This window comes from Acidovorax sp. GW101-3H11, assembly GCF_001633105.1.
Classification (GTDB): domain Bacteria; phylum Pseudomonadota; class Gammaproteobacteria; order Burkholderiales; family Burkholderiaceae_C; genus Acidovorax.
Genome location: NZ_LUKZ01000001.1, coordinates 395,755 through 452,136 on the forward strand (window position 1 = coordinate 395,755; position 56,382 = coordinate 452,136).

Sequence of the window (56,382 nt, forward strand, 5' to 3'; positions counted from 1 at the left end):
CAGGGTGAGCCTGCCCGGATGCTGCTGCGCAAAGCGGGCGAGTGCATGGTGCCCGGCGTTGGGCACCACGTCGGCCAGCAGGCCGCGCCGGTACTGGTACCAGTCCCACACGCGCTGGGGGTGGGCGCGGAAGCCCTCTTCGGTGGCCATGTCTTCAGGGCGGAACTGCGCCCAGTAGCCGGTCTGCGCGTCGCGAAAGGTGGGTACGCCCGATTCGGCGCTCACGCCTGCGCCGGTGAGCACGGCGATGTGCCCTGCTTCGTGTACCCAGCCTTGAACCGTCTCCAGCATGGCTGTGCGGGTCAGGTCCTCTGGCGCAGGGCCTCGTACAGGCACACGCCGCTGGCTACGGACACATTCAGGCTTTCCACCGCGCCCTTCATGGGGATGCTGACCAGCTCGTCGCAGGTCTTGCGCGTGAGCTGGCGCATGCCGTCGCCCTCGGCGCCCAGCACCAGGGCCACGGGGCCTTTCAGGTCCACCTGGTAGATGGTCTTGGGCGCATCGTCGCTGGTGCCGATGCACCAGATGTTGCGCTCCTTGAGTTCGTTCAGGGTGCGCGCAAGGTTGGTGACCATGAAGTACGGCATGGTCTCGGCCGCGCCGCTGGCCACCTTGGCCACGGTGGCGTTGATGCCCACGGCATGGTCCTTGGGGGCGATGACAGCATGCGCGCCCGCGCCATCGGCCACACGCAGGCAGGCGCCCAGGTTGTGCGGGTCGGTCACGCCGTCCAGCACCAGCAGCAGGGGTTGCTCGATGCCAGCGGCTTCCAGGTCTTCCAGCAGCTCATCCAGCGAGGTGGCCACCTTCACGGGCTCGACCCGCGCAGCCACGCCCTGGTGGCCGTGGCTGCCTGCCAGCTTGGCGATGCGCACGCTGTCGGCTTCGATGAGGCGGGCACCGGCCTCGCGGGCGCGGTCGAGAAACTGGCGCATGCGCGCATCGCGGCGCGTGGCTTCGTAGTAAATCTCGATGATGGACTTTGGCGCGGTCTTCAGACGCACGCCCACGGCGTGGAAGCCGAAGAGAACTTTGGGGCTGGACATGCGGGGATTATCCGCTGGCCAGGGGGCCGCCCCGCTTCACACTATGGATTTAATAGCTATCAAGGCAATACCATCGCGCGGTAGAGGCCAAAAAATCTCAAAAAAATTTGCCTTCTCAAACAACACGCCCCGCGTCGATGGTGATGCGGTGTTCGCACTGCGCAGCGATGGCGCGGTCATGGGTGACCAGGACCAGCGTGGTGCCCAGCTCGCGGTTCAGCTCGAACATGAGCCGCATGATGGTCTCGCCCGTTGCAAAGTCCAGGCTGCCCGTGGGCTCGTCGGCCAGCAGCACGGCGGGCTGCACCACAAAGGCTCGCGCCAGGGCCACGCGCTGCTGCTCGCCGCCCGACAGCACCTTGGGGTAGTGCGACAGGCGCTGGCCCAGGCCCACGCGGGCCAGCATCTCGGTGGCGGCCTTGCGTGCGTTTTTGCGCACCTCTGGGCGATTGGACAGCTCCAGCGGCAGCATCACGTTCTCCAGCGCCGTGAGGTTGCCCATGAGCTGGAAGCTCTGGAACACAAAGCCCACCTTCTGCGCACGCAGCGCGGCGCGCTCGTCCTCGTCGATGGCGAACAGGTCATGCCCGTCCAGCCGCACCGTGCCGCGCGTGGGGGTATCGAGCCCCGCGATGATGGACAGCAGCGTGCTTTTGCCCGAGCCCGAGGCACCCACGATGGCGGCGGTTTCCCTCGCGGCCAGGCGGAAATCGATATCCCGCAGAATGTCGAGAGTGCCGGTGGAATCGGTCACCGACTTGAAGACATGCTCCACGGCGATGATGGGGGTTGCGGACGATGCCTGCGGCAGTGGGGAGGATTCGGACATGAAAGGACTTTTGCTTTGATTCGATACCTACGTCGGCGCCACTTTATCGTGAGCGCAGCCACCGGCGCGCTGGTGGGGCTTTGTGCCCCCGCCGCCCTCGCCCAGGCCAAGGCCCCGGCACAGCCTGCGCGCGCACCTTTGCTGCTGGTGCTGGGCGACTCGCTCAGCGCCGAATATGGCCTGGCGCGCGGCACCGGCTGGGTGGCACTGCTGGAAAAACAACTGGCGCAGGACAAGCTGAATGTCACCGTGGTCAACGCCAGCGTGAGCGGCGAAACCACCTCGGGCGGCCGCTCCCGCCTGGCGGCGCTGCTGGCCCAGCACAAGCCCACGCATGTGGTCATTGAGCTGGGCGGCAACGATGCCCTGCGCGGCCTGCCGCTCAAAAACACCGAAGAGAATCTGACCTGGATGACCCAGGCCGCGCAAAAAGCAGGCGCCAAGGTCTTGCTGGTGGGCATGCAGGTGCCGCCGAACTATGGCACCGACTACGCGAACAAGTTTGCAGGTTTGTTTGCCACCGTGGCGCAGACCCAGAAGGCGGCCGTGGTGCCCTTTCTGCTGAAAGGGGTGGCGGATGAGCCAGACCCAACCCGCCTGTTCCAGCCTGACCGCATCCATCCGCGCGCCGAGGCGCATCCGCAGATGCTGGCCAACGTGTGGCCGGAACTGAAAAAGCTGCTGCGCTGAAGATAAACAGCCCCAGGCAGCTCCAGGCTGTCAGGCGCTGGCGGGGCCCCCAGGCTGGCCGGGGGCAGCCGCATCACCCGCAGGCTGGTCGTCAGCGGGCTGGTCTCCGTGCGGCTCATCCGGCCTGCGGTGCGCTTTGGCCCTCAGCTTCTCTTCTTTTTTCTGTTTTTTGGCGAGTTCGCGCTGGCGCTTTTCGTATCCGTAGTTAGGTGTTGCCAAGGTAATTGCTTCCTGAAGTAGAGGCCCACTGTAACAGCATGCTCCTGCCCGTCACGCCGCAGCGGGCCGCAGCGGCACGACGGATGCGCGGTAGGCATGCCAGCTCGCAAAGCCCAGCACCGGGCCCGCCAGCAGCAGCCCCACGCCCCAGAACCAGAGCGATGCCGCCACGATGGTGGTGATGAGCGCGCCCCACAGCAGCATGACGAGAGGGTTCTCCAGCACCACGCGCATGCTGGTGATGCCTGCGGTGAGGGCATCGGTGTCGCGGTCCAGGATCATGGGGATGGACACCACCGAGGTGGAGAAGACCAGCGCGGCGAACACGCCCCCCACCACGGCGTACACCGCCACAAAACTCCAGTTCTGCGCGTTGAACACCGCCTGCAGCACACCGGTGGTGGACGGCATACCGGTGTTGAAAAACACCGCAAACACCACCAGCGACGCGCGGCCCCAGAGCAGCTCCAGCACCACGAGCACCAGCACCAGCATGCCCATGCTGCCCATGTGGCTGTCCCAGCAGGTGAGCGATTCGCTGAGCTGCGGCTTCAGCTCCGCCTCGCGCCGGCGGCTGGTGTCATACAGCCCCATGGCCAGAAACGGCCCCAGCAGCAGGCAGCCGCTGGCCATGGACATGGTGTATTCGGGCCGCGTGCGGAACACCCAGCCCAGCACCACCGCCATGCCCCAGAAGCACAGGCCATAGAACAGCGCAATGCCCGGCGCGGCGCGCACGTCGCCCAGGCCCCGCAGCAGCCACCGGAAGGGATCGGCCAGGCCCAGCGGCTGCAGCTCGACGGGCTGGGCCGTCTGGGCCTTTACGCGGTTGGCAATGGCCTCGGCGTGCTGGGATTCCGACGGGTCTGGCGTGCTGAGTGCGTCTGGCGCGGGCTTGGAGGATGTCACGGTCATGCCGCCACACTAAGCCCGCCCGTTCGGCCGCGCCACTGAGGAAAGCCCGTATCCCGGGCGGCATCCACCGCCGGGCTGCGGAGCCAATGCTGTTCAGGCGGCGGGGAAGGCCCGCTCCATGGCCTGCTGCAGATCGCGTTGCAGGTCTTCCACCGCTTCGAGCCCGATGGAAAAACGCACCAGCGTGCCCGGCTGCAACTGCGGCGAAGGGCGGCTGCGCATGCTGCCAATGGTGTAGGGCACGACCAGGCTCATGGGGCCGCCCCAGCTGTAGCCCAGCTTGAACAGGCGCAGGCCGTCGCAGAACGCATCCACCTGCTGCTGGGTGTAGCGCGCATCGATCATCACACTGAACAAACCCGCCGCCGCGCCCTGCCCGCCCTGGGCCGCGCCACACAGGGCCTTCCAGTGCGCGTGGCCGGGGGCGCCTTCCAGCGCGGGGTGCAGCACCTGCGCAATGGCCGGTTGCTGCTGCAGCCAGCGCGCCAGCACGCGGGCGGCTTCGTCATGGGCGCGGTAGCGCAGGCCGATGCTCGGCAGCGCACGCAGCACGGCCTCAACGTCGTTCACCCCCACGCCCAGGCCCAGCCGCATGTGGGTGAGCTTGATCTTCATGTGCAAGCCCAGGTCGCGCGTGATGACGCTGCCCATGAGCACGTCGCCGCCGCCGCTGGGGTACTTGGTGAGCGCATGGGCCGAGATGTCCACACCCAGGCTGCCGTCGCCGGTCAGGTCAAACGGCGCAAACGCCAGGCCTGCGCCCCAGGTGTTGTCCAGCGCCGTGGTCACGCCCCGCGCGCGGCAGATGCGCACCTGCTCGCACAGGTCGGGGAACTCCATGCTCACCGAGCCCGGCGCCTCCAGCCACACCAGCCGGGTGGCGGGGGTGATGCGCGCGGCCAGGTCGGCCGGGTCCAGGGGGTCATAAAACACATGGGTGATGCCAAAACGGGCGAGTTCGCCGTTGGCGAAATCCTTGCCGGGGCCGTAGGCGTTGTCCGGGATCAGCACCTCATCGCCGGGCTTGAGCAGGGCCAGCCCCACGTTGGCGATGGCGGCCAGGCCGCTGGGCACCAGCACGCACTGCAGGCCGCCCTCCAGCGTACACAGGCGCTCTTCCAGAATGAAGGTGGTGGGTGTGCCATGCAGGCCGTAGGTGTAGCCGCTCTTGTCCTTCCACTCGCGCGAGCGCATGGCTGCGACGTTGGGGAAGATGACGGTGGACGCCTTGTAGACCCCGGGCTGGGGGGCTTCAAAACCGGCGGGTGGCAGGTAGCCGTGGTGGACGATGCGGGTGGCGAGATCGGTGTCGTGGTCTTTCATGGCGGCCATGGTAGCGCGCCGCCCGGGGCCAGCCTGGGCGACGCGGTGCATGTGGGCTGCCGCGGATTGCCGCAGGTTTAGCTGGCGTTTACCACCAGCTGGTTGTTCACCGAGGTGACGCCGCTGACCGCCTTGGCAATGGTCTCGGCACGGTCACGGGCCACGGTGGAAGGTGCAGGGCCGTTCAGCGTGACCTTGCCGTTCACGGTGTCCACATTGATCTTGACGGCGCTGAGGTCGGGGTCCTTGGCCAGGCCCGCATTCACCTGGGCGGTGATGGTGGCGTCGTCGATCGCCCCCTTGGCGGTGTCGGCGGCCTGCTTGGCTGTGGCTTCTGCGCTGGCAGCGCCCTTCTCCATCTTGGTTTCAGCGCTCTGCATGGCGGCCTCGGCCTTGGCGCGGGCGTCCGCCGCAGCCTGCTCGGTCTTCTCGACAGCGGAGTCGAGCCGCTGGCCCACCGTGGGTTCTTCGGTCTTGTTGCAGGCGGCCAGGCCCAGGGCCAGGGCGCTCACGGCCAGCAGGCTGGCGACGCGGTGGGCGGGGTGGAAGCTGGTTGTTTTCGCGTTGTTCATGTCGTGACTCCTTCAGGTTGGAACATGGGCCCCACTGTAGGCAGCCCCCCAAGGCCTGCGGGTCGGACAGGGCCGAAGTGCCTGTAGGACGGTGCCGGGCGGCTCTGCCGGGGCGTTGCCCGTGCCAAAGGCATCACCCCCGCCTTGACACGCGACAATCGGGCCATGATTTCGCCGTCGCTGACCCGCTGGTTTCCGTTTCTCGCCTGGCCCCGCCCCGACCGCCACCTGCTCAAAGGCGAGTTCTGGGCCGGCATGACCGTGGGGCTGATGCTGGTGCCCCAAGGCGTGGCCTATGCCGCGCTGGCAGGCATGCCGCTGGTCACGGGCATCTACGCCTCGCTGATCCCGGCGCTGATTGCCGTGTTGTTCAGCGCCTCCACCCGGCTGGGCGTGGGGCCCACGGCCCTCACCAGTTTGCTGATTGGCGCGTCGCTCACGGGTCTGGCCGAGCCTGGCAGTGCCCAGTGGGTGGCCATGGCGGCGTGGATGGCCATGCTGTCGGGCCTGTTGCAGCTGGTGATGGGGCTGGCGCGGTTTGGCTGGCTGCTCAACCTGGTGACCTCGCCCGTGCTCAACGGTTTTACGCAGGCGGCGGCGCTGCTGATTCTGGGCTCGCAGCTGGGTGCACTCACCGGTCTCAGGGCCGCAGAGTGGAGCACCCTGCTGACCACGCCCTCGCCCGGCCTGTTTGACCTGACGGCGGCCGCCTTCGGGCTGGGCAGCCTGGCGCTGCTGATGCTGGCACGCCGCTGGCGGCCCAACTTTCCGGCCGCCATCGTGGTCGTGGGGGCGGCGGGCGCACTGAGCTGGGCCCTGGGGTATGCCGACGCAGGTGGCGCGGTGGTCGGCACCCTGCCCTCGGGCCTGCCCGCCCCGTACTGGCCGGGCGCCCTGCCCTGGTCCAGCTTTTCGGCCCTGGTGATGCCGGTGCTGGTGGTCACGCTGGTGAGTTTTCTGGAGACGGCATCCAGCGCCAAGGTTGAAAGCCAACGCTCGGGCGAGCAATGGAACGAAAACCAGGACCTGATCGGCCAGGGTCTGGCCAAAATCAGCAGCGGCCTGTGCGGCAGCTTCGCCACCAGCGCGTCCTTCTCGCGTTCGGCCATCAACCTGTATGCCGGCGCCAAAAGCGGCTGGGCCACGCTGTTTGCGCTCAGTCTGGTGCTGGTAGTGCTGCTGTGGCTCACACCCGCGCTGTACCACGTGCCGCAGTCGGTGCTGGCAGCGGTGGTGGTCACGGCCGTGACCAGCCTCATCAAGCCCGGCACGCTGCTGCGGCTGTGGCGGGTGTCGCGGGTCGAGGCCGTGATCGGCGGCATCACCTTTGCCCTGACGCTGGCCACAGCGCCGCGCATGTACTGGGGCGTGCTGGTGGGGCTGCTGGTCAACCTGAGCCACTTCCTCTACCAGCGGCTGCACCCGCGCATCATCGAAGTGGGCCTGCACCCCGATGGCAGCCTGCGCGACCGCCACCTGTGGCACCTGCCCCCGCTGGCGCCCCGCCTGCTGGCGCTGCGCATGGATGCCGAGCTGGACTTCGCCTCGGCCAGCGCACTGGAGCGGCGGGTGGCCGAGCACCTGGCCCACGACCCCGACGTGGTGCACCTGTGCCTGCTGGCCCAGCCCATCAACCGCATCGACGTGACCGGGGTGGAGACCTTTGCGCAGCTGCTGGCGCTGATGCAATCCCGGGGGGGAACCCTGCACTTGAGCGGGCTCAAACTGCCCGCCGAGCAGGTGCTGCGGCAGGCGGGCCTGCTGGAGCCCCGCGCCGGGCTGGCCATGTACCGCACCGACGCCGACCTGCTGGTGGCCATGCAGCAGTTGCCCGAACCCACGCCCAGGGCGTAGAACAGCGCCAGACAAGCCCCTGCGCGGGTTTTACCTACACCCCGGGCAAGCGCTGGCCAGCCCGTGCCACTGGTACACTGCGCAAACTCTCTTTGCTCGATTTGTGTCTGACTCTGCGGCCTCTCATCTGGTAGATCTGCGCGAACTTCGCCTGGATACTGCTCACGCGCTGGTGGCTCAGGCCGGCGGCAGCGAAGCAGCGTTGCACCGCGAAGTCCCTTCGCGCTACTTGCAAGGCCTGATCGACGGCTTGTGCGAACTGTCCCTCAAAGACCCCCTCACCGGCCTGGCCAACCGTCGGCATTTCCGTGCGGTGCTGGAGCGCGAGATCGACCGCGTGACACGCTCAGGCGAAGCCGCCCTGCTGCTCATGCTGGACATCGACCACTTCAAGAAAGTGAACGACACGCATGGCCACCTGGCCGGTGACGTGGTGCTGCAGTCGGTGGCGCGCACGCTCAGCGCTTGTGTGCGCCCCATGGACACCCTGGCCCGCTATGGCGGCGAGGAATTTGCCGTGGTGCTGCCCGCCTGCCAGGCGGCGTTTGGCCGCGTGGTGGCTGAACGCATCCGCCGGGCCGTGGCCAACAACCCCATCCAGATCTCGCCAGGAGTGGATCTGAACGTGACGGTGAGTGTCGGGGGCGCTTTTGCCATGCAGTGGATCCGCTCCACGACCCTGCTCTGGACCGACCGGGCCGACCACCAACTCTACCAGGCCAAGTCGGCCGGACGCAACCGCGTCAGCATTGAGGAGCAACCCGACAGCACCGTCAGTGCCGAAGAGAAAAGCCTGTTGTTTGGCCCGCTCTACACCCCCTCGGGTTGGGGCGACCTGCCTCCGCTGGACCCCAACCCCACAGGCAGCGCCTACTGAAAGTTAGATGATGAGCGACGCGCTGACCCCTCAACCCACCACGCCTGCAACCCCTGCAGGCGCCGCCACCCCCACGGCCCCCGCCCCGGATGGTGCCCGCATCATTGCGGTCACCAGCGGCAAGGGCGGCGTGGGCAAGACCTTTGTCTCCGCCAATCTGGCGGCCGCCCTCACCCGCCGGGGCCAGCGTGTGCTGGTGCTGGACGCCGACCTGGGCCTGGCCAACCTCGACGTGGTGCTGAACCTGCACCCCAAGATCACCTTGCACGATGTGTTCACCGGCAAGGCCGCGCTGGACGACGCCGTGATTGCCGCCCCCGGCGGTTTTGACGTGCTGCTGGCGGGCTCCGGCATGGTGGAGTATTCGCGCCTCACGCCCGAGGTGCGCAACCAGTTTTTGAGCGTGATCCAGGCGCTCACACCACGTTACGACGTGGTGCTGCTGGACACCGGCGCGGGCATCTCCGATGTGGTGCTGTTCTCGGTGTCGCTGGCCTCCGAGGTGCTGATCGTGGCCACGCCCGAACCCACCTCGCTGACCGACGCCTACGCAGCCATCAAGGTGCTGGCTATGCAGCAAAAGCGCCAGCATGTGCGCATGGTCATCAACCAGGCCGCGCGCCCGGGTGATGGCCGCGCCATCACCAGCCAGCTGCAGCAGGTGCTGGACCGCTTTGTCACCACCGAATCCGGTCGCCCCATGCGCCTGATCCACATGGGCGATATCCCGGCCGACCCCTCGGTGCGCGACGCCGTGATGCGCCGCCAGCTGCTGCTGCTGCAAACCCCCGGCTGCCCGGCGGCACTGGCCATTGCCCAGCTGGCCAACAAGATAGAGACCACGCTGCTGTCACCTGCAGCCTGACCGGCATATGCCAGGGCGCGCCTTGGCCACTGTGCCAACCTGAACCACAGGCCCGCCAGCGGGCCTTTGTGCATTTTTACTGCCGTGAACACCACCCACACCGTCCTCAACATCTCCTGCTACAAGTTTGTGCCGCTGCCCGACGCCGCCGCGCTGCGCGAGGTGCTGCACGAGCGTGCGGGCGCCGCGCAGCTCAAGGGCACCATCCTGCTCGCCGAGGAAGGCATCAACTTCTTTCTGGCGGGCCCGGCCGATGCCGTGCGGGGGTTTGTCGCGCAGCTGCGCACCGATGCCCGCTTTGCCGACCTGGAGCCCAAGGAGAGCTGGTCGGCCACGGTGCCCTTTCGCAAGATGCTGGTCAAGGTCAAGCGCGAGATCATCCGCATGGACCACCCCACCATTCGGCCCTCAGAAGGCCGCGCCCCGTCAGTGGACCCGGCCACACTGCACCGCTGGTTGGCGCAGGGGCATGACGACGAAGGGCGTGAGGTGGTCACGCTCGACACCCGCAACGCCTTCGAGGTGGACGCGGGCACCTTCGACAACGCCATCGACTGGCGCATCGACAAGTTCACCGAATTTCCGCCCGCCCTGCGCGCCCACAAGGCCGAGCTGCAGGACAAGACCGTGGTGAGCTTCTGCACCGGCGGCATCCGCTGCGAAAAAGCCGCCATCCTCATGCGCGAGGAAGGCCTGCACCATGTCTACCAGCTGGAGGGCGGCATCCTGAAATACTTTGAACTGACCGACGGCGCGCACTACCACGGCGGCTGCTTTGTGTTTGACGAGCGTGCCGTGCTGGCCACAGACCTGCGCGCGGCAGACGACGAATAGCTACCAAATGAAAAGCTATCAAATCAATAGCTATAAAGCCATGCCCATCGCGCGGTAACGGCCATTTTTGCTTGAATTTTTGACCTGTTTCCTCAGCCACCCTGCAGCGCCTGCGCCAGATCGGCAGCACAGGGCTGCTGCTGCAGGATCTTGCCGTACTCCCCCGACTGGCGCAGTGCCTTCAGACCCCGGTTGAAGGCCTCCAAGCGCTTGGCGCTGGCGGGCAGCTTCTCGCTCATCATCAGGTGGGTCGTGAAGTCGGGCACAAACAGCTTGGGGTGCGCCCGCACGCGGTGCGCCTGCTCGCCCGTGAACTTGGCGCCCAGCAGGTCGCAGGCCACGTTGCGGTCCAGTGGCACCACGTCCACGCGGCCCGCCAGCAGCTTGTTGAGGTTGCTCACATCGTCGGGCGCCACGTCTGCGCGCAAGGTGCCGTCCTTGACCATGCGCCAGAACACGGGGGTGTAGCTGTAGTCGGCCACCACGCCGATGCGCAGGCCCGCCAGGTCCTGCAGGCTGCTCCAGGTGAAGTTCCGGTCGCTGCGATAGAGGATCTGCCACTGCTCGGTCAGCACGTTGTCGCTGACCAGAAACCCCTTGTCGCGCTCGGCATTGCGTCCCCAGGCGGCGGTGGCGTCCCACTTGCCATCGCGCGTCTCGACCAGGGCCCGGGTCCAGGGCAAAAACACATACTCCACCTGCACCCCGGCCTTGGCAAACGCCTGGCGCACGATGTGCAGGGACATCCCCTGGTCGGCCCGGTCCGAGCTGGCATAGGGCGGCAGCTCGCCGGTGGCGATGCGCAGCGTTTCGGCCCGCACGCTGGCCCCCCCCACGCACGCCAGCAGCAAGCCCCACAGAAGGCAAAGATGGCGTCGCATGGTGTGCTCCTTTTTTTGACCACAGAGGAAAACAACGTAACCAGCTGTGTGCGTTGTGTCAATGTTCAGGCGCCGACATAATGACCCAACCCCGCTGGCAAGATCATTGCTTGCCCTTCTGACAACCCGGCCGTGCAGTCATGGCGCAGGTCCCCCCTCAGCCTACGGCCCCATGCGTTTTTTCAAGCCCTCTTCGCTGACCGCCAAGACCCTGGCCTGGGTGGTTGTGGCCAGCCTGGTGGCGTTTGCCGCCATCACCGGGGTCACCGTCTGGCAAGAGCGGGCCCTGCTGCTGCAACGGGCCCATGAGCAGGCCCAGCGCAGCGTGCAGCAGAACCTGCCCGCACTCAGCGAGAGCCTCTGGAACTTCAACAACGCCGGACTGCGTGCCCTGCTCAGCGGCATGGTGGGCGAAGGCGCCATCGTGCGCGCCGACATCCTGGACGGCGAACGCACGCTGATGACGGTCTCGCGCCCCGGCGAGGTGCCGCCCATCGACACCACCTGGACCACCCCCATCGCGGACCCGACCCACCCCGGCGCTGGCCAGCCGCCCCTGGGCGAGATCCGCGTGTACGAGTCCTACGCCGCGCTGCGCGCCCAGCAGGCCGAAACCGCGTGGCGCATCGCCATCGCCCAGCTGCTGCAGATCGCGAGCATTGCCGCCATGCTGGTGGTCATCGTGCGCTGGCTCATCATGCGCCACCTGTCGGCCCTGGCGCGAGCCGTCACCGGGCTGAACCCGCTGGACCACCAGGACCGCATCCGCCTGCAACGCCGGGCCAGCGGCGCACAGCCCGACGAGTTGGACGCGCTGGTGGATGCCCTCAACCGCTTCCACACCGAACGCGCCACCGAAGCCGGGCTGCGCCTGCGGGCCGAACACGCACTGCGAGCGCGCGTGCAGGAGATCGAGGCCACGCTGGGCGCGCTCAGCGACGGTGTGCTGGCCCTCAACGGCTCGGGGGAGGTGGCCTATGCCAACGGTGCCGCAGCGCGCCTGCTGGGCATGGACGAGCCCGCACTGCAAGGGCAGCCCTGGCACAACCTGCTGCGACTGCTGGACGAAGCCAGTGGCGAGCCGCGCGGCGAATGGCTGGAGCAGGCCCGCCTGTCCGGCAAACCGCAGCGCGTGCGTGGCGAGCTGCGCATCGCCCCGGCACACGCACGGGCCTTTGTGGCCGAACTCAACGCCGTGCCCCTGCACAGCCCGGGGGACGTGGTGCTGCTGCTGGTGCTGCGCGACATCTCTGAAGAAATCGACAAAGAGCGGCAGATCGTCTTCCAGGCCTTCCATGACCCGCTCACCGGCCTGGGCAACCGCTCCAAGCTGGCACGCGACCTTCCGCAGGATCTGGCCCGCGCGCGGGCAGCCCAGGGCCGCCTGGCCCTGCTGTTCATCGACCTGGACAATTTCAAGGACATCAACGACACCCTGGGCCACCAGGTGGGCGACCTGCTGCTGCGCCAGCTGGCGCTGCGCCTGCAGGCCAGTGTGATGCCCCCGGCCTGGGTCACGCGCCATGGTGGCGACGAGTTTCTGGTGGTGCTGCCGCAACTGGGCGGTGACGAGCAGGCCATTGCGCTGGCGCAGGAACTGATGAACCAGATCCGCCGCCCGTTCACCCTGGAGGGCTACCAGCTGCATGTCACGCCCTCGGTGGGCATCAGCTTCTTCCCGGACCACGGCAGCACCCCGGCCGAACTGGTGAGCCGTGCGGACATGGGCATGTATGCCGCCAAGAAGCTCGGGCGCAACACCTACTGTGTCTTTGACGACCGGCAGCTGCAGGAGTCGTCGCGGCGGCTGAACGTGGAGAACGGCCTGCGCACCGCGCTGGCCCAGGGCGAGTTCTGGCTGGCCTACCAGCCCAAGGTGGACCTGGCGACCGGCCGGGTGGCCGGTGTGGAGGCCTTGCTGCGCTGGGAAAGCCAGCAGCTCGGCCGCATCCCGCCCGCGAGCTTCATCCCCATTGCCGAAGAAAGCGGCCTGATCATAGACATCGGCGACTGGGTGCTGCGCGAGGCCATTGCCGCCGCCCGGCGCTGGCGCGACATGCTGGGCACCGAAGTGCCCGTGGCGGTGAACGTGGCGGCGGCGCAGTTCCGCAGCCCGCGCCTGCTGCAGGCGCTGCGCGCCATCGCCGCCGAAGACCGCGACATCCCGCGCCTGATCCAGCTGGAAGTGACCGAAAGCGCGCTGATCAGCGGGCTGGAGGACGTGACCGGCAAGTTCATCGCCCTCAAGGAGCTGGGCTACAGCATCGCCATCGACGATTTCGGCACCGGGTACTCCTCCTTGTCATACCTGAAGAACCTGCCGGTGGACACGCTCAAGATCGACCAGGCCTTCATCCGCGACCTGCACCGCAGCACGCAGGACGTGACCATCGTCTCGGCCGTGGTGCGCATGGGCCAGAGCCTGGGGTTTGCCATCGTGGCCGAAGGGGTGGAGGAAGCGCGCCATGTGCAGATCCTCCAGGGCCTGGGTTGCGACCAGGGGCAGGGCTACCACTTCAGCCGCCCCGTGCCCGAGGCGGAGCTGATCCCCCTGCTCAAGGAGGGGTGTGGCACGGTCAAGGCCTGAAGCCTGAAAGGCGCTGCTGGCCGCAGGCGGTTTCAGTCCGCCTTGAAGCGCTGGGGCGGCAGCGGGATGAACTCCGTCTCGCCCGGCACCGGGTCAAACCGCTGGGCCTCCCAGTCCTGCGCCGCCTGCACGATGCGCTCCTTGCGGCTGGACACAAAGTTCCACCACATGTGGCGCGGTGCATCCAGCGCATCACCGCCAATCACCATGAGCCGGGCCGCCGTGTCGGCCGGGGCCGCCAGGTGCATACCCTGCCCGGCCTCCACCACGCCCAGCAACTGCGCATCGAGGGGCTGGCCGTTAAGCTGCACTGGCTGGTCCACCGTGTAGACCGCCATTTCCTGCGCCAGCGCCGGGATCTCCAGCTTGGCGCCTGCGGACAGTTGCACATCCAGGTACAGCGTGGGCGACAAGGTGGCCACCGGCGAGGTCTGGCCAAAGGCCGTGCCGATGAGCACGCGTACCGTGGCGCCTGCGGCACCACCGGCTCCGGCCACATGCACCTCGGGAATGTCGGCAGCGGGCGTGTGCACAAAGGACGGATCCGCCTCTTCATGCACCACCGGCAGCGCCGTCCACAGCTGGATGCCGTGGTTCACATAGGGCTGGTTTGCCAGGCTTTCGGGGCGCCGCTCGGAATGCACGATGCCCCGGCCCGCCGTCATCCAGTTGATGGCGCCGGGCTCGATCTGCTGCACGCAGCCCAGGCTGTCGCGGTGCATGATGGCGCCAGAGAACAGATAGGTCACCGTGGCCAGGCCAATGTGCGGATGGGGCCGCACATCGTGGCTGTCGCCCGGCAACACAGTCACCGGACCGAAGTGGTCGAAAAACAGGAAGGGCCCCACGGCCTTGCGCTGCACGGCGGGCAGCAGGCGGCGCACGGTGAAGCCACCGCCCAGGTCCTTGGCGTGGCCCTTGAGGGGCAGGAAGGTGGGCGCTTCGCTCATGCTGCACGCTCCACCGAGGTGCTGATCTCGGTGGTCRCCGTGGTCATCAGCTTGTGCACGGGGCATTTCTGCGCCACGGTTTCCAGCTCGGCGATCTGGGCATCGGTGAGGTCACCGCTGACCTGCAGCCGGGTCACGAGGCGGTAGACGCCCGTGCGCTCGGCCGATGCATCGCGCTCGACCACGGTCTGCACATCATCCACCGGCAGGCCCTTGCGGCGTGCGTACCACAGCACCGTGAGCGCCTTGCAGGCCCCCAGTGCGGCGTCATACAGGTCATGCGGGCTGGGGCCGCTGTCGGTGCCGCCCTCCTCCACACTGCCATCGGCCACGAGCTCGTGCGCGCGGATGTGCACGGTCTGGGCCATGGGCGCGCCGGGGACGCGCCGCAATTCAACTGCCATGGGGTGTTCTCCTGGTTGTGCTGGGGCGCGCCACTGTAGCGCCAAAAGGGGGCTTAACGGTCGAGTCGGCGGGCCACGTCGGCCACGCGCTGGCCGAACTGCTTGCCCGTCTCCAGGTCGCCAGGGAACATCTCGGCGGCCGAGGCGTCGGACGGCGACTGCGCCATGGCGCCGCTGAACGAGCCGATCCAGTTCACATCGTTGCGCGTGGCGGCCTTGGAGTTGGCGGGCATCATGCCGTTGCCCACCCAGATGCCGCCGTGCTGCATGGCCAGGTGGAACAGGTAGTCCAGTGTGATCTGCTTGTCGCCGTTGGTGCTGGCGCTGTTGGTGAAGCCTGCGAACAGTTTGTCCTTCCAGGCCTGGCTGAACCAGGGCTTGGACGAGGCATCGGCAAACTTCTTGAACTGCCAGCTGGGGCCGGCCATGTAAGTGGGCGAGCCAAAGATGATGGCGCTGGCGGCGGCCAGCGTCTCCCAGCCGCCTTCGGGCAGGTTGCCCTCGGCATCAATGGCGACCAGCTGGGCGCCCGCGCCCTCGGCTACGGCTTGCGCCAGGCGTTGTGTATGACCGTAACCCGAGTGGTAGACAACTGCGATCTGTGCCATGAGAAAACTCCTGTTGAAACGAGGGGGGAACGACGAAAGACAAAAAAACTAACCAAGGCGGATTGAATGCCAGAACCTGCAGCCCTGCGGGCTGCAGGCCCATTCATTCACACAGGCCGGATCAGCGGCCTGCGCGGCGTGCGTCCAGGCTCCAGGCACCCGCGCCAAACGCAGCCAGGGCCAGCAGACCGCCGGTCACGCCCACGTTCTTGAAGAACATGAGCTGCTGCATCATCTGCTTGTCGGCGGGCAGACTCCAGTAGGCATGAAAGAAGAAGCTGGCCACCAGCGTGAAGAAGGCCAGAGCCAGTGCCGCAAACCGGGTGCCCACGCCAAAGATCAGCGCCAGGCTGCCCAGCACTTCCACCGCCGCCGCAATGGCGGCCGCCACCGTGGGCATGGGCAGGCCCACCGAGGTGATGTAGCCCACGGTGCCGGCAAAGCCGGTGAGCTTGCTGATGCCCGCAGGCAGGAACAGGGCGGCCAGCAGCAGGCGCGATGCCAGGGCCAGGGGGTTTTGCAGGGATGTGAACATGGTGAAGAACTCCTGAGTGAAAAGGGTTGAGAAGTAAACGATCCAGAGATCAGGCGGCCAGGTCAAACACCAGCACCTCGGCGTCGTGGCCATCGGTCAACGACAAGGTGGTTTCCTTTTCCATCAGCAGCGCATCGCCGCCCGACAGGGCCTGGCCGTTGGCGGTCAGCGTGCCACGCACCAGGTGCACATAGGTCTTGCGGGTGGGGTTCAGCGCCAGCGTGGCGGATTCCGCGCCGTCCAGCAAGCCTGCGTACAGGGCCGCATCGGCATGGATCTTCACCGAGCCCTGGGCGCCGTCGGGCGATGCCACCAGGCGCAGGGCGCCGCGCTTTTCCGCCTCGGCAAAGGTCTTTTGCTCGTAGCTCGGCGGAATGCCGCGCACATTGGGTTCGATCCAGATCTGCAGGAAATGCGTGGTCTGGCCCGCAGCGTGGTTGAACTCGCTGTGCTGCACACCGGTGCCTGCACTCATGCGCTGCACGTCGCCGGGCGGGATACCCTTGATGTTGCCCATGCTGTCCTTGTGGGCCAGTTCGCCCGACAGCACATAGCTGATGATTTCCATGTCGCGGTGGCCATGGGTGCCAAACCCGGTGCCCGGCGCAATGCGGTCTTCGTTGATGACGCGCAGGTTGCCAAAGCCCATGTGGGCGGGGTCGTAGTACCCGGCAAACGAGAAGCTGTGGAAGGAATTGAGCCAGCCATGGTCGGCGTGGCCCCGGTCTTGCGATTTACGAACAGTCAGCATGGTGATGGCTCCTTTGATGACTCGACTGTAGGACTGCAAGCCTGCCTGCGGGGGCAGATGAATTGATGGCAATGTTCAAATAATCTGAATTAACATGGCACCACCATGCAAAACGCCCGCGATGTCCTCACCCCCGATGCGCTGACCATGCTGCAGGTGATTGCCGAGGCAGGCAGCTTTGCCGCCGCCGCACGGCAACTGGGCCTGGTGCCCAGCGCCCTCACCTACCGCGTGCGGCAGATTGAAGATGCGCTCGACGTGCTGCTGTTCGACCGCAGCGCACGCCAGGCCCGCCCCACCGAGGCGGGGGTGGAGCTGCTGCGCGAAGGCGCCCGCCTGCTGCAGGACATCGACGCCGTGGCCCACCGCGTGCGCCGCGTGGCAACAGGCTGGGAGCCGCAGCTCACGCTGTCCATCGACGGCATCATCTCGCCCTACACCATGCTGGAGCTGGTGGACGCGTTCTATGCCATGCAGCCCCCCACACGCCTGAAGCTGCGCGACGGCATCATGACCGGCACGCTGGAGGCGCTCAACTCGGGCCGTGCCGACCTGGCGATTGGTGTCTCGGTGGCGAGCAACAACGTGGCAGGCCTGCAGCAGGCCTTGCTGGGCGATGTGCTGTTCATCTACGTGGTGGCGCCGCACCACCCGCTGGCCACTGCGCCCGAACCCATCTCCGACGCCACCCTGCTGGAGCACCGCGCCGTGGCCGTGGCCGATTCGGCCACGCGCGGCGGCGCCACCATGGGCCTGCTGGGCGGGCAGGATGTGCTGACGGTGGACACCATGCAGGCCAAGGTGCAGGTGCAGCTGCGTGGCCTGGGCGGCGGCTTTTTGCCCGAGCCCATGGTGCGCCCCTATGTGGAAGCCGGCCGCCTGGTGGCGCGCCGCGTGGCCCGGCCCGAACGCAACGTGCGCGTGCACTACGCCTGGGGCGGCCCGGGCTTCACCGCGCCCGGCCGGGCGCTGCAGTGGTGGCTGAACCAGCTGCAAAGCCCCGCCACACGCCGCGCTCTGCTGGAAAACCACCATCATTTCTGATCCCGATCAAGCGCCCGTACCTGCTGGGCGCGTGTAGAGTGGTCACCGTTGGTTCTGTACTGCATTTCATCCGCCGACCGTCACCGAAAGGCCTCCCATGAGCACACCCGATCCTCGCCCCGCCAAACGGCTCCGACGCACCAGCGCCCCGACCTCCGCCCCCGTTGCGGCCCCCGCAGCCCCCACCACCCCATCTGGCAAACCCCAGCGCCACTTCGCGATCATCGGCGCGGGCATGGCGGGCATTGCCTGTGCCCGCACCCTGGTGCAGGCCGGGCACCGCGTGACGGTGTTCGAGAAATCCGCCCAGGCCGGTGGCCGCACCGCCACCATCGACACCCCATTTGGCAACTTTGACGCCGGGGCCCAGTACTTCACCGTGCGCGACCCGCGTTTTGCCCGCGCCATCGACACCGTGCCCGGCATCTGCAAGCGCTGGAGCGCCAATTCCGTCCAGGTGCTGGACGCCGCAGGCCGCGTGGCCGCTGCGGGCCTGCCCCACCGCGAGGCGCACTGGGTGGCCAGCCCCGGCATGCAGGCCCTGGTGGGCGCCTGGGCCGAGCCGCTGCGTCAGGCGGGCCAGCTCCTCACCGACACGCGCGTAACCCGCATCGAGCCCGACCCCCTGAACACCCCCGGCTGGCAACTTCGCACCGAAGGGCCCGGCGGCAGCCAGCATGTGTATGCCGGTTTTGACGCCGTGCTGCTGGCCCAGCCCGCCGTGCCCGCGCAGGCACTGCTGGCCAGCTCGGCCGTGGACACGCCACTGACCGACGCCCTCTCCAAGGTGGCCATCGCCCCCTGCTGGACGCTGATGCTGGCCTACCCGCAGGCCGTGCGCCCGGGCCTGACCACGCTGGGCCCGCAGTGGAACGCGGCGCGCAGCACCCACCACCGCATCGCCTGGCTGGCACGCGAATCGTCCAAGCCCGGCCGCAACGTGGTCGAACGCTGGACGGTGCAGGCCAGTCCCGCCTGGTCGGCAGAACATCTCGAAGACGACGCTGCCCGCGTGCAGGCCAAGCTGCTCAAGGCCTTTGCCGAAGTCACCGGCATCCGCGCCACCCCCGCCCATGCCGACACGCGCCGCTGGCGCTATGCACAAACCACCCACCCCCTGGGCAAGAGCCACCTGTGGGACACCGCCATGGGTCTGGGCGCCTGCGGCGACTGGTGCCTGGGGCACCGCGTGGAAGACGCCTTCGTGTCGGGCCTGGAGCTGGCACTCGCGGTGGCATGACGGAGCGCGCGGCCCCGGAACCCAGCGGCGCCGCCCGGTACATCGGGCGCTTTGCCCCCTCCCCCACCGGCCCGCTGCATGCGGGCTCGCTGGTCGCGGCCCTGGCCAGTTGGCTGGACGCGCGCGCCCATGGCGGCCAGTGGCTGGTGCGCATCGAAGACGTGGACACCCCGCGCTGCGTGCCAGGCGCCGACCAGTTCATCCTGCAGCAGCTGGCCACCTGCGGCCTGGTGCCCGACGCGCCACCCGAGTGGCAGTCGGCCCGTTCGGCCCACTACCAGCGGGCGCTGGACCAGCTGGTGGCCCAGGGCCACGCCTACCCCTGCGCCTGCTCGCGCAAGGACGTCGAAGACGCTCAGGCGGCACTCGGCCATGCGCGCGAGCGCCATGCCGCGCTGCCCTACCCCGGCACCTGCCGCCACGGGCTGCGGGGCCGCACAGGGCGCTCGTGGCGCTTCAACGCCACAGATTTCAAGCAAAAACAGGCCCTACCGCCTGATGGATACGCCTCATCAGCTATTAATTCAATAGCAAACAACACCCTACACTGGCATGACCGCCGCCTGGGCCTGCAGCAGCAGGACGTGGCCCGCAGCGTGGGTGACTTTGTGCTGCACCGGGCCGACGGGCTCTGGGCCTACCAGCTGGCCGTGGTGGTGGACGACGCGGCCCAGGGCATCACCGACGTGGTGCGCGGCGAGGACCTGGCAGACAACACCCCGCGCCAGATCCTGCTGCAGCAGGCCCTGGGTGTGCCCACGCCCCGCTACCTGCACACCCCGCTGGTGTGCGGCGCCAATGGCGAGAAGCTCTCCAAGCAGAACGGCGCCCGTGCGCTGGACCTGGCCGACCCGCTGCAGGCCCTCTCGCAAGCGGCCCTGGTACTGGGCCTGCCCGCACTGGAACATCCGCACAACAATCACCTGGGCGACGCGCAAACACAGTGGGTTGCGGCGTGGCGACGTCACTACAATGGCTCACCGTGATTGAACCGACCCTTGCTTCCGCCCCCGCGAGCGCAGCACCCGCTGCCGCTCCCTCCGCCCCCGGCGCTGCGCCTGCGGGCGTGACCCACCCCAAGACCATCAAGAGCTTTGTGCGCCGCGCAGGCCGCACCACCACCGGCCAGGCCAAGGCCTTTGAAGACTTCGGCCCCCGTTTTGTCCTGCCCTACGCCCCGGCGCCGCTGGACGCCACCACCGCCTTTGGCCGCAGCGCCCCGCTGGTGCTCGAAATCGGCTTTGGCATGGGCGAAGCCACGGCCCACATCGCCCGCGTGCGCCCGGACGACAACTTTTTGTGCTGCGAAGTGCATGAGCCCGGCGTGGGTGCGCTGCTCAAGCGCATTGGCGAGCAGGAGCTGACCAACATCCGCATCCTGCAGCACGACGCCGTGGAGGTCATCGACCACATGCTGCCACCCGGCGTTCTCGACGGCGTGCACATCTTCTTCCCCGACCCCTGGCACAAGACCAAGCACAACAAGCGCCGTCTCATCCAATCCCCGCTGGTGGCCAAGCTGGCCGCCCGCCTCAAACCCGGTGGCTACCTGCATTGCGCCACCGACTGGCAACCTTACGCAGAGCAGATGCTGCAGGTGCTGAGCGCCGAGCCCCTGCTCCAGAACTCCGCCGCTGGCTTTGCACCGCAGCCCGACTACCGCCCCCTTACCAAGTTTGAGAACCGCGGCCTGCGGCTCGGACATGGGGTGTGGGACGTGGTGTTCGTGCGACGCAACCAATAGCAGCACCAGCCACCATGCCCCGACAGGCCCGCCAAACACCGCCTATGAAACCCATCCTGCAAAACCTGGTGGAGATGACTGGACACCGCGACCACCTGCGGTTGGAGGTGTCGGTGTTGTCCACGCTGCAAAAGCTCAGCAGCATCACCGAAGTGCGGGCCCTGGAGCTTTTCACCGACTCAGGCGTGCCCTATGTGCGCCCGCGCACCTGGGTAGACAACGGCCAGCTGGTTTCCACCGACTCGGAAGCCGCTGCAGACCCCCGTCGCGAGCCGCTGGAGAACTACCCCGCGCTGCGTGGCTGCGTGGACACCCACGGCGAAAGCGCCCTGGCCTCGCCGCGCAAGGGCCGGTATGTGCTGTGGCTGCCGGTGTGGATGCATGACAAGGTCAGCACCTGCCTGGAAATCACGCAGTCGCGCCCCTTCTCGGCCCACAAGCTGGATGTGCTCATGGGCGTGTTCCAGGTCTACCAGAACTACCAGAGCCTGCTCGACTACAGCGAGCGCGACGCGCTGACCGGGCTGTTCAACCGCAAGACGTTTGACGAGCAGTTCTCGCGCCACACCATGAGCGGGCTGGCCAGCCGCACGAGCGCCGCCAACGAATCGCTGGTGGCCGACGAAAGCCCGGTGGCCAACGAACACGAACCCGTGCAGCAATGGCTGGCCGTTGTCGATATCGACCACTTCAAGCAGGTGAATGACCGCTTCGGCCACCTGTATGGCGACGAGGTGCTGATCCTGATCGCCAACATCCTGCGCAGCTCGTTCCGCAGCCACGACCGCATCTTCCGCTTTGGCGGCGAGGAGTTTGTGGTGCTGCTGCGCTCCACCACGCTGAGCACGGCCCACAAGGTGTTCAACCGCTTCCGGCTGGCGGTGCAGGAGTACAACTTTCCGCAGGTGGGCCGGGTCACGGTGAGCCTGGGTTTTGTCTGCACCAACAAAGGCTCGCCCGTCGAAATCCTGGGCCAGGCCGACCAGGCGCTCTACTACGCCAAGGAGCACGGCCGCAACCAGGTCTGCTTCTATGACGACCTGGTGGCCAACGGCCACCTCACGGCCAAGGTCGCCAACGACGACGTCGAACTGTTCTGACGCAGCCGGGCTGGGCACTTGCCTGGCCGCAGCTGGTGCAGCACCCGCCGGGCTTGCTCAGGCCAGCGACGCCAGGATGGCGTCCACATCCACCGCATCGCGCTGCGCAGGCGCCAAAAACTGCTCTGCATACTCACGCCACACACCGCTGGCAAGGAAAAACCGGAACACCTCGGCATCGATGTGCCGGTCGCGCACCATGTGGGCCATGATCTTGAGCGACTCGGACAAGGTCTTGGGCGGCTTGTAAGGCCGGTCGGCCGCCGTCAGTGCCTCGAAGATGTCGGCCAGGGTCATCACCCGGTCGGCCAGGGTCAGCTCGGTGGCCTTCAGGCGGCGGGGGTAGCCCGTGCCATCCAGCTTTTCGTGGTGCGAGCCCGCAATCATCGGCACCCTCGCCAGGTGGGGCGGAAACGGCAGGCTGCTGAGCATGATGATGGTCTGCACGATGTGGTCGTTGATCTTGAAGCGGTCTTCCGCCGTGAGCGTGCCGCGCTGGATCGACAGGTTGTGCAGCTCGCCCAGGTGCGCCTCCTGCGGCGGCAGCACCATGTCGAAGCCCCAGCGGTTGGCCGGGTGCCCCGCCTCCACCGGTGGCCTGCGCGTGCCCCAGGGCACGATGTGCTCGGGGCGGTCGGCCAGCAGCGGCTCGTTGGCTGGCAGGGGCCGCACCGGCACATTCGCCAGCCGCCCCCTTTCGGTGGCCGACAGGCCCAGGCGGTCGTCAAAATGCCGCTGCCACACTTGGCGGCCAATGGCCTTGAGGCGGGCAATGTCAGCCTCGGCCATGAACTCGCCGCCCACATTGCTGCGGGCCACAAAGGCAAAGTCTTCCAGCAGCTGCTCGCGCCGCTGCAGCAGCTCGCGCTGCAGGCGCACCGGGTCCACACCCGCCACCTGCTGCTTCCAGTAGTCCAGCTCGGCATCGCGCCACAGCACCTCGAAGCGCATGCGCACCTCGTGGATGCGGTTGTAGAGCGTCTCCAGCTTGGTGGCCTTGTCGATGATGTGCTCGGGGCTGGTGACCTTGCCGCAGTCGTGCAGCCAGGCGCCCAGGCGAAACTCGTAGCGCTCGGCATCGGTCATGCTCACCTGCGCAAAAGGCCCTTCGTCGGCCTCACACATGCGCAGCATCAGCGACTCGGCCAGCTGCGGCACCCGCTCGCAGTGCCCGCCGGTGTAGGGGCTCTTGGCGTCGATGGCGTCGGCCAGCAGGCGGATCACGGCGTCCAGCAGCTTCTTCTGCCCTTCAATCAGGTTACGCGTTTCAATCGCCACCGATAGCGTGCCCGAGAGCTTCTCGACAAAGGCGCGGAAATGCGCATCGTCCTGCAATGCATCGGCCACATACCGCAGCACCAGCAGCCCCAGGGGCTGCCCGTCGCGCGTGCGCAGCTGCACGCGCAGCACACGCACAGGTTCGGCGCCGTCATCGTCTTCGTGCTGGTCGCCTTCCTGCACCTGGGTGTGGTTGATGAAATGCACCATCGCCAGGTGGTCGGGAAAGCGTGACTGCTGTTCGGGGTCTTCGCAGTAGCGGGCGGTGCGCAGCAGGCCTGCACGCTGGGGCTCCACCATGTAGACCGCGCCGCCCGTGCAACTGGTGGCACGCACCAGCTCATACAACACGCTGGACAACATCAGGTCGGTGCGCGATTCGGCGCTGATGTGGTGGGTGATGTGCAGAAACTCCTGGATGGTGTCCGACATGCGGTCCATCACCTGCCCGAGGTCGCGCACCTCGCGCACGGGCGACAGGGAGCGGGCCGCACGCCGGAAGTCGAACCGCGCCAGCGCCCGCGCCTGCGACGCCAGGCCAAACAGGCTGCGCCCCACCCGCCGTCCGGCCAGCCAGCCCACGGGCAGCATGAGCCCGATGAGCGACACCGACAGCCACACCTGGCGCCGCAGGTTCTCGTTCACATCGGCCAGCAGCGCCTGGGTGGGGATGGCCATCAGGATCTGCAGCCCCCGCCAGCGCATGGATTCGAGCGGCAGGGCGCGCGTCAGCCACTCCTCGCCATCGGCCACCAGGCGCTGCGACTTTCCGCTTTGCAGCCCGGGCCCCTGCATGGCCTGCAGGCTGCTCACCCCCAGGTCGCCCAGCGTGCGCAGGCGCAGGCTGGACGTTGCACCGTCGCGCATGATCACGCGGGACATATCGGGGTAGGCCAACACGCGCAGGTCCTTGTCCACCACCGCGATTTCGGTGCGGGGCATCAGGCGCAGCCCAGCAATCTCGCGCCCCAGGTCGGTCAGCGCCACATCCAGGCCAATCACCGCCCGCCCGTCTTCGCTGGGCTGGCTCAGCGTGACGCCCACCTCCTGCGTGGTGAAGAACACATACGGGGCGGTGAGGATCTGGGTGTTCTTTTCAGCCGCCTCGGCATACCAGGGCCGGGTGCGCGGGTCATAGCGGTACTCGGGCCGCACGGAGGAGTCGATCTGGCGCAGCGCGGCGTCGTAGTAGCTCCAGCGCCCCACCATGCCGCTCATGCCCCGCTCGCGCGCCATGGACTGCACCAGGAAGGCCGTCTCACGGGGCGCATCCAGCCGCAGGCGCATGGCCTCGTCGCGCACGGGGCGCACCAGCAAGAACTGGCCGTCGGGGTAGCCGATGAACACGGCCGAGAGCAGCAGGTTCTGCTCCAGCAAGCGCGCCAGCACCGGCAGGCGGCGCATGCGTGTGGGCAGCGAGGTGGCCGAGGCAATGGGGTCGAACGCCAGCAGGCGGATGGCCGCGTCGGCCGGGTCCACGATGCGCTGCACCCGCTCGCCCACCAGCTGGCTGATGTGCTGCGCGCTGTCGTCGGACGCCGCAATGATGGCCTGGCGTGCGCTGGTGCTCACCTGGTAGACCAGCAGCGCCGTGAGCAGCAGCATGGCTGACACCACCACGGAGGCGATCAATACCTCGAACGGCACGGTGATGCGCCGCCACCACGGCAAGTCGGCCGCCACGCCCTGGCTGAGCAGGGTCGGCGAGTCGTCAGGCACGGTGGGCTTGGGCGCTGGCGGGCTTTCGCGCATGGTGTCGTCCATGCGGCTGAATGTAGGGGGAAAGCCCTCCGCGCGTCATCCCCTTTTTGGCCACACCACCCAGTCGGCCAGCGCCGCCGGGGTGGTGCCGGGTATCAACCCAGCTGCTGCGTGACCCAGCCGGTCACCGAGGCCAGCGCTGCGGGCAGCTTGGAGGCATCGGTGCCACCGGCCATGGCCATGTCGGGCTTGCCGCCGCCTTTGCCACCCACTTGCTGGGCCACAAAGTTGACCAGCTCACCTGCCTTGAGCTTGCCCACGCTGTCGGCGGTGACGCCTGCAGCGATCTGCACCTTGTCGCCGTCCACCGCAGCCAGCACGATGGCGGCGGTCTTGAGCTTGTCCTTGAGCTTGTCCATGGTGTCGCGCAGGGTCTTGGCGTCTGCGCCGGGCAGCGCGGCGGCCAGTACCTTCAGGCCCTTCACATCCACGGCCTGGTTCACCAGCTCGTCGCCCTGGCTGGAGGCCAGCTTGCCCTTGAGCGCAGCGACTTCCTTCTCCAGAGCGCGGGCGTTGTCCAGCGCCTGGCTGATGCGGCCATTCAGCTCAGCCACCGGCGCCTTGAGGGTGCTGGCGGCCTGGTTCACGGTGTCTTCCAGGTTCTGCAGATAGGCCAGCGCGTTGGCGCCCGTCACGGCCTCGATGCGGCGGATGCCCGCAGCCACGCCGCCCTCGCCCACCACCTTGAACAGGCCGATGTCACCCGTGCGCTGCACGTGGGTGCCGCCGCACAGTTCACGGCTGGTGCCGATGTCGAGCACGCGCACGGTTTCGCCGTACTTCTCGCCAAACAGCATCATGGCGCCGGTCTTCTGGGCCGATTCGATGTCCATCACACGCGCCTGCGTGGGCTGGTTGGCCAGGATTTCTTCGTTGACGCGGCGCTCGATCTCGCGGATCTCTGCGGCCGTGACGGCGCCGTTGTGCGTGAAGTCGAAACGCGTGCGGTCAGCATTCACCAGGCTGCCCTTTTGCTGCACATGGCTGCCCAGCACTTCGCGCAGCGCCTTGTGCATGATGTGCGTGACCGAGTGGTTGCGCACCGTGGCGGCGCGCACGGCCGTGTTCACCTGGGCCTGCACCGTGTCGCCCACGTTCAGCGTGCCCTCTTCGAGCGTGCCGTGGTGGCCAAATACATCGGCCTTGATCTTGAGCGTGTCGCCCACTTCAAAACGGGCGGAGCCGCTGGTGATGACGCCTTCGTCACCCACCTGGCCACCGCTTTCGGCGTAGAACGGGGTCGTGTCGAGCACCACCACGCCGTTTTGACCGGCTTTCAGGGCTGCTGCGCCCGTCCCATCTACATAGATTGCTACGATTTTTGCAGTCTCTGCCAGATGCTCGTAGCCAGTGAACTGGTTGGCCACGCCGGTGTATTCCAGCGCCTTGTCCATCTTGAACTTGCCAGCAGCACGGGCCTGGGCCTTCTGCTTCTCCATGGCGGTCTTGAACCCGGCTTCATCCACCTCGACGTCGCGCTCACGGCACACGTCGTTGGTCAGATCGAGCGGGAAGCCGTAGGTGTCGTGCAGCTTGAAGGCCACGTCGCCCGGCAGCACCTTGGCGCCGCCGTCCAGCGTTGCGTCCAGGATTTCCATGCCGTTGGCCAGCGTTTCAAAGAAGCGCTCTTCCTCGGTCTTGAGCACGTCGGTGATGCGCTGCTCCTGCGCGCGCAGGGACGGGTAGGCATCGCCCATCAGGCGCACCAGGTCGGCCACCAGCTTGTGGAAGAACGGGGTCTTCTTGCCCAGCTTATAGCCGTGGCGAATGGCGCGGCGCACGATGCGGCGCTGCACATAGCCCCGGCCTTCGTTGCTCGGGATCACGCCGTCGCTCACCAGGAAGGCGGTGGCGCGGATGTGGTCGGCAATCACGCGCAGGCTCTTGTTATTGAGGTCGGTCACGCCGGTCTCGCGGCCAGCGGCCTTGATCAGCGCGTCGAACAGGTCGATCTCGTAGTTGCTGTGCACGTGCTGCAGGATGGCGGCCAGGCGCTCCAGGCCCATGCCGGTGTCCACGCAGGGTGCGGGCAGCGGCGTGACCGAGCCGTCTTCGGCCATGTCGAACTGCATGAACACGTTGTTCCAGATCTCGATGAAGCGGTCGCCGTCTTCATCGGGGCTGCCAGGAGGGCCGCCAGCGATGTGCGGGCCGTGGTCGTAGAAGATTTCGCTGCAGGGGCCGCAGGGGCCGGTGTCGGCCATCATCCAGAAGTTGTCGGACTTGTAGCGGCCACCCTTGTTGTCGCCGATGCGGATCACGCGCTCGGGCGGCAGGCCGATTTCCTTGGTCCAGATGTCATAGGCCTCATCGTCTTCCTGGTACACCGTGGCCAGCAGGCGCTCGGGCGGCAGCTTGTAGACCTCGGTCAGCAGCTCCCACGCCCACTTGAGCGACTCGCGCTTGAAGTAGTCGCCAAACGACCAGTTGCCCAGCATTTCAAAGAAGGTGTGGTGGCGCGCGGTGTAGCCCACGTTTTCCAGGTCGTTGTGCTTGCCACCGGCACGCAGGCAGGCCTGCACGGACACGGCCCGGTTGTAGGGGCGCTTGTCGGTGCCCAGGAACACGTCCTTGAACTGCACCATGCCCGAGTTGGTGAACATCAGCGTGGGGTCGTTGCCCGGCACCAGGGGGCTCGATGCCACAACGGTGTGGCCCTTGGAGACGAAGAAGTCCAGGAAGGACTTGCGGATGTCGGCGACAGAAAAAGTGGGTGTGCTGCTCATGGTGTGGTGGAGTGGTTTCACACAGTGGGGCGCCGTGCAGGCCGATGCCTGCGGGCGGCCCAGCGGGACCAACCTTTCATTATAGGTTTGGCGCCTAACAGCCCGTGGCAGCGGAGCGACACCGCCCGGCTGCCAGCCTGTGCCCGCTCCAGCCCAACCGTCCCGATCGCAGATGCCTGCCGCCACCCCACGCCACACGCACTTTGCAAAAAGATGAAAACGCCCATTGCATTTCAAATATTTCTTTAATATATTTACAACATACTGAAGTTTCTCACCCACCCCGGAGCACGTTCCCATGAATCCCCAACCCCGCTGGCAAGGCATCTTCCCCGCCATCACCACCAAGTTCCACACCGACGAGTCGATTGATGCCGAAGGCACGGCCCGCCACATCGACTTCCAGATCCGCAACGGCATCCACGGCCTGGTCACCTGCGGCTCGCTGGGCGAAGCCAGCACGCTGAGCCTGGAAGAAAAGCTCCAGGTAGCAAAGATCGCCCTGGAAGCCGCCGACGGCCGCGTGCCCGTGCTGGCCAATGTGTCCGAAACCAGCACCCGCGAGGCCCTGCGCTACATCGACGGCGCCAACAAGCTCGGCGTGGCGGGCTACATGGTCATGCCCTCGGTGATCTACGTGGCCGATGCGCGCGAAGCCATGGCCAATGTGCGCGCCATGGCCGCAGCCGCCCAGCGCCCGTTGATGGTCTACAACAACCCCGTCGCCTACCGCGTGGACCTGAAGCCCGAGCACATGCTGGAGCTGGCCGACTGCGAATGGATTGCCGCCATCAAGGAAAGCACGGGCGACATCCGCCGCATCACCGACCTGCGCAACACCGTGGGCAACCGCTACCAGCTCTTCCTGGGTGTGGACGACCTGGCCTATGAAGGCCTGGCGCTGGGCTGCGACGGCCTGCTGGCGGGCGTGGGCTGCGCCTTCCCGCGCGAAACCGTGGCGCTGTACGACCTGATGAAGGCGGGAAATTTTGCCGAAGCGCTGCCGCTGTACCAGTGGATGACGCCCATGCTGCACCTGGATGTGTCGAACAAGCTGGTGCAGAACCTCAAGCTCATCGACGTGCTGGTGGGCGTGGGCACCGAGCACATGCGCCGCCCCCGCCTGCCGCTGGTGGGCGAAGAGCGCGCGTTTGTCGAACGCGTGGTGCGCCAGGCGCTCGAAACCCGCCCGACCAAGTACCAGTCCGTGGCCTGACGAGCCACCACGTCCCTGTCACCGGGCCGGACGAGACACCGGCCCTTTCCATCACGCACACACAAGAGGTTTTCCATGACACGTGCATCTTTCGGATTTCGGACGCTCACGCCCGCTGCCATTGCGGCCCTGCTGCTGGCGGGCCACGCCCCCCACGCCAGCGCGCAGGAGCAGGTCATCAAGATCGGCCACAGCGGCCCGCTCTCGGGCCCCAATGCCTTTGCAGGCAAGGACAACGAGAACGGCGTGCGCCTGGCCGTCGAGGAACTCAACGCGAAAAAGATCGTGGTCGAGGGCAAGGCGCTGAAATTCGAACTCGTGTCGGAAGACGACCAGTGCGATGCGCGCACCGGCGTGAGCGTAGCGCAGAAGCTGGTGGACAGCGGCGTGAAGTTCGTCATGGGCCCGTACTGCTCGGGCGTGGCCATCCCCGCGTCGCGGGTCTACAACGACGGCGGCGCCATGGTGTCCACGGTGGGCACCAACCCCAAGGTGACGGAAGGCGGCTACAAGAACCTGTTCCGCATCATCGCCAGCGACACGCAGATCGGCTCCAACATGGCCGTGTATGCCGCCCAGGTGCTCAAGGTCAAACAGGTGGCCGTCATCGACGACCGCACCGCCTTTGGCCAAGGCGTGGCCGAGCAGTTCACCAAGGAGGCGAAAAAGCAGGGCCTCACGGTGGTGGGCCAGGAGTTCACCACCGACAAGGCCACCGATTTCCTCTCCATCCTCACCAGCCTCAAGGCCAAGCAGCCGCAGGCCATCTTCTTTGGCGGCTACGCGCCCCAGGCCGCGCCCATGGCACGGCAGATGAAGCAACTGGGCCTTACCGCCAAGCTGCTGGGCGGCGACACCCTGTGCAGCCCCGAGGTGGGCAAGCTCGGCGGCGACGCGGTGAACGACACCGTGTTCTGCGCGCAGGGCGGCACCATGCTCGACAAGGTGGCCAACGGCCCGGCCTTCAAGGCCAAGTACAAGGCGCGCTTCAAGCTGGATGCCGACGCGTATGCCGCCTCCTACTACGATCAGGTGATGTTCATGGCCAACGCGATGCAAAAGGCCAACTCCACCCAGCCCGCCAAGGTGGGCGCACAGATGCTCCAATCCAGCCACCAGGGCGTGGCGGGCACCTACGCCTACGACGACAAGGGCAACCTCAAGCAGGCGCCCATCACGGTGCTGACCTTCCGCAACGCGGCGCCCGTGCCTTTGGCAAGTTACTGACCCCGTTCTCAGCCCTCACCCCTGAAACAACTCCATGAAACGCATCCAGATCCTAGATTCCCACACCGGTGGCGAGCCCACGCGGCTCGTTATCGGCGGCTTCCCTGACCTGGGTGCGGGCAGCATGGCCGAGCGGCGCGAGCGGCTGGCGCGCGAGCACGATGCCTGGCGCGCCGCCACGGTGCTGGAGCCGCGCGGCAGCGATGTGGTGGTGGGTGCGCTGCTCTGCACACCGCAGGACCCAGCCAACGCGGCGGGCGTGATCTTCTTCAACAACAGCGGCTACCTGGGCATGTGTGGCCACGGCACCATTGGCCTGGTGGCATCACTGGCCTACATGGGCCGCATCCAGCCTGGCGAGCACCGCATCGAAACACCGGTGGGCACCGTCACCACCACCTTGCACACCGATGGTTCTGTCAGCGTGCGCAACGTGCCCGCCTACCGCCTTCACCACCAGCTGGCGGTGGATGTGCCCGGCTACGGCCGCGTGGTGGGCGATGTGGCCTGGGGCGGCAACTGGTTCTTTTTGATCTCCGACCACGGCCAGCGCGTGACCAGCGACAACCTGGAGGCGCTGATGCACTACAGCTGCGCGGTGCAGCAAGCGCTGAAGGACCAGGGCATCCGTGGCGACAATGGAGGCGAGATCGACCACATCGAACTCTTCGCTGATGATGAAGCGGAGGAACCCGCCGATAGCCGCAACTACGTGCTGTGCCCTGGCAAGGCCTATGACCGCTCGCCCTGCGGCACCGGCACCAGCGCCAAGATTGCCTGCCTGGCCGCCGATGGCAAGCTGGCGCCCGGTGCCGTCTGGCGCCAGGCCAGCATCATCGGCAGCCAGTTCGAGGCCAGCTACACGCTGCAGGACGATGGCAAGCTCATCCCCACATTGCGTGGCCGCGCGCACATGAGTGCGGAAGCCACGCTGCTCATTGAAGACAGCGACCCCTTCGGCTGGGGCATCCGGCTGTAAAGCGCCTCTTTCCATCCGCACAGGCCCTATGCAAACCACCGATGTCCTTGTGATTGGCGCTGGCATCGTCGGCGCCACCTGTGCCCATGCGCTGGCCCTGGCTGGGTTGTCGGTGCGCGTCATCGACGCGCGGCTGGGCGGGGCCACGGCAGCGGGCATGGGGCATCTGGTGGTGATGGATGACAACCCCGCCGAACTGGCGCTCAGCAAATCATCGCTGGACCTCTGGCACGCCTGGGCACCGCAGATGGATGCGGGCTGCGCCTTCACCGCCTGCGGCACGCTGTGGATCGCAACCAATGACGAAGAACTGCAGGCCGCGCACACCAAACGTGCCACCCTGCAGGCGCAAGGCATTGCCTGCGACATGCTGGACGCCGCCGCGTTGGCCCGCGCTGAGCCCGCGCTGCGCCCCGGCCTGGCGGGCGCGCTCAAGGTGCAGGGCGACAGCGTGGTCTACGCCCCGCGCGCCGCGCAATGGCTGCTGGACCAGGCCGCAGCGCATGGGAACGTTGTTTTTGAACAGGCCGAAGCCACGCAGATCGAGGGCCACACCGTCACCTTGCGCGATGGCAGCCAGCGCAGCGCAGGCGCCATCGTGCTGGCCAGCGGCATCCAGGCCCCGCAGCTGTGCCCCGGCCTGCCGCTGCGCCCCAAAAAGGGCCACCTCGTCATCACCGACCGCTACCCCGGCACCGTGCACCACCAACTGGTGGAGCTGGGCTACATCACCAGCGCGCACCACAGCGATGGCACCTCGGTGGCCTTCAACGTGCAGCCCCGGCCCACGGGGCAGTTGCTGATCGGCTCGTCGCGCGAGTTCGACACCACCGACCCGGCTGTCAACCACGCCGTGCTGGCGCGCATGCTCCAACGCGCGCTGACGTACCTGCCCGGCCTGGCAGACCTGAACGCCGTCCGCACCTGGACAGGGTTCCGTGCCGCCACGCCCGACAGCCTGCCCATCATCGGTCCGCACCCCACGCACCCCCACCTCTGGCTGGCCGTGGGCCACGAAGGCCTGGGCGTGACCACCGCGCCTGCCACGGCACAGTTGCTGGCGGCGCAGATCACCGGGGGCATGCCCCTGATCGACCCCAGCCCCTACGCAGCGCAGCGTTTTGATTTGCAGGTCGCGGCATGACATCCACCCCCAACACCCCGCGCACCGTGCAGATCGCCGTGAACGGCGTCCCTAGGCAGGTGCCAGCGGGCACTAGTGTGGCCGCCGCGCTGGCGCAGCAACCGCCGGGCACCACCCGCACCTCCGTCACCGGCCAATTGCGCGCGCCGCTGTGTGGCATGGGCGTGTGCCACGAATGCCGCGTGCGCATCCAGGGCCGCATCCACCTGGCCTGCCAGACGGTGTGCGCCGAGGGCATGGCCATCGACACCGATGCAGGCACCGCCCCCGGGAGCGCCATGCCATGCCCCTGAACCGCACCACCCCCATGCACGAACGCTGCGACATCCTCATCGTCGGCGCGGGCCCGGCGGGCATGGCCGCAGCCCTGGCCGCCGCACCCAGCGGTGCGGCCATCACCGTGGTGGACGACAACCCCCACCCCGGCGGGCAGATCTGGCGCGATGGCCCACAGGTGGCCCTGCCGCCACTGGCGCAGCAGCACCGCGCGGCCCTGGCCCAGCACGCCAACATCCGCGTGTTGACCGGCACCCGGGTGGTGGGCCTGGGCGCATGCCAACCCACCGACAAGGCCCCCGCCCTGCTGCTGGAAGACGCCGACCGGGGCTGGACCCAGCACAGCCACCGCATCGCGCTGTGCACCGGCGCGCGCGAGCTGCTGCTGCCCTTCCCCGGCTGGACCTTGCCCGGCGTAACGGGCGCGGGTGCGCTGCAGGCCCTCATCAAGGCGGGGCTGGACGTGCGTGGCCAGCGCATCGTGATCGCGGGCACCGGCCCGCTGCTGCTGGCGGCCGCCGCCACCGCCACGCAAGCGGGCGCCACCGTGGTGCGCATTGCCGAGCAGGCCTCCTGGGCCGCACTGGCGGGCTTTGCGGCGCAGCTGCCGCGCTGGCCTGCCAAGGCGCTGCAGGCCCTCACGCTGCTAAATACTGGTTTGCGTGCCAACACCCATGTGCTGGAGGCACAAGGCACCACCCAGGTGCAGTCCGTGCGGCTGCGCAAGGGCACGCACGCAGAAGAAACCATCGCCTGCGACCGCGTGGCCTGCGGCTTTGGCCTGGTGCCCAACACCCAGCTGGGCCAGTTGCTCGGTTGCGCGCTGGGCGGGCCGCTGAGCGATGGCCTGGGCCTGGCGGTGGATGCGCAGATGCGCACCACGGTGGCAGGCGTGTTGGCTGCCGGTGAAAACACGGGTTTTGGCGGCAGCGAACGTGCCCTGGTGCAGGGCGCGATTGCAGGCCATGTCGCAGCAGGCCACGTGCAGCAGGCCCAGGCATTGCGCGCACAGCTTGCGCGCTGGGAAGGTTTTGCCCAGGCGCTGCAGACCTCGTTTGTGCTGAACGACCAGCTCAAGGCCCTGCCCCGCCCCGACACCCTGGTGTGCCGTTGCGAAGACGTGGCCTATGCCGACCTGGCCCCGCGCCAGGGCTGGATCGACGCCAAGCTGCACACCCGCTGCGGCATGGGCGCCTGCCAGGGGCGCATTTGCGGTGCAGCCACGCAGCACCTGTTCGGCTGGGCACCTGCCGCGCCCCGGCACCTGCTGGCCCCCGCACGCATCGCCAGCCTGGCCGCCTGTGGCGGGCCCACGCCGGAAGCCCCCGGCGCAGCGCCGCCTGCCTGACCCGCAGCCTTTTCTCCAGCCCCGCAGCGCGACGCCCCTGCCCAGCACCAACAGGCATTCATCTTGCTTTCAAATATATCTATCAGATATTAAAAATCCAGCATTACCAAGCCGCCTGCCCAACCCCCTCCACCCCGCGCACCGCACCATGCCTTCACCCCACAGCCCCGCCCCACCACCCGCTGCCACGCCGCGTGCCCCTGTTCGCTGGGTGCTGGCGCTGTCCTCACACATCCTGCGCACCGAGCGGCAGGTGCTCACCGGCCTGATGACCTTGCTGGTGCTGCTCATCCTGCTCAACGTGGTCACGCGCTACACCGGCATGCCCATCTACTGGGTGGACGAGGCGGCGGTCTACACCGTGGTGTGGCTGACCTTTGTGGGCGCCTCGGTCATGACGCGGCTGCGCATGGACTTTGCTGTGACCATGCTGACCGACCACCTCGGCGCGCGGGGTGCCCAGGCGTTCAAGGTGGTGGCCACCTTGGGCGTGCTGCTGTTTGGCCTGGCCATGCTGGTGATGTGCTGGGTGTGGATGGACCCCATCGGCATTGCGCGCTACGGCTTTGATGCCAAGGAGTTTGCGGCCGAGAGCTTCAACTTCCTCTACACCGAGCGCACCCAGACGCTGAACTGGCCCACCTGGGTGCTGCAGCTGATCCTGCCGATTTTCTCGGCCACCTTCAGCGTGCATGCGCTGGCCAACCTGCTCGAAGACATGGGTGCCGCAGAGCGCGTGCAGCACGCGGGCTTTGACGTGGTCAACGCCGACGCCGTGAACTGAACGCCCCCGCGCCCCTCCGCACATCCACCCCACCCGAGCCCGACCATGATCACCACCCTGTTCTTCCTCGCCGCCTTGATGGTGGGTGTGCCCATCGGCGTGTGCCTGTGCCTGTCGGGCGCGGTGTACATCCTCAGCATCGGCAGCCCGGTGCTGTTCCAGTCCTTCCCCATGCAGATGTTCGGCGGGGTAGACAGCTATGGCCTCATCGCCATTCCGCTGTTCATCCTGATCGGCGAGATCATGAACAGCGGCGGCATCACGCGGCGGCTGGTGGACCTGTCGATGGCCTTCATCGGCTCGGTCAAAGGCGGGCTGGCCTACGTCAACATCCTGGCCAACATGCTGGTGTCGTCCATCATTGGCTCGGCCACCGCACAGGTGGCCATCATGTCGCAGGTCATGGTGCCCGAGATGGAGAAACAGGGCTACGACAAGACCTTTGCGGCGGGCCTCACGGTGTATGGCGGCATGCTGGGGCCCATCATCCCGCCCTCGGTGATGTTTGTGGTCTACAGCGTGCTGGCCCAGGTGGCCGTGGGCGACATGCTGATTGCAGGCATCCTGCCCGGCGTGCTGCTCACGCTGCTGTTCTTTGTGGTGATCGCACTCATGGGTTTTGTCTACAACTACCCGCGCAGCGAAAAGCGCACGCTGGCCCAGCGCGCGCGCACCGTGGTGCAGGCCAGCCCCACGCTGCTGATCCCCATCATCATCGTCGGCTCCATCCTGAGCGGCCTGGCCAACCCCACCGAATCGGCTGCGGTGGGCGCACTGGCCTCGGCGCTGGTGGGCCGGTATGTGACCAAGGAGTTCCGCTTCAGTGCCATGCCCGCCATCCTGCTGCGCTCGGCCATCTACTCGGCCATCGTGCTGTTTCTGGTGGCGGCGGCTGCGGTGTTCTCTTGGCTGCTGATCTACGGCAAGGTGCCGCAAATGGTGGCCGCGTGGGTGCAGACGGTGGCGCATGACCCGGTCACCTTCCTGCTGCTCACCAACGTCATCCTGCTGGTCATCGGCACTGTGATCGACGGCATCCCGGGTCTCATCATGACCGCGCCCATCCTGCTGCCGATTGCCACCGAGGTCTATCACATCGACCCGCGCCACTTTGGCGTGGTGATCGTCGTCAACCTGGTGCTGGGGCTGATGACCCCACCCGTGGGCCTGAGCTTCTTTGTCGCATCGGCCGTCACCGGGGCCAAGCCCGGAAAGATGTTCATCGTCACCTTGCCGTTTTTCATCATCAGCTGCGTGGCGCTGGTGATGTTGTCGCTGTTCCCCAGCCTGTCGCTCGGTTTGCTCAAGTAGCAGGGCATGCCGTTCAACAGATCCGTCCCCCTCCCAACGTTCTTTCACACGGAGTTCACCATGACGACCCAGCCTGCCCGCCCAGTCTCCCGCCGCCACTTCATCCAGCGCCACGCCGTGGCCGCAGCCGCCGTCACAGGGCTGGGTTTTCCAGCCCTGGTGCGTGCGGCAGATGCCAAGGAGTTTCGCCTGGGCCTGATCACGCCCGCAGGCCATTCGTGGAACCGCGCCGCGCTGCAGTTTGGCGAGACGCTGAAGAAGGAAACCGATGGCCGTCTGAGCGTCACCGTCTTCCACTCGGGCCAGCTGGGCAACGAGGCGGCGATGATGCAGCAGCTGCAGTCCGGCGCGCTCGACATGGGCTGGATCCAGGCGGCCGAGCTGGGCTCGCGCGTGTCGAGCATCGCGGCCATCAATGCGCCCTACCTGGTGCGCTCCACGCCCGCCGTGGCCAAGCTGGTCAAACACCCCGCCGCCACCAAGCTGCTGGAAGTACTGCCGCGCGAGACCGGCACCATCGGCCTGGGCTGGGGCATCACTGGCATGCGCGCCGTGTTCTCCACCAAGGACATCAACCTGCCCACCGACATCAAGGGCATGAAGCTGCGCATCAACCCCACGCCCGTGTACCGCGACTTTTATCAAATGCTGGGCGCCGCGCCCACACCCATCCCCACGCCGCAGGTGTTCGATGCGATGAGCAACGGCCAGGTGGATGGACTGGAGGCCGACATCGAGTTCTCGTGGAACCAGCGCTTCGACAAGGTCGCCAAGACGCTGCTGCAGATGAATGCGCTGTTCATGCCGTTTGCCCCCCTGGTGTCGGGCCGCATCTGGCAAGGGCTGGACGCCAAGGACAAGGACATCATCCGCAAGCTGGTGGCGCAGTCGCTCGACGCGCAGATCAACGACATCGTGACCACCGAGGCCGGGCTGATCGAGAAGTTCAAGGGCACGTCCATCGCGTTCAAGACAGCAGCCGCCTTCAACCCCGACAGCACGATCCAGGAGTTCGACAAGCTGTGGCTGCCCAAGGCACCGCAGATTGCCGAGCTGCGCAAGGCGGGCGCCAGCCTCGGCTGAAGTTGAGGGAGTCGCGAACCACTAAGATGCGGTCCGCGACCCCACCCCAGCCCCAACCCAGCCCCCCATGACCACCCGCAGTGCTTCCCCCCAGCGAGACCCCGCGCCCAAACGGCGCGCGGCCGACGTGGCCTATGACGCCATTGAGGCCATGATCTCCACCCTGCAGCTGCAACCCGGCTCGCCCGTGGTGGAGGCCGAGATTGTGGAAAGCACGGGCCTCGGTCGCACCCCCGTGCGCGAGGCGCTTCTGCGCATGGTCTCCATTGGGCTGATTGCGCAGCAGCCCCGGCGCGGGCTGCTGGTGTCGCACATCGATCTGGCCGACCACCTGGACGTGATCCAGACCCGCCGTGTGCTGGAGCGCCTGATCGCGTCGTGTGCCGCGCGCCGCGCCACAGCGCCGCAGCGACAGGCCATCGTGCAGTGCGCCGAGAAGATGGTGGAAGCCGCCGCACGCGGCCACCTGGACGACTACATGCAGGCCGACCACGCACTGGACGTGGTGGTGCACCAGGCCAGCCAGAACCACTCGGCCGTCAAATGTGTGCAGCCGCTCATCGTGCAGTGCCGCCGCTTCTGGTATGCCTACCAGCACGAGGGCGAGGTGTCGGAAGGCGCCCGCGCCCACCTGCAGCTGGCCCAGGGCATTGCCAGCGGCGACGAAGCCCAGGCCATGGCCGGGGCCGAGCAGTTGATGGAGTACCTGGAGCGGTTCGCGCGGCGCATCATTGACCGCTGAGGCGCCCAGGCAGCCGGGCCGCCGGGCGTTCGCGCCGCGCGGCCTGATTGCTATATTATTTATAGCAACAAAGGCATACCCAGAGCGCGGTAACGGCCTGAAAACCTTCAAAAAAATCGCCCATCACTCCGCCACCTGCTGCCCCAGCAGGATGCGCTGCTCCAGAAAGCGCCACAGCCGCTCGTCCTGGCTGAACGACACGTTGAAGCGCAGCCAGCCCGTGGGGCGCGGCTCCACCAGAAACAGCTGGCCGGGGCCGAGCATGATGCCCGCGCCCGTGGCTTCTTTCGACAGCTCGGCGCTGTCGGGCAGATCAGGGTGGCGCGCCCACAGGTACATGCCCGCCTCGGGCTCGTGAAACAGCTCAAACCCCAGGTTCAGCAGCCGCCTGCCCACCGCGCGGTGCGCCTCGGCCAGGCGCTCGCGCAATGATTTGAGGTGCTTGCGCCAGCGGCCATCAGTCACCACACCAAAGGTGATGCGCTCGGTGATCTCGGAGGACGTCAGGCCCGAGATCATCTTGAGCTGCACCAGCTCATCCAGCAGGTCGCGCCGCGCTGCCACAAAGCCCGTGCGCAGGTTGGGCGAGATGGTTTTTGAAAAACTGCCGATGTAGACCACGCGGCTCAGCTGGTCCAGGCTGGCGAGCGAGGGGCGCACAGTCGAATCCATGTCGGCGTAGATGTCGTTCTCCACCAGCACAAAACCATGTTGCTCGGCCAGTTGCAGCAGGCGGTGCAGGTGCGCGACCGACGCCATCGAGCAGGTGGGGCTTTGCAGACGCGGCTGGGTGAAGAACACCGTGGGCCGGTGCGCGGCCAGCAGGGCCTCCAGCGCGGGCAGGTCGTAGCCCGTGGCGGTGCGCGGTACACCCACCACCTGCGCGCCCGCAAAGCGCAGCATGAAGTGCAGGTTGGGGTAGCCGGGGTCGTCCACCAGCACCACGTCGCCGGGCTTGACCAGGCGGCGCGCCACCAGGTCCAGCGCCTGGCTGGAGCCCTGGGTCAGCAGCACCTGCTCGGCATCCACCGCCAGGTGGTGCTCGGCCAGCGACTCGGCCACCACCATGCGCAGGGCCATGTGGCCGTGCGGCAGGCCATAGCCGTCCAGCTCAGGCCCGTCGGACGACAGCTGGCGCATGCTGCGCTTGACCGCATCGCCAAACAGCCAGTCGTGCGGCAGCCAGCCGCAGCCCGGTTTCATGGGCAGGTTGCGGTTTTCAAAAATTTGTTTGAGGTACCAGCGCGCATCAAAACGGGGCACCGGCCGTGCTGGCGCACCAGCCCCGGGCGCCACGCCTTCGTCGCCCCGCCGCTTCACAAAAAAGCCCGCATTGGCGCGCGACACCAGCCAGCCCTGCGCCACCAGGCGGTCGTAGGCCTCCACAACAGTGAACACGCTCACGCCGTGCGCAGCGGCAAAAGCGCGGATGGACGGGAGCTTGCTGCCGGGTTTGAGCACCTGCCCAACGATCAGGCCCCGCAGCCCATCAACGATCTGGCTGACCAGCGGTGTCTGCAGGTCCGGGCTGAGAGTGAGCATCAGGAGGGAGAAAAAGGAGGCGAATTGTGCACCGGCTTGGCGCACACCAAATCAGGGATTGCCTGTACAGGATTTTAGACCTGCACAGTGCGCGCCAAACAGCGCTGCTCTGTACATGGACGGTGTGTGGCGCGACTTCCAGAATCCGCCCCATTCCTTCATTTCCTCGTCAACCACCACGCCCACCACCATGCAGCAAGACCGCCACTTCACCAACGCCGCCCTCCTCACCCGCCGCCACGCCGCCGTGGCCCGGGGCGTGGGCCAGGCCCATGACCTCTTCATCCAGAAGGCCCGCAACGCCGAGCTGTGGGACGTGGAGGGCCGCCGCTTCATCGACTTTGCGGGGGGCATCGCCGTGCTCAACACCGGCCACCTCCATGCGGGCGTGATCGCCGCCGTGAAGGCGCAGCTGGACCTGTACACCCACACCTGCTTTCAGGTGGTGGCGTACGAGCCCTACGTGGAAGTGTGCGAGCGCCTGAACACACTGGCCCCCGGCGCGTTTGCCAAAAAGAGCCTGCTGCTGACCACCGGCGCCGAGGCGGTGGAAAACGCCATCAAGATTGCCCGCGCCTACACCAAGCGCCCCGGCGTGATCGCCTTCACCGGCGGCTACCACGGCCGCACGAACCTCACGCTGGGCCTCACGGGCAAGGTCGCACCTTACAAGATCGGGTTTGGCCCCTTCCCGGGCGAGACCTACCACGCCCTCTTCCCCAACGCGCTGCACGGTGTGAGCGTGGAGCAGGCACTGCATTCGGTGGAGCTGATCTTCAAGAACGACATTGAGCCCGAGCGCGTGGCGGCCTTCATCGTCGAGCCCGTGCAGGGCGAAGGCGGCTTCTATGTGGCGCCCCCCGAATTCATCAGCGGCCTGAAGACGCTGGCCGACCGCTACGGCATCCTGCTGATTGCCGACGAGGTGCAGACCGGTGCAGGCCGCACCGGCACCTGGTTTGCCAGCGAGCAGTGGCCCGTGGCGCCCGACCTGATCACCACGGCCAAGTCGCTGGCAGGCGGCTTCCCGCTGGCAGGCGTGGTGGGCCGGGCCGATGTGATGGATGCGCCCGCCCCCGGTGGCCTGGGTGGCACCTACGCAGGCAGCCCCGTGGCCTGCGCCGCCTCGCTGGCCGTGATCGAGGCCTTTGCGCAAGAGAAGCTGCTGGCCCGCAGCCAGGACATGGGTGCGCTGCTGGTGCGCAGCCTCAAGGACCTGGCCGCCCGCATTCCGGCGATTGGCGACGTGCGCGGCCTGGGCGCCATGGTGGCGATCGAACTCTTCGAGAACGGCGACCTGAGCCGCCCCGACGCCGCCCTGACCAAACAGGTGGTGGCCGAGGCCGCGCGGCGTGGGCTGATCCTGCTGTCGTGTGGCACGCACGGCAACGTGATCCGCATCCTGGTGCCACTGACCGCCTCGGACGAGTTGCTGCACGAGGGCCTGGCCATCCTGGCCGACAGCCTGGAGGCCGTGGCCACGGCCGCGAACTGACATGCGCCCGGCCCTTCACTCCACCTACCAGGCACCACCCGCCATGAACCCGCCTGCCGAACCCCTGGTGCGCTTTACCGGCGTGCAAAAGACCTACGACGGCGAGCAGCTGGTGGTGCGCGCGCTGGACCTGGACATCCAGCGCGGCGAATTTTTGAGCCTGCTGGGCCCGTCGGGCTCGGGCAAGACCACCACGCTGATGATGCTGGCCGGGTTCGAGTCACCCACGGCGGGCGACATCCTGCTGGACGGCAAGCAGATCACGCGCACGCCGCCGCACAAGCGCAACTTCGGCATGGTGTTCCAGAACTACGCGCTGTTCCCGCACCTCACGGTGGGCGAGAACGTGGCCTACCCGCTGACGGTACGCAAGGTGCCCAAGGCCGAGCAGGCCGAGCGCGTGAAGAAGGCGCTGGACATGGTGCGCCTGACCGGCATGGCCGACCGGCTGCCCGCACGCCTATCGGGCGGCCAGCAGCAGCGCGTGGCCCTGGCGCGTGCACTGGTGTTCAACCCGCAGCTGGTGCTGATGGACGAGCCCCTGGGTGCGCTCGACAAGCAGCTGCGCGAGCACATGCAGATCGAGCTGAAAGAGCTGCACCGCCAGCTGGGCGTGACCTTTGTCTACGTGACGCACGACCAGGGCGAGGCCCTGACCATGAGCGACCGCGTGGCCGTGTTCAACGAAGGCGTGATCCAGCAACTGGCCGATGTGGAAAGCCTGTATGAAACGCCCAGCAACCGCTTTGTGGCGGGTTTTGTGGGCGACAGCACCGTGCTCTCGGGCACGCTGCAGGGCGCAGGGGCTGACGCCGCCATCCAGATGCCCGGCGGCTTCCTGCTGCCCGGCGTCAACGTGAACCAGGCTCCCGTGGGCGCACGGGTGCAGGCCTGCGTGCGGCCCGAGCGTGTGGTGCTGCTGCCGCAGTCCGAATACCCCCGGCCCAACGCCATCCCCGCCACCGTGGCGCGCACCATTTACTACGGCGACCACCTGCGCCTGATCTGCGACCTGGGCCATGGCCAGGAGCAGGCCACGGTCAAGCGGGCCCTGTCCCCTTCAGGCGCGGGCGCCAGCCACCCGCAGCCGGGCGACCCGGTGCTGCTGGAGTTCCCGCCCAGCGCCACGCGCATCTACGCCGTGTGAGGGCGTTGCCCAGCCCCGCTCCCATCACTTTCCCTGCTTCCCCTCCTATTCCCGTTCCCGTTCCTGTTCCTCCACTACCCAAGGAAATCTGCACCATGAAAAAGAGCCTCATCGCCTGCGCCTCCCTGGCCGCCTGCCTGGTCGCCCTGCCCAGCTTTGCACAGCAGCAGCTCACCGTCGTGAACTTTGGCGGCGCCAATGCCAATGCTCAAAAGAAGGCGTTCTACGAGCCCTACGAAAAGCAGGGCACCAAGATCGTGGCCGTGGAATACAACGGCGAGCAGGCCAAGGTGAAAGCCATGGTCGAGACCAAGAAGGTGACCTGGGACGTGGTCGAGGTCGAATCGCCCGACGCCGCACGCGGCTGCGATGAGGGCCTGTACGAAAAGCTGGACTACAGCAAGATCGTGCCCAAGTCCGACCTGCTGCCCGCCGCCGTACACGAATGCGCCGTAGGCATCTTCGTGTGGTCCACTGTCATGGCCTACAACGGCGACAAGCTCAAGACCCCGCCCACGAGCTGGGCCGATTTCTGGGACACCAAGAAGATCCCCGGCAAGCGCGGCATGCGCAAGGGCGCGCGCTACAACCTCGAATTTGCGCTGCTGGCCGATGGCGTGAAGCCTGCGGACGTGTACAAGGTGCTGGCCACCAAGGACGGCGCCGACCGCGCGTTCAAGAAACTCTCCGAACTCAAGCCCAGCATCCAGTGGTGGGAGGCCGGTGCCCAGGCGCCCCAGTTCCTGGTCGCAGGCGATGTGGCGCTGACCACGGTGTTCAACGGCCGCATCGACGCGGCCAACCGCGAAGGCCGCAACCTCAAGATCTACTGGCCCGGCGGCATCTATGACCTGGACTACTGGGCCATCCCCAAGGGCACGCCCAACAAGGATGCAGCCGTGAAGTTCATCGCCTTCACCATGCAGGCGCCCCAACAGGCGGCCTACGCGCAGAACATCGCCTACGGCCCGGCCAACACCAAGGCCCTGGCATCGCTGGACAAGAAGGTGCTGGACGACCTACCCACCTCGGCCACCAACGCCAAGGAGGCGCTGCAGTTCAGCGTGGGCTTCTGGGCCGACCAGGGCGAGGCGCTGGAAAAGCGCTTTGCCGCCTGGGCCACGCAGTAAGCGCCCTCGAATGCACTTGTGAATATGCCCTTGTGAAACGCTGAGAGCAGGACACCCGCATGCAAGCCACCCTGGCCCATCCCATCGCCAATGCCCCCACCGGCAGCCCCCCCGGTGCGCTGCGCCAGGCCCTGGCGCGCGCCGAATCGCGCCGCAAATGGCGCGCCTTTGCGCTGACCTTGCCCCTGCTGGTGTTCCTGCTGCTCACGCTGCTGGTGCCCATTGCCGCGCTGCTGCAGCGCGCAGTGGAAAACCCCGAAGTCGCCAACGCCCTGCCCACCACCATGCGTGCGCTCGGCGGCTGGGACCGCAAGGACGCACCCGCTGCCACGGCCTACGCCGCACTGGCGCAAGACCTGGCCCGCCTGCCCGAGAGCTCCGACGCCGGGGCGCTGGCGCGGCGGCTCAACACCGAAGTGCCCGGTGCGCGCTCGATGGTCATGGGCGCCTACCGCGCGCTGCCGCTGGAAGGCACACCGGAAGCCATCCGCGCGCAGCTGGTGGACAAGGACCCGCGCTGGGCCGAGGCCCCGCTGTGGCAGGCCATTGCCAAAAACGGCGCCCGCTGGACGCCCGACTACCTGCTCGCCTCCGTAGACCTGCAGCGCGACGCACTGGGCCATATCGAACGCATGCCCGAGGAGCAGCGCGCGTTTGGCGGCATCCTGCTGCGCACCTTCCACATCAGCCTGGTGGTCACGCTGGTGTGCCTGCTGCTGGGCTACCCGCTGGCCTGGTGGCTGGCGTCGCTGCCCGCGCGCCCGGCCAATGTGTTGATGATTCTGGTGCTGGTGCCGTTCTGGACCTCCATCCTGGTGCGCGTGGCCGCATGGATCGTGCTGCTGCAATCCGAAGGCCTGGTCAACCGGGGCCTGATGGGCCTGGGCCTCATCGAGCAGCCGCTGGCGCTGCTGTTCAACCGCACGGGCGTGGTGATTGCGATGGTGCACATCCTGCTGCCCTTCATGATCCTGCCGCTGTACAGCGTGATGAAAAGCGTGCCGCCCACCTACCTGCGCGCGGCGGTGTCGCTGGGCAGTTCGCCGATGGCGGCGTTCTTTCGCGTGTATGTGCCGCAGACCTACCCGGGCATTGGCGCAGGGGTGCTGCTGGTGTTCATCCTGGCCATCGGCTACTACGTCACCCCCGCGCTGCTGGGCGGGGCCGACGACCAGATGCTCAGCTACTACATCGCCCGCTACACCAATGTGGAAGTGAACTGGGGCATGGCCTGTGCGCTGGGCGCCCTGCTGCTGGCCGCCACGCTGGTGCTGTATGGCGTGTACAGGCGCTTTGGCAAGGCCGAACTGAGCCTGGGCTGACCCTGGGTGACTCATCTTCTGACGCAGAAAGCCGCTGACCATGTTTCGCCTTCCCTCCTTCCCCCTCTATGCCACGCTGGCCGACAAGCTCGGCTGGTGGGCCGTGCGCGCGCTGTGTGTGGCCGTGCTCGCCTTCTTGCTGGCGCCCATCCTCGTCATGGTGCCGCTGTCGTTTTCCGAGAGTTCGTTCCTCGCCTACCCCATCCACGGCTGGTCGCTCAAGTGGTACCAGCACCTGTTCGAATCGCCCGAATGGGCGCGCGCCACGCGCAACAGCTTCATCGTGGCGCCTGCAGCCACGCTCGTTGCCACGGTGCTGGGCACCCTCGCGGCGGTGGGCCTGTCGCGGGCCGACTTCCGTTTCAAAGGGCTGCTCATGGGCATCCTGATCGCGCCCATGGTGGTGCCCATCATCGTGGTGGGTGTGGCCACCTACCTGTACTTTGCGCCGCTGGGCCTGGCCGACAGCTACTTCGGCCTCATCGTCGTGCATGCCGCGCTGGGCGCCCCGTTTGTGCTGACCACCGTGCTGGCCACGCTGGCAGGCTTCAACCACAACCTGGTGCGCGCATCGCTCAGCCTGGGCGAGACGCCGCTGAACACCTTCTTCCGCATCACGCTGCCGGTGATTGCACCGGGCGTGATCTCGGGCGCGCTGTTTGCGTTTGCCACCTCGTTCGATGAAGTCGTCGTCACGCTGTTCCTGGCCGGGGCCGACCAGTTCACCCTGCCGCGCCAGATGTTCAACGGCATCCGCGAAAACATCTCGCCCACCATTGCCGCCGTGGCCACGCTGCTGATCCTCTTCACCACCAGCCTGCTGCTGGCGCTGGAGTGGCTGCGCGGCAGCAGGGCCTGATATGCCCCTGGCCGCCCGGGAGTTCACATCGGCGACATGCGGCCGTCGCCCAGGCGGCCGACAATGCCCGCTGCCGCTTCATGCGTGAACTTCGATCTGCCCACGTTTAGCCCCCATTCTCAAGGACCATCCCATGGACATGAAGACCTCCCCCCTCGCCCTGCTGAACGACCCCACCCTGCTCAAGACCGACGGCCTCATCAACGGCCAGTGGGTGGTGGGCAGCAGCCGCTTTGACGTGAACGACCCGGCCACGGGCCTCAAGCTGGCTGACGTGGCCAACCTGGGCCCAGCGGATGCCGAAGCCGCGATTGCCGCCGCCAACGCCGCCTGGGGCCCCTGGAAAACCAAGACCGCCAAGGAGCGCAGCATCATCCTGCGCAAATGGTTCGACCTGCTGATGGCGAACCAGGACGACCTGGGCCGCATCATGACGGCCGAGCAGGGCAAGCCCCTGGCCGAGGCCAAGGGCGAAGTGGCCTACGGCGCGAGTTTTGTGGAGTGGTTTGCCGAAGAGGCCAAGCGCATCAACGGCGAGACCCTGCCCCAGTTCGACAACAACCGCCGCCTGATGGTGCTCAAGCAGCCCATCGGCGTGTGCGCGGCCATCACCCCATGGAACTTCCCGCTGGCCATGATCACGCGCAAGGTCGCGCCCGCACTGGCCGCAGGCTGCCCCGTGGTCATCAAACCCGCCGAGCTGACGCCGCTCACCGCCCTGGCCGCCGCCGAGCTGGCGATCCGCGCAGGCATCCCGGCCGGTGTGTTCAACATCCTGCCCGCCGACAGCGACAACTCCATTGCCATCGGCAAGGTGCTGTGCGCCAGCGACGTGGTTCGCCACATCAGCTTTACCGGCAGCACCGAAGTGGGCCGCATCCTGATGGCGCAGTCGGCCCCCACGGTCAAGAAGATGTCCCTGGAGCTGGGTGGCAACGCGCCCTTCATCGTGTTCGACGACGCCGACATCGACAGCGCCGTGGAAGGCGCCTTTGCCAGCAAATACCGCAACGCGGGCCAGACCTGTGTGTGCACCAACCGCTTTTATGTGCAGGAAGGCGTGTACGACGAGTTCGTGGCCAAGTTTGCGGCCAAGGTCAAGACGGCCAAGGTGGGCAACGGCTTTGAGGCTGGGGTGAACCAGGGCCCGCTGATCGAGGAAGCGGCACTGACCAAGGTGCAGCGCCATGTGGACGACGCGCTGGCCAAGGGCGGCCAGGTGGTGGCCGGCGGCCAGCGCCTCACCGCCCTGGGCTCAGGCCAGTTCTTCGAACCCACGGTGGTCGCCAACGCCACGGCCGACATGCTCTGCGCCCGCGAGGAAACCTTTGGCCCCTTCGCCCCGGTCTTCAAGTTCAAGACCGAGCAGGAGGCCATCGACGCGGCCAACAACACCGAGTTCGGCCTGGCCAGCTACTTCTACAGCCGCGACGTGGGCCGCATCTTCCGCGTGACCGAGGCGCTGGAATACGGCATGGTCGGCGCCAACGTGGGCATTCTGGCCACCGAGCATGTGCCGTTTGGCGGCGTCAAACAGTCCGGCCTGGGCCGCGAGGGTTCGCACCACGGCATGGACGACTACGTGGAGATCAAGTACCTGTGCCTGGGGGACATCCAGAGCGGCAAGTAGCCCTTCGCTTTCCTTCCCTTCTCCGCCCTGCTCACCGCGCACCGCCCACAGCGCAATAGCTATTATTTTTATAGCTACTTACGTAGATGGGGTGCGCGGAGAGGGCAAAAAATCTCAAACTTTTGGTCACCCCACACCGCCGCGCACCTACACGCAGCGGTAGGCCACTTCAAACCGGCTGACCTGCACAGCCAGCTCTGCCTGCAGGCCATACCGCGCACAGTGTTTGTCGGCCGCCTGCTGGGCGCCGTCCGGGCCCAGCGTGGAGTTTTCCCAGTTGATGGACACCACCTTGTCGTTGCCCACAACGATGAACGGCGCGGGCGGTGAATAGGCGCAGCCGCACAGGCCTGCGGCCATTACCACCAGCCAGCGCCGGGCCATCGGGGTCATCGTGTTCATGCGGGTGCCTGTGCGGGAATCCATGCGGGCCGCAGTTTATCGGACGGCCCTTCACGGCCCTCGTCAGAGCACGGTAGGCCATACCCGCTTGAGCCGCAGCCCCGCCCACACGGCCGCAAATACGGCCGCCCCAAACACCCAGCCCGACAGCGCCCCCGCCATGCCACCCGACAGCAGCGTGCCGATGGTGCAGCCCAGCCCCGTCATCGCGCCCCAGCCCAGCAGCACACCACCCGACAGGCCTCGCACGGCATCGCGCCAGGTGGGCCAGCGCGGCGCAAATTGGCGGCTGGCCAGGGCCGCAACAAAAGCGCCCACCACCAGCCCGGCCAGCAGCAAGGCATTGGGGGTGAACCAGGTGGACTGCGGCGCGGTGGCGCAGCCTGCAAAACCATCCAGCCCATCGAGCCGATCGGGAATCCACCCCTCTCCCTGCGCCCACTGGCGTGCCGCACTGCCCAGCGTGGCCGTCACGCCCAGCGGCCGCATGCGCACAATCGCAAACGCGCCAATCAACCCCACGGCCAGGCCGCCCACCCAGTAGGGCCAGCGCCCAGCCCACAGGTTGCGCCACACGGCATACAAGCTGGGCACGCTCCCGGGCGCAGACCCGGCAGCCGCCTCGCGTGCAAAGCCGCGCCACAACCAGGCCGCCACCAAGGCCAGCCCACCCAGCTGCACCAACAACGCCCCGCCATACCCCAGGTGCGCGGGCAGCCACACCACGGGGGCATCGGCCACGCTCAGGCTGTACAAGGGGTTCCAGGTGATGAAGCCCAGGATGAAGCCCAGCGCCGAACCCATCAGCGCAAATGGCGACACCGGCGAGCCCTCGGCCAGCCGGTACCAGTGCGCGCTGATGCACGAGCCCGACACCACCATGCCCGCGCCAAACGACAGCCCCGCCGCCACCAGCACCCAGCTCACCGGGCCAATGTGCATGTCGGGTGGCAGCTTGCCAGGCTGGGGCACGGGCAACCAGCTGCCCAGCACCACGGTATAGCCCACCACACCCACAGCCAGCGCCAGCACGATGGCCAGCAGCCCGCGCGGGTTGCCATCTTCAAACCAGTCGCGCGCGTGGCAATAAAAACAGAAGCGCGTGCGCTGCAGCACCAGCCCCAGCACCGCTCCCGTGGCCAGCGCAAACACCAGCGTGCGCCCGCCAGGCAGCGCCTGCACTGCATGGGCAGCAACACCCAGCGCCACCACCAGCGCCAGGGCGCCTGCATGAGAAAAATTGACCTTGAACGCCATGAACTCCCCAGGCATAAAAAAGCCCGCACGAAGCGGGCTGTAAAAGAGACCCCCTACCAAAAATCAGAAACTCTCTTTGTTTTGCATTGCACCTTCTTCCCAAAAGGTTCTGTCAGCAAACCCCATCACTTGGCGGCCCAGATGGTGCCCGCCGGGTTGGTGATGGGCACGCCCACCGCGTTGCCATATTCCGTCCACGAACCGTCGTAGTTCTTCACGCTGTAGCCCAGGATCTTGGACAGCGCAAACCAGGTGTGGCTGGAGCGCTCGCCAATGCGGCAGTAGGTGATGATGGGCTTGCTGCCATCCACGCCGGCGCTGGCATAGAGCTTCTTCAGGTCTTCGGCCGACTTGAAGGTGCCGTCTTCCTTCACCGCCTGGCCCCAGGGCACGTTGGCCGCACCGGGGATGTGGCCTGCACGGATGCTCAGCTCGGGCACCCCGGCAGGCGCAAAAATCTTGCCGGAGTATTCGTCGGCCGAGCGGATATCCACCAGCTTCGCGTTGCTCTTGCCCTCGGCCGCCGCCAGGGCGTCGGACAGGCGGGCGCGCAGGTCGGTGTTCACCTTGGTCACCTTGTAGTTGGTGGCGGCAAACTCTGGCACGCGGTTGTTCAGCGGCTGGTTCTCGGCCTCCCACTTCTTGCGGCCGCCATCGAGCAGCTTCACGTTCTTGACGCCATAGATGTCAAACACCCACGCGCCCCAGGCGGCAAACCAGTTGTTGGTGTCGCCGTAAAGCACCACCGTGGTGTCTTGCGATACGCCTGCCTTGGACAACAGCGCCTCAAACGCCTCCTTGCCCACGATGTCGCGCCGCACCCGGTCGTTCAGATCCTGGTGCCACGAAAAGTTGACGGCGCCGGGCACATGGCCCCGCTCGTACAGGCCCGGGTTCACGCTCACCTCGACGATGCGCACCTGCTGGTTGTCCAGGTTCTGCGCCAGCCATTCGGTGGTGACCAGGGGGCCAGCGGGGATGGGGGTGGCGGCCCAGACCGCGCTGCAGACCAGCATGGCACCGCCCAACGCCGAGGCACGGAGCCGTGCGCGCACGGTGTGCGCAAAAGTGGTTGTTTGTGGTGCGCTGAGCATCGTCTTCCTTTCCGTGTTGCTGAAATGCCGGGGCTTGCGGCACCCGATGCACAGAATTTAGAAGAGACCGGGCCCCGGCCCAAGCAAGCAAAACGACTATGAATATGCGGAACGGGCGCTTGCAGGAATGCGCCAAGCGAGAGCGGGCAATCTGCGCGGCACACGCAGTGCTGACAGTGGAAGCGGAGGGGGATTTAGCTCAGCCAACAAGGGCTGGAGCGGGTGAAGGGAATCGAACCCTCGTATGAAGCTTGGGAAGCTGCCGTTCTACCATTGAACTACACCCGCCTTCTGTAACCCGTTGATGGACAACGGGATTTCAGTCTGGCGATTGAAACCGCTCCATGGCGTTCGCCATTTCAGGGTTTCAACGTGGCGCTATTGTAGCCACGCCAACGCGCTTCCCGACTGCCCCCCAGGCAATGGTTCTGCTGGGGAGTTTTGGCACCGTTGGCAAACGCTCTGCCGAAAGCAGCACAATAAAGGGTTCACCACTCCCAGCGAAAGAAGGAAAAGCTCCATGCAACTGAGCGACGACCGCACACAGGCCACCCTGGCAATCAACAAGACCCTGACGGCCCCCGAGATCGAAAGTCTGATCCGAGAACTGGCCACGTTGCGCTCGCAGATGACGCCCGAAGTCACAACAGCCCCCAAAGACAGCAACGGCGACGGGGTGCCTGTGATGCGGCAAGACAACCCCACGCTCGCCATCGAATACCCCTTGGAAGAAGCCTACGTCACCGTGTACCTGCGAAGCCTGGGGCTTGGCTGGACAGCGTGGCGCCTGCACCCCGACGTTCAACGGGGACTGGCCACCTTTTTCAACTCGCGGCTGCCACAAGCGGCGCCGACGCCCGCCAAACCCATCCCATTTCGGTGATCGGTTTCCCATCCGGTGCTTGAGTGAGAACAACAGACGCTCAATACCGGAGCCGGTGACAACGATCCTGTAGCCGCCGCAGGGGTCAGTGCCGCCCCTCGCCGCCGCCCAGGTTGAACCGCGCAATCACCTCCACCATCTGCTGCGCCTGCGTACGCAAGCTGCTGGCGGCGGCGGCCATTTCTTCCACCAGGGCGGCGTTCTGCTGCGTGGTCTGATCGAGCTGTGTGACGGCCTCGCCGACCTGGCCCACGCCTGCGGTCTGTTCGTTGCTTGCGGCGCTGATCTCTGAAACCATCTCTGCCACGCGCTGGATTGAGCGGACCACCTCCTGCATGGTGGTGCCTGCCTGATCGGCCAGCACCGAACCCTGCTGCACCATCGCGCTGCTTGCGCCAATCAACTCCTTGATGGCCTTGGCCTCAGCAGCCGTGCGCTGGGCCAGGTTGCGCACTTCTGCCGCCACCACCGCAAAACCACGGCCTTGTTCGCCCGCACGGGCGGCCTCCACGGCAGCGTTCAGCGCGAGGATGTTGGTCTGGAACGCAATGCCGTCGATCACGCCGATGATGTCGGCAATCTTCTGGCTGCTGCTGTTGATGTTCTGCATGGTGCTCACCACCTTGGACACCACCTCCCCGCCCTGCTGCGCCACGCGGCTGGCGCCCACTGCGAGCTGATTGGCCTGGCTGGCACTGTCGGCGTTGTGGCGGATGGTGGCGCCCAGTTGCTCCATGCTCGCCGCAGTCTGCTCCAGCGCGCTCGCCTGGCTCTCGGTGCGGCCCGAGAGATCCTGGTTGCCCTGGGCGATTTCTGTGCTGGCGGCCGAGACGCTGTCGGCACTCGTGCGCACGGTGCCCAGGCTTTCCACCAGGCGGGCGCGGAAACCCTCCATCGCCTGGGCCAGCGTGCCAATTTCGTCGCGGGACCGCACCGACACCGCATGCGTGAGATCGCCCTGCGCCAGGTAGGCCAGCGCGGTGCTCAGCTGCTGCACCGGCGCGCCCACCAGGCGGCGGGTGGCCATCACCAGCACCACCGTCAGCAGGGCCAGGGCCACCACCACCCCCAGCCACAGCCAGGTCAACACGTTGCGGGCCTCGTCCATCATTTCGGTCAGGGGCGCCTCGGCCACAATGGCCCAGTTCCAGGGCTTGTAATGCTCCACCGCCAGGTAGCGCGTGGCGCGGTCACCTTCGCCGCTGCGGCGTGGGGACCAGTCCGACTCCAGATCCCCCGCCTGCCCCACCGCCGCCAGCGCCGCCATCCAGGCCTTGGCCTGCTCGTCCTTTTCGTCCACCTTGAGGGACTTGCCCGCGCCCGGCAGGCCAAAAATGTTGCCCCGTGCAGGGCCCGCCGAGAGGTTGACCGCATAAACCGCCCCGGTGGCAAACAGTTTCTGCCCCGCCATCACCGTATCAAGCTTGCCCAGGATGGCGCCCATGTCGGAACCGATGAACAGAATGCCGATGGTGCGGTTGCCCTCGCGAATGGGCTCGTACACCGTCATGTACTCGCGGCCAAACAGGCTGGCGCGACCGATGTAGGTCTTGCCCTCGTTCATCAGGGCATAGGCCGGGTGCTTGCGGTCCAGCAGGGTCTTGTAGGCGCGCTCGCCATCCTGCTTCTTGAGCGATGTGGTCACGCGGATGAAGTCCTCCCCCGTGCGCGCAAAAATGGTCGCCACCGCGCCCATGCTGTCCTTTGAAAAGCGGTCCACCACTTCAAAATCGCCATTGACGGCCGCCCCCTGGAACGACAGCACAGCCTCGGGTTTGCCGTCGGCGCCCGGCGCCTCGGCCACAGAGAACTGGCCGGGGAAATTCGCCTTGAACAGAGAGAAGTCCCGCTTGGCCTGCTCCTGCGCGGTTTCGTCAAAGGTCTGCACCAGCGTGCGCACCTGGGCCGCGTACTGCGTGGCATCGTCCCGCGAGAGGCGGCCAAAGTCTTTCCAGAGCAGGCCGCTGACGATGCCCATGGTGGCCAGCAGGACCACCAGCAGGCTGAACAAGGCGGTTGCCGCGAGTTTGAACGCCACGGAATGGCGGGTGTTTGACGAAATCATCTGGTGCTTTTCTGTAATTTATGCAAAGGCATGCATATACGACAACAAAGTACCCGATCTGCGGCCGAACGCCAAACAGCGCAACCACCAATGGCCCGCCCAAACCAAGGGAAAACCCTTGCATTGAACGGCAATGGCCTGCAGGCACGCCTGCACTCCACCGGCCCCATCGTGCGTGAAGCGCCCACTACCCGCCCGTGGGCAGGTTGAGCGACTGTCGGCTTTCGAACACCCGCTGCGCCCCCGTGACCGGGTCCACAAACGCCAGCGACCGCGCCAGCAGTTGCAGGGGCCGCGAGTAATCGCCCTCGGGCGGGTCGTTGACGACCGGGTAGAACGGGTCATTGCGCAGCGGCAGGCCCAGGGCCGCCATGTGCACGCGCAGCTGGTGCCGCTTGCCGGTGATGGGCGACAAACGGTAGCGCGCCCAGCCGCCCGCCACATCCAGCACCTGCATGTGGGTATGGCTGTTGGGCTCGCCGGGCACCTCCTGCATGCGAAAGAACTGCGGGCTTTCCTCCAGGCGGCTGACATGCTCGCGAGGAAAGGCCATATCCGCACGCCAGGGCGCGATCGCGTCGTAGTGCTTGGTGATTTGCCGGTCGCGGAACAAGGCCTGGTAGGCACCGCGCGTGCACTGCTGCACCGACAACATCACCAGCCCGGCCGTATCGCGGTCAATGCGGTGCAGCGGCGACAGCTCGGGCAGGCCCAGCTGGCGCTTGAGCCGCACCAGCAGCGTGTTGTGCAGATACCGGCCCGAGGGCGTCACGGGCATGAAATGCGGCTTGTCGGCCACCACCAGGTGCTCGTCCTGGTACAGCACCACCTCGTTGAAGGGCAACACGGGCTCTGCAGGCAGGCTGCGGTAGTAGTACAGGCGCAGCCCGCCCTCAAACGGCCGCTCGGGCACCACCGGCTGACCGCGCTCGTCCACCACGTCGCCTGCCAGCATGCGCTGGCGCCATTCATCGCGGGCCACCACCGGCAGCCGCTGGGCCAGAAAGTCCAGCATGCTGCCCTGCCCGTGTGTGGGCAACACCACGCAGCTGGGGCTGACGCCGTCGCGCACGGGCAGGACGTGGGGATGGTGGGGGTTGTGCATGGCGCGGGGATTTTAGGGTGCCCCGCGCTCATCGCCTCAATAACAAGGCGCCATGCACTACTGCCAGTTTGCGGCAATCACCGGGTTGAGTGCTGTTTGGTAGCCAGCAGGCAAAGTGGTCTGCCCGGCCGACGGCGGAGAGAACGCGGCCATCGCGTCAACCAGTGACTGCACCTTGGCATCGGTGAGCACTTTGCCATTGGCCCAGATCTGCTCCACACGACGACTTGAGCCGACGTACCAGTCTTTGACAATTGCTTTGTCGCTTGTCCCAATAACGCTCACTTCCAGGTTATTGCCCGCTTTTCGCAACCAGATCTGGTCATGCCGAACATTCGAGCCCCACTGCAACAAGTCACTGACGTTGGAAGTGCTGGGGGTGACGGCGCGCTCCGCACTAAGGCGAGTGACGGCATCGGCGATCTCGTTTTTACCGAATGTGTATGTCTGTCCCGTAATTGGACTGATTGCTGTCAGGTGCTTTTCTATGCTCAATTCTCCTTATTGCATTGGCGAAAAAAAATGATTTGAAGACCGCCGCCATGGCTGCTTGACCCAGTTGCTGCCAGGAATCGACGCACAGGCATTGCGCATGGCGATCTGGCACCACTTGCGCGCATCGGCTTCGTCCTTGGGTTGTCCGCGTTCGGGTTTGCCGTTTGCGGCCGCTATACAAAGCCACACTTGAGCTTGCGCATTGCCACCTTCAGCTGCAATCTCGGCCCACTTGCGGGCCGAAGAAATTGGCAGGAGTTCTTCGGGGGCGCATTTGCCGTCAGGCATCCATTCGTCAATGCAAATTGACGGTTTGGTACTCTGGCCGTAGCGTCCATTGGTCAGTTCCATCAAATGGGTAGCCGCCCAAGGGTTGCCCTCTTCCTCTGCCGCTGCCATCGCGGCACGCAAATAGGCTTCATGCGTGACACGATAGTGCCCGTTGGGGTGCATGATGTTGGCCAACTGCCAACTGCCAGGTGGCGGACTTGCGGCCCTGAGCTTGGGCCTTTTCTAGCCACTGGATGTTATAGCTGCCGTCCAAAGGTGCCGTCCACAGGCCGTCGCGGGTCTTGCGTATCAAACCTAGTCGCAGTTGCAAGCCAGCATCGCCCGTTTGTTCTGCCTGTCTTTCCAGATACTTCAGAAATCCGAGTGTGGCCACCGAGTCAAACCGACTTCGGTTGATCCAATCAGCTTCGCAAGGAATGCCACCGGGCGGCGCTATTTGCTCGCTGGCTGAAGCCAGCAAAGTGATGCATGTGGAAGCAGCAAGGATGACTTTAGAGAAAAAGGTTCGGCTGGTTTTCATGCGATTTCCATGCTTGACGAGGATGCGCTGGACCAAGCTGCGCTCCAGGGGCTGGATGACTTTGGTGCGGTCGCTCACGATGATGCGGCCTGGGGCCATTGCTACGGGCCCAGTATTGCTCGTGTTGGCCCGGTGTTGATTGTTTGTCATCCATCGTAGTGCGAGCGATTTCCGGTGATTGCAACAATGTGCGTCACTGAGTGCCGTCAGCATCAGCTCCCCGGTTGTCCTGTCACGCACCTGTCTCTGCCAACCGTGGTGCGCCGTTCTCACCCCGCTGGCTCAATGAAAATCCCGGCTGCCCTGCAGCGCCTGGGCCATGCGGCCGAGCAGCGGGGTCAGGTCCTTGAAGCGCTGGGCGACCAGGTGGCGCACTACGGCGGGTGCCTGGCCTGAAGGGGKGGAATGCGCGCTGCTGCCCTCGGGCACGCTGCACTGCCACAGGCCTTCCACGGCCAGCAGCTGGGATCTGAGCAGGGCGTTGCGCCAGCGGTCCACCATGGCGGGCCAGACGATGACGTTGACGGGGCCGGTTTCGTCTTCGAGGGTGACGAACATGGTGCCCTTGGCGGTGCCGGGGCGCTGGCGCACGGTGACGATGCCGCAGGCGCGCACCTGGCGGCCGTGGGGGGTGGCCACCAGCTGAAGCGCTGTCTGCAGGCGCCAGCGGGCCAGGCGCGGGCGCAGCAGGGCCAGTGGGTGGCGGCGCAGGGTGAGGCCGGTGGCGGCGTAGTCGAACAGGATTTCTTCGCCCTCGGGGGCGGCTGGCAGCGCCAGCGGTGCTTCGAGCACGGGCACATCGCGCAGCAGGGCCGGGGCGCTGTGCTGGGCGGCGGCGTCCCACATCTGCTGGCGCCGGTGGCCTGAGAGGCTGGCCAGTGCGTCGGCGGCGGCCAGGGCCTGCACATCCTGCTGGCTCAGTTGGGCGCGCAGGGCCAGGTCTTCGGTGGTGCTGAATGGCGATGTGGCGCGGGCCAGCACCAGGCGGTCTGCCGCGCCTTTGCCCAGGCTGCCGACCAAGCACAGGCCCAGGCGCACAGCGGGCTGCGGCTGCTGTGGCCGGGGCAGGCCCTTGGCAGGCAGCAGGTGTTCGGCGGGGCCTTCCAGCGTGCAGTCGTGGTCGCTGTGGCTCACGTCAATGGGCAGCACGCGCACGCCGTGGCGGCGTGCGTCTTGCACCAGTTGCGAGGCGGTGTAGAAGCCCATGGGCAGCGAGTTGAGCAGCGCGGCCAGAAAACACGCGGGCTCGTGGCACTTGAGCCAGCTGCTGGCGTAGGCCAGCAAGGCAAAGCTGTGGGCGTGGCTTTCGGGAAAGCCGTATTCGCCAAAGCCCAGCATCTGCTGGAAGATGCGGTCGGCAAATTCGGCCGGGTAGCCGTTGGCCTCCATGCCTTGCTTG

Annotated in this window: 53 protein-coding genes and 1 tRNA gene (2 of these 54 cut by a window edge); 28 read left to right on the forward strand and 26 right to left on the reverse strand. The window is 66.7% G+C overall.

Annotated features, from left to right (window positions below; translation table 11 throughout):
- The 3 genes from A1D30_RS01730 to A1D30_RS01740 form a co-directional block, all read right to left on the reverse strand.
- Positions 1–291 carry the 5' end (the start) of an NAD-dependent deacylase gene (locus tag A1D30_RS01730; RefSeq protein WP_063459077.1) on the reverse strand. 435 nt of this gene lie to the left of the window's left edge, so only the first 291 of its 726 coding nucleotides appear in the window; it begins with the start codon at positions 289–291; its stop codon lies beyond the left edge, outside the window.
- A gap of 11 nt (positions 292–302) precedes the next feature.
- Positions 303–1,049, reverse strand: coding sequence for a 23S rRNA (guanosine(2251)-2'-O)-methyltransferase RlmB (gene rlmB / locus A1D30_RS01735; protein WP_056644258.1), 747 nt, complete (start codon positions 1,047–1,049; stop codon positions 303–305).
- 115 nt (positions 1,050–1,164) lie between these two features.
- Entirely contained in the window at positions 1,165–1,878 is a 714-nt protein-coding gene (locus A1D30_RS01740; protein ID WP_063459078.1) for an ABC transporter ATP-binding protein, read from the reverse strand.
- 15 nt (positions 1,879–1,893) lie between these two features.
- On the opposite strand from A1D30_RS01740, the gene A1D30_RS01745 reads away from it, so the two are divergent.
- The gene (locus tag A1D30_RS01745) at positions 1,894–2,568 is read left to right on the forward strand and encodes an arylesterase (protein ID WP_063459079.1); all 675 of its coding nucleotides are present in this window, start codon (positions 1,894–1,896) and stop codon (positions 2,566–2,568) included.
- A 30-nt stretch (positions 2,569–2,598) separates the two neighbouring features.
- On the opposite strand, the gene A1D30_RS26305 is transcribed toward A1D30_RS01745, so the two are convergent.
- The 4 genes from A1D30_RS26305 to A1D30_RS01760 form a co-directional block, all read right to left on the reverse strand.
- Positions 2,599–2,787: a hypothetical protein gene (locus A1D30_RS26305; RefSeq protein ID WP_082836257.1), complete on the reverse strand. Its 189-nt coding sequence runs from the start codon at positions 2,785–2,787 to the stop codon at positions 2,599–2,601.
- A gap of 51 nt (positions 2,788–2,838) precedes the next feature.
- Positions 2,839–3,702, reverse strand: coding sequence for a DUF2189 domain-containing protein (locus A1D30_RS01750; RefSeq protein WP_242421756.1), 864 nt, complete (start codon positions 3,700–3,702; stop codon positions 2,839–2,841).
- 93 nt (positions 3,703–3,795) lie between these two features.
- Positions 3,796–5,034, reverse strand: coding sequence for a PLP-dependent transferase (locus A1D30_RS01755; RefSeq protein ID WP_063459080.1), 1,239 nt, complete (start codon positions 5,032–5,034; stop codon positions 3,796–3,798).
- Between the two features lie 68 nt (positions 5,035–5,102).
- Positions 5,103–5,597: a BON domain-containing protein gene (locus A1D30_RS01760; protein WP_063459081.1), complete on the reverse strand. Its 495-nt coding sequence runs from the start codon at positions 5,595–5,597 to the stop codon at positions 5,103–5,105.
- A gap of 165 nt (positions 5,598–5,762) precedes the next feature.
- Here A1D30_RS01760 and A1D30_RS01765 point away from each other — a divergent pair, with 165 nt between their 5' ends.
- From A1D30_RS01765 to A1D30_RS01780, 4 genes are all read left to right on the forward strand, one after another.
- The gene (locus A1D30_RS01765; protein WP_063459082.1) at positions 5,763–7,451 is read left to right on the forward strand and encodes a SulP family inorganic anion transporter; all 1,689 of its coding nucleotides are present in this window, start codon (positions 5,763–5,765) and stop codon (positions 7,449–7,451) included.
- 103 nt (positions 7,452–7,554) lie between these two features.
- Positions 7,555–8,328, forward strand: a complete 774-nt coding sequence (locus A1D30_RS01770) for a GGDEF domain-containing protein (RefSeq protein WP_063459083.1) — start codon at positions 7,555–7,557, stop codon at positions 8,326–8,328.
- A gap of 10 nt (positions 8,329–8,338) precedes the next feature.
- Positions 8,339–9,193, forward strand: a complete 855-nt coding sequence (locus A1D30_RS01775) for a MinD/ParA family protein (RefSeq protein ID WP_063459176.1) — start codon at positions 8,339–8,341, stop codon at positions 9,191–9,193.
- 84 nt (positions 9,194–9,277) lie between these two features.
- Positions 9,278–10,027: a sulfurtransferase gene (locus A1D30_RS01780; protein ID WP_063459084.1), complete on the forward strand. Its 750-nt coding sequence runs from the start codon at positions 9,278–9,280 to the stop codon at positions 10,025–10,027.
- Between the two features lie 92 nt (positions 10,028–10,119).
- Here the strand turns inward: A1D30_RS01780 and A1D30_RS01785 are convergent, their stop codons facing one another.
- Positions 10,120–10,908, reverse strand: coding sequence for a transporter substrate-binding domain-containing protein (locus tag A1D30_RS01785; protein WP_082836258.1), 789 nt, complete (start codon positions 10,906–10,908; stop codon positions 10,120–10,122).
- 172 nt (positions 10,909–11,080) lie between these two features.
- On the opposite strand from A1D30_RS01785, the gene A1D30_RS01790 reads away from it, so the two are divergent.
- Positions 11,081–13,495, forward strand: a complete 2,415-nt coding sequence (locus tag A1D30_RS01790) for an EAL domain-containing protein (protein ID WP_063459086.1) — start codon at positions 11,081–11,083, stop codon at positions 13,493–13,495.
- A gap of 32 nt (positions 13,496–13,527) precedes the next feature.
- Here the strand turns inward: A1D30_RS01790 and A1D30_RS01795 are convergent, their stop codons facing one another.
- From A1D30_RS01795 to A1D30_RS01815, 5 genes are all read right to left on the reverse strand, one after another.
- On the reverse strand, positions 13,528–14,445 hold the full coding sequence (locus A1D30_RS01795; RefSeq protein ID WP_063459087.1) for a pirin family protein: 918 nt from the start codon (positions 14,443–14,445) through the stop codon (positions 13,528–13,530).
- Complete coding sequence (locus tag A1D30_RS01800; RefSeq protein WP_063459088.1) at positions 14,442–14,849, reverse strand: OsmC family protein; 408 nt, start codon at positions 14,847–14,849, stop codon at positions 14,442–14,444. The genes A1D30_RS01795 and A1D30_RS01800 overlap by 4 nt, the downstream gene beginning before the upstream one ends.
- Before the next feature lie 53 nt (positions 14,850–14,902).
- Positions 14,903–15,457, reverse strand: coding sequence for a flavodoxin family protein (locus A1D30_RS01805; RefSeq protein ID WP_063459089.1), 555 nt, complete (start codon positions 15,455–15,457; stop codon positions 14,903–14,905).
- A 121-nt stretch (positions 15,458–15,578) separates the two neighbouring features.
- Entirely contained in the window at positions 15,579–15,992 is a 414-nt protein-coding gene (locus A1D30_RS01810; RefSeq protein ID WP_063459090.1) for a DoxX family protein, read from the reverse strand.
- A gap of 49 nt (positions 15,993–16,041) precedes the next feature.
- The gene (locus A1D30_RS01815) at positions 16,042–16,743 is read right to left on the reverse strand and encodes a pirin family protein (protein ID WP_063459091.1); all 702 of its coding nucleotides are present in this window, start codon (positions 16,741–16,743) and stop codon (positions 16,042–16,044) included.
- Between the two features lie 105 nt (positions 16,744–16,848).
- Between A1D30_RS01815 and A1D30_RS01820 the strand changes: the two genes are divergently transcribed.
- From A1D30_RS01820 to A1D30_RS01840, 5 genes are all read left to right on the forward strand, one after another.
- Entirely contained in the window at positions 16,849–17,787 is a 939-nt protein-coding gene (locus tag A1D30_RS01820; RefSeq protein ID WP_063459092.1) for a LysR family transcriptional regulator, read from the forward strand.
- Between the two features lie 97 nt (positions 17,788–17,884).
- Positions 17,885–19,027 (forward strand): FAD-dependent oxidoreductase, encoded by a 1,143-nt coding sequence (locus tag A1D30_RS01825; RefSeq protein ID WP_109790865.1) that lies wholly within the window; start codon positions 17,885–17,887, stop codon positions 19,025–19,027.
- Positions 19,024–20,013 (forward strand): tRNA glutamyl-Q(34) synthetase GluQRS, encoded by a 990-nt coding sequence (gene gluQRS, locus A1D30_RS01830; RefSeq protein ID WP_063459094.1) that lies wholly within the window; start codon positions 19,024–19,026, stop codon positions 20,011–20,013. The genes A1D30_RS01825 and gluQRS overlap by 4 nt, the downstream gene beginning before the upstream one ends.
- Positions 20,010–20,771, forward strand: a complete 762-nt coding sequence (gene trmB, locus A1D30_RS01835) for a tRNA (guanosine(46)-N7)-methyltransferase TrmB (protein WP_063459095.1) — start codon at positions 20,010–20,012, stop codon at positions 20,769–20,771. Before gluQRS ends, trmB begins: the two co-directional genes overlap by 4 nt.
- A 44-nt stretch (positions 20,772–20,815) precedes the next feature.
- Complete coding sequence (locus A1D30_RS01840; RefSeq protein ID WP_063459096.1) at positions 20,816–21,871, forward strand: GGDEF domain-containing protein; 1,056 nt, start codon at positions 20,816–20,818, stop codon at positions 21,869–21,871.
- 57 nt (positions 21,872–21,928) lie between these two features.
- On the opposite strand, the gene A1D30_RS01845 is transcribed toward A1D30_RS01840, so the two are convergent.
- The gene (locus A1D30_RS01845; protein ID WP_082836259.1) at positions 21,929–24,913 is read right to left on the reverse strand and encodes an HD domain-containing phosphohydrolase; all 2,985 of its coding nucleotides are present in this window, start codon (positions 24,911–24,913) and stop codon (positions 21,929–21,931) included.
- A gap of 92 nt (positions 24,914–25,005) precedes the next feature.
- Positions 25,006–27,636 carry an alanine--tRNA ligase gene (alaS, locus tag A1D30_RS01850; RefSeq protein WP_063459178.1) on the reverse strand — a complete coding sequence of 877 codons (2,631 nt, stop codon included), beginning with the start codon at positions 27,634–27,636 and terminating at the stop codon, positions 25,006–25,008.
- Positions 27,637–27,934: 298 nt separating this feature from the next.
- Here alaS and A1D30_RS01855 point away from each other — a divergent pair, with 298 nt between their 5' ends.
- From A1D30_RS01855 to A1D30_RS01900, 10 genes are all read left to right on the forward strand, one after another.
- The gene (locus A1D30_RS01855; protein WP_063459097.1) at positions 27,935–28,852 is read left to right on the forward strand and encodes a dihydrodipicolinate synthase family protein; all 918 of its coding nucleotides are present in this window, start codon (positions 27,935–27,937) and stop codon (positions 28,850–28,852) included.
- A gap of 75 nt (positions 28,853–28,927) precedes the next feature.
- Positions 28,928–30,079: a branched-chain amino acid ABC transporter substrate-binding protein gene (locus tag A1D30_RS01860; RefSeq protein WP_063459098.1), complete on the forward strand. Its 1,152-nt coding sequence runs from the start codon at positions 28,928–28,930 to the stop codon at positions 30,077–30,079.
- 34 nt (positions 30,080–30,113) lie between these two features.
- Positions 30,114–31,058: a 4-hydroxyproline epimerase gene (locus A1D30_RS01865; RefSeq protein WP_063459099.1), complete on the forward strand. Its 945-nt coding sequence runs from the start codon at positions 30,114–30,116 to the stop codon at positions 31,056–31,058.
- A 28-nt stretch (positions 31,059–31,086) separates the two neighbouring features.
- A complete protein-coding gene (locus tag A1D30_RS01870; RefSeq protein ID WP_063459100.1) occupies positions 31,087–32,202 on the forward strand; it encodes an FAD-dependent oxidoreductase in 1,116 nt (371 codons plus the stop codon).
- A complete protein-coding gene (locus A1D30_RS01875; protein WP_063459101.1) occupies positions 32,199–32,495 on the forward strand; it encodes a 2Fe-2S iron-sulfur cluster-binding protein in 297 nt (98 codons plus the stop codon). Before A1D30_RS01870 ends, A1D30_RS01875 begins: the two co-directional genes overlap by 4 nt.
- Positions 32,486–33,826 (forward strand): FAD/NAD(P)-binding oxidoreductase, encoded by a 1,341-nt coding sequence (locus A1D30_RS01880; protein ID WP_063459102.1) that lies wholly within the window; start codon positions 32,486–32,488, stop codon positions 33,824–33,826. Before A1D30_RS01875 ends, A1D30_RS01880 begins: the two co-directional genes overlap by 10 nt.
- Positions 33,827–33,974: 148 nt before the next feature.
- The gene (locus tag A1D30_RS01885) at positions 33,975–34,610 is read left to right on the forward strand and encodes a TRAP transporter small permease (protein WP_063459103.1); all 636 of its coding nucleotides are present in this window, start codon (positions 33,975–33,977) and stop codon (positions 34,608–34,610) included.
- 45 nt (positions 34,611–34,655) lie between these two features.
- Positions 34,656–35,921, forward strand: a complete 1,266-nt coding sequence (locus tag A1D30_RS01890; RefSeq protein WP_063459104.1) for a TRAP transporter large permease — start codon at positions 34,656–34,658, stop codon at positions 35,919–35,921.
- A 60-nt stretch (positions 35,922–35,981) separates the two neighbouring features.
- Positions 35,982–37,004 carry a TRAP transporter substrate-binding protein gene (locus A1D30_RS01895; RefSeq protein WP_063459105.1) on the forward strand — a complete coding sequence of 341 codons (1,023 nt, stop codon included), beginning with the start codon at positions 35,982–35,984 and terminating at the stop codon, positions 37,002–37,004.
- Between the two features lie 67 nt (positions 37,005–37,071).
- Entirely contained in the window at positions 37,072–37,746 is a 675-nt protein-coding gene (locus A1D30_RS01900) for a GntR family transcriptional regulator (RefSeq protein ID WP_063459106.1), read from the forward strand.
- 123 nt (positions 37,747–37,869) lie between these two features.
- Here A1D30_RS01900 and A1D30_RS01905 read toward each other — a convergent pair whose 3' ends face one another.
- On the reverse strand, positions 37,870–39,288 hold the full coding sequence (locus tag A1D30_RS01905) for a PLP-dependent aminotransferase family protein (protein WP_063459107.1): 1,419 nt from the start codon (positions 39,286–39,288) through the stop codon (positions 37,870–37,872).
- A gap of 190 nt (positions 39,289–39,478) precedes the next feature.
- On the opposite strand from A1D30_RS01905, the gene gabT reads away from it, so the two are divergent.
- From gabT to A1D30_RS01935, 6 genes are all read left to right on the forward strand, one after another.
- Positions 39,479–40,783, forward strand: coding sequence for a 4-aminobutyrate--2-oxoglutarate transaminase (gene gabT / locus A1D30_RS01910; RefSeq protein ID WP_063459179.1), 1,305 nt, complete (start codon positions 39,479–39,481; stop codon positions 40,781–40,783).
- A 43-nt stretch (positions 40,784–40,826) separates the two neighbouring features.
- Positions 40,827–41,930: an ABC transporter ATP-binding protein gene (locus A1D30_RS01915; protein ID WP_063459108.1), complete on the forward strand. Its 1,104-nt coding sequence runs from the start codon at positions 40,827–40,829 to the stop codon at positions 41,928–41,930.
- Positions 41,931–42,025: 95 nt separating this feature from the next.
- The gene (locus A1D30_RS01920; protein ID WP_063459109.1) at positions 42,026–43,060 is read left to right on the forward strand and encodes an ABC transporter substrate-binding protein; all 1,035 of its coding nucleotides are present in this window, start codon (positions 42,026–42,028) and stop codon (positions 43,058–43,060) included.
- Positions 43,061–43,119: 59 nt separating this feature from the next.
- Positions 43,120–44,382, forward strand: coding sequence for an ABC transporter permease (locus tag A1D30_RS01925; RefSeq protein ID WP_063459110.1), 1,263 nt, complete (start codon positions 43,120–43,122; stop codon positions 44,380–44,382).
- A 40-nt stretch (positions 44,383–44,422) separates the two neighbouring features.
- On the forward strand, positions 44,423–45,241 hold the full coding sequence (locus A1D30_RS01930) for an ABC transporter permease (RefSeq protein WP_063459111.1): 819 nt from the start codon (positions 44,423–44,425) through the stop codon (positions 45,239–45,241).
- Positions 45,242–45,374: 133 nt separating this feature from the next.
- Complete coding sequence (locus A1D30_RS01935) at positions 45,375–46,871, forward strand: NAD-dependent succinate-semialdehyde dehydrogenase (RefSeq protein WP_063459112.1); 1,497 nt, start codon at positions 45,375–45,377, stop codon at positions 46,869–46,871.
- Between the two features lie 147 nt (positions 46,872–47,018).
- Here A1D30_RS01935 and A1D30_RS01940 read toward each other — a convergent pair whose 3' ends face one another.
- From A1D30_RS01940 to A1D30_RS01955, 4 genes are all read right to left on the reverse strand, one after another.
- Positions 47,019–47,273 (reverse strand): hypothetical protein, encoded by a 255-nt coding sequence (locus A1D30_RS01940; protein WP_063459113.1) that lies wholly within the window; start codon positions 47,271–47,273, stop codon positions 47,019–47,021.
- A 63-nt stretch (positions 47,274–47,336) separates the two neighbouring features.
- The gene (locus A1D30_RS01945; protein ID WP_063459114.1) at positions 47,337–48,530 is read right to left on the reverse strand and encodes a YeeE/YedE family protein; all 1,194 of its coding nucleotides are present in this window, start codon (positions 48,528–48,530) and stop codon (positions 47,337–47,339) included.
- A 125-nt stretch (positions 48,531–48,655) separates the two neighbouring features.
- Positions 48,656–49,546 (reverse strand): sulfurtransferase, encoded by an 891-nt coding sequence (locus A1D30_RS01950; RefSeq protein ID WP_063459180.1) that lies wholly within the window; start codon positions 49,544–49,546, stop codon positions 48,656–48,658.
- A 292-nt stretch (positions 49,547–49,838) separates the two neighbouring features.
- Positions 49,839–49,912: transfer RNA gene (locus A1D30_RS01955), tRNA-Gly, on the reverse strand.
- A 232-nt stretch (positions 49,913–50,144) separates the two neighbouring features.
- Here A1D30_RS01955 and A1D30_RS01960 point away from each other — a divergent pair.
- The gene (locus A1D30_RS01960) at positions 50,145–50,507 is read left to right on the forward strand and encodes a hypothetical protein (RefSeq protein ID WP_063459115.1); all 363 of its coding nucleotides are present in this window, start codon (positions 50,145–50,147) and stop codon (positions 50,505–50,507) included.
- A gap of 85 nt (positions 50,508–50,592) precedes the next feature.
- Here A1D30_RS01960 and A1D30_RS01965 read toward each other — a convergent pair whose 3' ends face one another.
- The 6 genes from A1D30_RS01965 to A1D30_RS01980 form a co-directional block, all read right to left on the reverse strand.
- Positions 50,593–52,545 (reverse strand): Cache 3/Cache 2 fusion domain-containing protein, encoded by a 1,953-nt coding sequence (locus A1D30_RS01965; RefSeq protein ID WP_242421757.1) that lies wholly within the window; start codon positions 52,543–52,545, stop codon positions 50,593–50,595.
- Positions 52,546–52,759: 214 nt separating this feature from the next.
- Positions 52,760–53,677: a pseudouridine synthase gene (locus A1D30_RS01970; protein ID WP_063459117.1), complete on the reverse strand. Its 918-nt coding sequence runs from the start codon at positions 53,675–53,677 to the stop codon at positions 52,760–52,762.
- 57 nt (positions 53,678–53,734) lie between these two features.
- The gene (locus tag A1D30_RS24510; protein ID WP_082836260.1) at positions 53,735–54,172 is read right to left on the reverse strand and encodes a calcium-binding protein; all 438 of its coding nucleotides are present in this window, start codon (positions 54,170–54,172) and stop codon (positions 53,735–53,737) included.
- A 6-nt stretch (positions 54,173–54,178) separates the two neighbouring features.
- Complete coding sequence (locus A1D30_RS25415) at positions 54,179–54,625, reverse strand: hypothetical protein (RefSeq protein WP_131798400.1); 447 nt, start codon at positions 54,623–54,625, stop codon at positions 54,179–54,181.
- Positions 54,591–55,061 (reverse strand): hypothetical protein, encoded by a 471-nt coding sequence (locus A1D30_RS24515; RefSeq protein WP_199865909.1) that lies wholly within the window; start codon positions 55,059–55,061, stop codon positions 54,591–54,593. Before A1D30_RS24515 ends, A1D30_RS25415 begins: the two co-directional genes overlap by 35 nt.
- Before the next feature lie 204 nt (positions 55,062–55,265).
- Positions 55,266–56,382: the final stretch of an error-prone DNA polymerase gene (locus A1D30_RS01980; RefSeq protein WP_347336225.1), read on the reverse strand. Its footprint extends 2,120 nt past the window's final position; only the last 1,117 of its 3,237 coding nucleotides appear in the window; the start codon falls outside the window, past its right edge; it ends in the stop codon at positions 55,266–55,268.

Excerpts from the sequence above, each read along its gene's own strand:
- A1D30_RS01940 (WP_063459113.1), bottom strand. The coding sequence starts at position 47,273 with ATGAACACGATGACCCCGATGGCCCGGCGCTGGCTGGTGGTAATGGCC.
- A1D30_RS01875 (WP_063459101.1), top strand. The coding sequence starts at position 32,199 with ATGACATCCACCCCCAACACCCCGCGCACCGTGCAGATCGCCGTGAAC.
- A1D30_RS01765 (WP_063459082.1), top strand. The coding sequence starts at position 5,763 with ATGATTTCGCCGTCGCTGACCCGCTGGTTTCCGTTTCTCGCCTGGCCC.
- alaS (WP_063459178.1), bottom strand. The coding sequence starts at position 27,636 with ATGAGCAGCACACCCACTTTTTCTGTCGCCGACATCCGCAAGTCCTTC.
- A1D30_RS01900 (WP_063459106.1), top strand. The coding sequence starts at position 37,072 with ATGACCACCCGCAGTGCTTCCCCCCAGCGAGACCCCGCGCCCAAACGG.
- A1D30_RS01865 (WP_063459099.1), top strand. The coding sequence starts at position 30,114 with ATGAAACGCATCCAGATCCTAGATTCCCACACCGGTGGCGAGCCCACG.
- gabT (WP_063459179.1), top strand. The coding sequence starts at position 39,479 with ATGCAGCAAGACCGCCACTTCACCAACGCCGCCCTCCTCACCCGCCGC.
- A1D30_RS01860 (WP_063459098.1), top strand. The coding sequence starts at position 28,928 with ATGACACGTGCATCTTTCGGATTTCGGACGCTCACGCCCGCTGCCATT.
- A1D30_RS01815 (WP_063459091.1), bottom strand. The coding sequence starts at position 16,743 with ATGCTGACTGTTCGTAAATCGCAAGACCGGGGCCACGCCGACCATGGC.
- A1D30_RS01855 (WP_063459097.1), top strand. The coding sequence starts at position 27,935 with ATGAATCCCCAACCCCGCTGGCAAGGCATCTTCCCCGCCATCACCACC.
- A1D30_RS01915 (WP_063459108.1), top strand. The coding sequence starts at position 40,827 with ATGAACCCGCCTGCCGAACCCCTGGTGCGCTTTACCGGCGTGCAAAAG.
- A1D30_RS01960 (WP_063459115.1), top strand. The coding sequence starts at position 50,145 with ATGCAACTGAGCGACGACCGCACACAGGCCACCCTGGCAATCAACAAG.
- A1D30_RS01740 (WP_063459078.1), bottom strand. The coding sequence starts at position 1,878 with ATGTCCGAATCCTCCCCACTGCCGCAGGCATCGTCCGCAACCCCCATC.
- A1D30_RS01755 (WP_063459080.1), bottom strand. The coding sequence starts at position 5,034 with ATGGCCGCCATGAAAGACCACGACACCGATCTCGCCACCCGCATCGTC.
- A1D30_RS01935 (WP_063459112.1), top strand. The coding sequence starts at position 45,375 with ATGGACATGAAGACCTCCCCCCTCGCCCTGCTGAACGACCCCACCCTG.
- A1D30_RS01845 (WP_082836259.1), bottom strand. The coding sequence starts at position 24,913 with ATGGACGACACCATGCGCGAAAGCCCGCCAGCGCCCAAGCCCACCGTG.
- A1D30_RS01880 (WP_063459102.1), top strand. The coding sequence starts at position 32,486 with ATGCCCCTGAACCGCACCACCCCCATGCACGAACGCTGCGACATCCTC.
- A1D30_RS01760 (WP_063459081.1), bottom strand. The coding sequence starts at position 5,597 with ATGAACAACGCGAAAACAACCAGCTTCCACCCCGCCCACCGCGTCGCC.
- gluQRS (WP_063459094.1), top strand. The coding sequence starts at position 19,024 with ATGACGGAGCGCGCGGCCCCGGAACCCAGCGGCGCCGCCCGGTACATC.
- A1D30_RS01775 (WP_063459176.1), top strand. The coding sequence starts at position 8,339 with ATGAGCGACGCGCTGACCCCTCAACCCACCACGCCTGCAACCCCTGCA.
- A1D30_RS01920 (WP_063459109.1), top strand. The coding sequence starts at position 42,026 with ATGAAAAAGAGCCTCATCGCCTGCGCCTCCCTGGCCGCCTGCCTGGTC.
- A1D30_RS01870 (WP_063459100.1), top strand. The coding sequence starts at position 31,087 with ATGCAAACCACCGATGTCCTTGTGATTGGCGCTGGCATCGTCGGCGCC.
- A1D30_RS01805 (WP_063459089.1), bottom strand. The coding sequence starts at position 15,457 with ATGGCACAGATCGCAGTTGTCTACCACTCGGGTTACGGTCATACACAA.
- A1D30_RS01810 (WP_063459090.1), bottom strand. The coding sequence starts at position 15,992 with ATGTTCACATCCCTGCAAAACCCCCTGGCCCTGGCATCGCGCCTGCTG.
- A1D30_RS01895 (WP_063459105.1), top strand. The coding sequence starts at position 35,982 with ATGACGACCCAGCCTGCCCGCCCAGTCTCCCGCCGCCACTTCATCCAG.
- A1D30_RS25415 (WP_131798400.1), bottom strand. The coding sequence starts at position 54,625 with ATGCACCCCAACGGGCACTATCGTGTCACGCATGAAGCCTATTTGCGT.
- A1D30_RS01825 (WP_109790865.1), top strand. The coding sequence starts at position 17,885 with ATGAGCACACCCGATCCTCGCCCCGCCAAACGGCTCCGACGCACCAGC.
- A1D30_RS01890 (WP_063459104.1), top strand. The coding sequence starts at position 34,656 with ATGATCACCACCCTGTTCTTCCTCGCCGCCTTGATGGTGGGTGTGCCC.
- A1D30_RS01785 (WP_082836258.1), bottom strand. The coding sequence starts at position 10,908 with ATGCGACGCCATCTTTGCCTTCTGTGGGGCTTGCTGCTGGCGTGCGTG.
- A1D30_RS01905 (WP_063459107.1), bottom strand. The coding sequence starts at position 39,288 with ATGCTCACTCTCAGCCCGGACCTGCAGACACCGCTGGTCAGCCAGATC.
- A1D30_RS01925 (WP_063459110.1), top strand. The coding sequence starts at position 43,120 with ATGCAAGCCACCCTGGCCCATCCCATCGCCAATGCCCCCACCGGCAGC.
- A1D30_RS01970 (WP_063459117.1), bottom strand. The coding sequence starts at position 53,677 with ATGCACAACCCCCACCATCCCCACGTCCTGCCCGTGCGCGACGGCGTC.
- A1D30_RS01945 (WP_063459114.1), bottom strand. The coding sequence starts at position 48,530 with ATGGCGTTCAAGGTCAATTTTTCTCATGCAGGCGCCCTGGCGCTGGTG.
- A1D30_RS01820 (WP_063459092.1), top strand. The coding sequence starts at position 16,849 with ATGCAAAACGCCCGCGATGTCCTCACCCCCGATGCGCTGACCATGCTG.
- A1D30_RS01950 (WP_063459180.1), bottom strand. The coding sequence starts at position 49,546 with ATGCTGGTCTGCAGCGCGGTCTGGGCCGCCACCCCCATCCCCGCTGGC.
- A1D30_RS01840 (WP_063459096.1), top strand. The coding sequence starts at position 20,816 with ATGAAACCCATCCTGCAAAACCTGGTGGAGATGACTGGACACCGCGAC.
- A1D30_RS01795 (WP_063459087.1), bottom strand. The coding sequence starts at position 14,445 with ATGAGCGAAGCGCCCACCTTCCTGCCCCTCAAGGGCCACGCCAAGGAC.
- A1D30_RS01930 (WP_063459111.1), top strand. The coding sequence starts at position 44,423 with ATGTTTCGCCTTCCCTCCTTCCCCCTCTATGCCACGCTGGCCGACAAG.
- A1D30_RS01750 (WP_242421756.1), bottom strand. The coding sequence starts at position 3,702 with ATGACCGTGACATCCTCCAAGCCCGCGCCAGACGCACTCAGCACGCCA.
- rlmB (WP_056644258.1), bottom strand. The coding sequence starts at position 1,049 with ATGTCCAGCCCCAAAGTTCTCTTCGGCTTCCACGCCGTGGGCGTGCGT.
- A1D30_RS01885 (WP_063459103.1), top strand. The coding sequence starts at position 33,975 with ATGCCTTCACCCCACAGCCCCGCCCCACCACCCGCTGCCACGCCGCGT.
- A1D30_RS01790 (WP_063459086.1), top strand. The coding sequence starts at position 11,081 with ATGCGTTTTTTCAAGCCCTCTTCGCTGACCGCCAAGACCCTGGCCTGG.